Source organism: Spirillospora sp. NPDC047279, assembly GCF_040643285.1.
Lineage (GTDB): Bacteria > Actinomycetota > Actinomycetes > Streptosporangiales > Streptosporangiaceae > Spirillospora.
Genome location: NZ_JBEYUA010000001.1, coordinates 491,199 through 547,502, shown reverse-complemented (window position 1 = coordinate 547,502; position 56,304 = coordinate 491,199). Strand labels below are relative to the sequence as shown.

Genomic DNA, 56,304 nt, shown 5'->3' with positions numbered 1-56,304 from the left:
CGCGCTCGCCAGGCTGCGGCAGCAGCGGCTGCCGCTCTCCGTCGTCGAACCGGAAGCCGCCCTCGATGACGCGCGCCGAGGCGAGCGCGTCGTAACGGAAGGCGCGGCGATCCTGGTTCTTGGCGAGCCCTGTCGGGACGTCGAGGTGGACCTCGACCTGGCGTACCCCGTAGGTGGTCAGCAGGAAGACGTGCACCGTGTAGGCGGAGAAGCGTGGCGGGCCGTTGCGGACCCGGGCGCGGCGCGCGTTGGGCGCGGCCGCGGTGAGGAACGCGTGGGAGAGGACGTCGCGGCCGGTCAGCCCGTACTCGTTCATCGCCAGCGTCTTGAGGTGGATCTTGTCGTAGTCGAGCCAGCGCACCATCTGCGGGTCGTCCGGACGGTCGCTGAGAAGGTCGCGACGTTCCTCGTAGGCCCTGCCCTCGGCGAAGTAGCGTTCGCGGGCGGTGGCCTGGGCGTCCGACTTGCGGGCCAGGATCACCAGGTAGACGTCGGCGCGGGCGAGGCAGAACAGGACCATGCCGACGACCACCCAGGCCACTGCGACCACCGCTACCTGCGGCTGGAACTCGCTCATCTTGGTCAGGACGACCAGCCCCGCGATCGCCGAGCCGCCCGCCCCGATGAGGAACCCGATCCGTTCGAGGACGCGCATCGGGTTCTTGAGCTTGCCGGCCTCCCACTTGTCGGCGGCCTGCCTGGCGTACCAGGCGATCAGCCAGTCGATCGCGCCGGGCTCGATCCTGGGCTCGGCGTAGAGGTTGGTGATCTCGTTGGTGAGGGACGTCCGCAGCCGCCGGGTGGCCAGCCGCCACTGCGCCCGATCAGTGACGGAGTCGGAGTCGGAGCCGGGGCCGCGCTTGGTGAACTCGCGGTCGACGGTCCGCGAGACCCGGTAGTTGAAGAGGCTCCAACCGGACACCGGCTTCATCGCCGGGAACGGCGAGTAGCGGCGCGGGAGCATGGTCGGCCCGAAGATGGCGACCAGCCCGGCCGCCAGCACCAGCAGCATGGCCGCGACCAGCGCGGCGACGACGCTCGTGCGGGCCGTCATGATGAACGCCAGGGTCAGCCCGGCGCCCGCCACGAGCACACCGCACACCGCCGTGGTCAGCTGGAACACGTCGAGCTCGGAGTCGTCGATCTCCAGCTTCCGCGGCTTGGCCGGGACCGGCTCGAAGAACTTCCACACCCGCCGGTCCCGGTCGTTGGCCAGGCGGTGTTCGCGGACCAGCCCGATGAGCTGCACCTCGTACATGTCCTCGTCGACCCCGTTGAGGATCGAGTCCAGGTGCCGGTAGACCTCCTCCCGGCGTGCGCCCGGCAGCCGGTTGAAAGCGTCGAAGACGGCGGCGAGCCCGTTCGGGTCGTGGACGCCGGTCTGCTCCTGCTGGTGGAGATAGGTGACGAGCTGGTGGACGACGTCGTGGGCCTGGCGCCACTCGTCCATCGGCGCGTGCTGGGCGAGCGCGTTGGCCGCTCTGATCGCGTTGAACTGCTCGTCCTCCAGCAGCTCGAACGGGCGGTCGCTCAGCACCGCGATCATCCAGTAGTAGGCGACCTCGCCCGCGAGACGGGTCCGCGCGGTCGCGGACACGTACCCGGACGCCACCACGTCGTGGATCAGCTCCTCGGCCCGCCGCGGAATGCCGCCGTTCAGGCAGTTGACCGCCACCTCGAACTTGCGCTCGGGCGGGTCGTCACCGGCGATCTCGTAGATGACGTCGCCGTGGACCACGCCCTGGACGCCGATGTTGGCGCCCTCGTAGGCGTTGTTGACGACCTTCTCGTCGTCGTCCTCCCGCTGTTGCCGCCCGTCGTCGTCGGACCGTTCCGTGGACCGCTCGCGGCGGCGGGACGGGCTCATGCGTCGCCCCCGTCCCACGACCTCCGGCCGGACCCCCGCGAGAACGAGCCCCGGCCGAAGCGCACGTCGCCGTTGACCGTGCCCTGCACGCCGATCTGCGCGTCGCGCACGTTGTTGGTGACATGCGTGCCGTCACCGGCTCCGGCGGGCTCGGGCTCCTGCTCCCGAAGGCCGGGGATGATCTGCATGAGCCTGTCGGAGAGGCGGTCGATGCTCGTGTCGAGGCTGCGGAACTCCAGCCGCTCGTACTGGCGGACGGCCAGGCCGGCCAGGTCGGGCGGCAGCGTGTCCTCGGGAGGGAGCTTCACCGGGCCGACCAGGACGGGGACCACCCGGATCCCCCGTGCGAGCGCCTCGGCGATCTCGCGGCGGGTCCAGTCGTCCGGGTCGTCGATCCTGCGCAGACCTTCGGCGTCCCGGTCGAGCCAGCGGTCGCCGACGACGGCCAGGAGCGCGTCGCTGCGCCGGACGGCCGTCAGGAGCGCGTGCCGGAAGTCGTCCCCGATCGGGATGGACTTGGCGGCGCGGAAGACGACGTCGGAGCCGAAGCGCGCGGAGAGTGCGAGTTCGAGAAAAGCGGCGATGCCGTCACCGTCGCCGGTGCGGTAGTTCATGAAGATTTCAGGCATGGCGTCTCCCGTCCGTGGCCCGTTGCGGGCCGAGGCATGGATGTCAGGAGGACGTCGCGCTCGGACCCCCGAACGAGCGCGGCGTCAGATGAGCGCTGGTGATGCCGTTGATGTCACGTGGCCGCGCGAGGGAGCACCCCCGCGCCGGCGCTTTCGGCGATGCCCCGCGCCGAACGTCGTCACCGATTTCGGCATTGTGAACCCCCGGTTCCGTTGCCGCCCTGCCGGGCACGAACAAACGTCCGCCTGCACTTTCGCGGCAATTCTTGATCACGTTGACCTCGGCCACCATGACGCTTCTGGAGATCCCACGCGAATTCTCCAGGCCCCGAAGCTCATACCACGTCGTCCAGGATCTAATTATCCTGGACGAGAATCCCATGAAGGGCAATGCAGAAGACCAGTGTTTCCCGTTTCCTCCTGATCGAGGCGCCAGACAACGGCCGAGAATCCGCCCACAACCTCACCCTGACGGACATTTGCTACGGAACGGACACCAGCTGAGTTTAGAGATCATGAATAGGCCTTAAGAAATGCGATTCGAACACTCTATTAATGACCGTCCGGGCCGCCCGCAAATACCGTTCAGTAGGCGACGGCCACGACCGTGCGCACCGCTTCGGGTCGGCTTACCAGTTCGAGCATCAGATGGGCCGCGTCGGCGCGTCGGATTCGGAACGCGGCGCGCAGGCCGTGACCGTAGGCGATCCGGTAAACGCCCGTCAGGGGCCGGTCCACCCCGTGCGCGGGTGACGGCGGGCAAGACATCGGGCGGTCGGGTGTGGCGCAGGACACATCGTGTGGACGGTAGGGGCGTTCGCGGCGGCCCGGAACGCGACCGGGATGGGCGGTTTGCCAGGATGAGGATACGTTTGGCCTCGGGTGACGGGGGGAGAAGGTTTGCGTGTCGAACGCTCCGCACACCCGTTCCCGGCCGGGTGGGCGACGTCACGAAGGGGGAGATCAGCCTGTTCACGCGCGACACGCCTGAGCCTGCCGGGCCGCCGCTCACCGGGGCGCATCCGTGCGTTCCCGTCCCACCGCCGCCGACGCGGCGCATAATGGGAGCGATCTACCCCCAGGTGCCGAACGTCAAGGTGCTGTCATGACCGGATCGTTCGTGCATCCCGCGCTCCTCTACCGGGGCGACGACGAGTACCTCGCCGAGACGGTCCCGTTCGTCCGCGAGGGCCTGTGGGTGGGCGAACCCGTCGCGGTGGCGGTGCCCGCTCCGAAGCTCGACCTGCTGCGCGAGAGCCTGGGCCGCGACGCGGACGATGTCCACATGGTGGACATGTCGGTGGCCGGGCGCAATCCGGGCCGGATCATCCCCGCCGTCCTGCGCGGCTTCGCCGACGCCCACCCGGAGGCGCGGCACGTGCGGATCATCGGCGAGCCGATCTGGGACGGCCGGACGGCGCACGAGTATCCCGCCTGCGTCCAGCACGAGGCCCTGATCAACCTGGCGTTCGCCGGCCGGCCGGTGACCATCCTGTGCCCGTACGACGCGTCGGTGCTCCAGCCCAACGTGCTCGCGGACGCGGCGGTCACGCATCCCACGCTGATCGAGCGGACCAAGCGCACCGTCAGCCCCGACTTCGACGCCGGGGCGGCGCTGCGGGCGTCCAACGTGCCGCTGCCCGAGCCGGGACCGGACGCCTGGCACCACGTGACCCTCGACTACGACCTCGACGGCCTCGGCCAGACCCGCGAGGCGGCCGTGAAGGCGGCGGCGCTCGCGGGCTTCGACGACGCCAGGACGGGCGACCTGGAGATCGCGGTCAACGAGCTGGCGGCCAACTCGGTCCGCCACGGGGGCGGGCGCGGGACCATGCGGGTGTGGGTCGACGAGACCGCGCTGGTGTGCCAGGTCAGCGACGCCGGCCATCTCACCGACCCGCTCGCCGGTCGCGAGCCCGTCGGGCTCAGCCACAACGGCGGCCGGGGCCTGCTGATGGTCAACTACGTCGCCGACCTGCTGCGCGTCCACACCACTCCCGAAGGCACCTCCTTCCAGGCCTACTTCGCCCGCTGACCGGCGGCGCCGACCTTCTCGCCTGCGACAGGGCCGTCGAGGAGGCCGGTGAAGAAGGCCGTGACGTCGGCCGCGAACACCTCGGGCACCTCGAGGGCGGCGAAGTGGCCGCCGCGGTCGAACTCGCTCCACCGCACGACGTCGAACTGCCGTTCGGCGAACGGCCGGATGGACCGGGTGATGTCGTGGGCGAAGACGGCGATCCCGACCGGAACGGGGCAGGGAGACGGGCCTCCGAAGCTGCTCTCCTTGGCGATGCGGGCCGAGGAGCCGGCGGTGCCGGTGAGCCAGTAGAGCGTCACGTCGGTGAGGATCCGGTCCAGGTCGATCGCGGAGTCCGGGTCGGCCCAGGCGTCGAAGCGCTCGACGATCCACGCCAGCTGGGCGACCGGCGAGTCGGTCAGGCCGTACGCGACGGTCTGCGGCGTGGTCATGTGGAGCACCTGGTAGCCGGGGCGCTGGGCGACCATGGCCTTGATCGTGTCGAGCCGGGCGCGGTCGTCGGCGGACAGGCCGTCCTCGATGCCGGGAACGGGCGGCGGCGGCGTCGGCAGGTAGTTCAGGTGAACGCCGATCACGTGCTCGGAGTCGACCTCGCCGAGGGCGCGGGAGATCCCCGCTCCCCAGTCGCCGCCCTGGGCGCCGTAGCGGTCGTAGCCCAGCCGTTCCATCAGCGCGGCGAAGGCGCGGGCGATCCGGCGCAGGTCCCAGCCGCGCTCCCTGGTCGGCCCGGAGAACCCGAAGCCGGGGATGGACGGGATCACCAGGTGGAAGTCCCGCGACAGCGGCTCGATGACGTCCAGGAACTCCAGGAACGAACCCGGCCAGCCGTGGGTCAGGATCAGCGGGAGGGCGTCCGGCCGGTCCGAGCGGACGTGCACGAAGTGGATCCGCTGCCCGTCGATCTCGGTGACGAAGTGCGGCAGCTCGTTCAGCTTCGCCTCGTGCGCCCGCCAGTCGTAGCGGGTCCGCCAGTACTCGGCCAGCTCGCGGACGCGGGCGAGCGGGATGCCGTAGTCGGTGCCCGCGCCGGGCAGTTCGTCGGGCCACCGGGTCCGGGCGAGGCGGTCGCCCAGGTCGTCGAGAGCGGTCTGCGGGATGTCGATGCGGAACGGCTCGATCATGGGTTCTTCTCCGGCCTTCGGGAGGGATTTCGCTGGCACCGCCAACGTTGGCTAGGCCAACGCTATCAGAACGTTGGCATGACCAACAAGTGACGGGGACTCTCCCGAGCCGGGCTGGACGGATCAGTCTCGCGGGTCCTCCATGGCCGCGATCCGCTCCACACCGCGCTTCAGGCTCGCCAGGGCCCACCGGTAGGGCTGCGGGCCGAACGACACGCGGGCGACGCCGAGCTCGGCCAGCCGCGGCAGCCCCGGCCCGTTCGGCAGGGACAGGATGTTGACCGGTCCCGGCAGCCCGGCCGCCAGCGCCGCGACGTCCTCCTCGGCGGAGGCGAGGATCGGATAGACGCAGTCGGCGCCCGCCTCGAAGTAGCGCCTCCCCCGCTCGATCGCCGCCGCCGTCGCCTCGGGCCCCCGCCCGCCGGCGGCGAACACGTCGACCCGGGCGTTGATCACCAGGTCGACGCCGGCGTCCTTGGCCGCGGCACGCACCTCGGCGAGGAAACCGGCCTGCTCGCCGGCCGGGCGGAGGCCGCCGCCCGGCGCCCCGTGGTCGGTGTCCTCGAGGTTGCAGCCCACCGCGCCGATCGCGGCCAGCCGCCCGACCAGCTCGCGCGCGGGCAGGCCGTAACCGCCCTCGGCGTCCACGGTGACCGGCAGCCCGACCGCCCGGATCACCCGGCCCGCGGCGGCGAACATCTCCCCGGCGGGCGCCCCGTGGTGGTCCTCGTACCCCAGGCTCTGCGCGATCGCCGCCGACGCGGTGGCGATCGCCGGGTACCCCGCCTCGGCCACGACCCGGGCCGAGCCCGCGTCCCACACGTTCGGCAGCAGGAGCGGATGCCCCGGGCGGTGCAACTCGCGCAGCAGCGCCGCCCGCTCGTTCAGTGCGGCCTGGTCCGTCATCGTCCCGATCACCCTTCCCGATCACTGTTTCTGGGCCGTCTCCATGATGGGCGACCGCACCGCCGGGCGTTTACAACGCGGGCACATCACAACGGAATAACCCATCCGGGCCGATTCCGGTCATCGCTTCACTATGGCCACACGTGTCCGCAGGTGCTTGCGTCAACGACGTCGCGAGATCACGCGACCGAGTTGGGGTCCGGGCCCACAGGCCCCCTCCCGCAGGAGGTTCGACGTGCCATCGACAGTGCTCACGACGACGTGGACGCGCGCGGTCGCGCTCGCCGCCGCAGGGATGCTCCTGTCGGCCATGGCGGCCGTTCCGGCCCGGGGCGAACCCCGGGCCGGCCGACCGCGGCCACCCGACATCCAGGGCGAGCACACCGCCCTGCCCGACAAGGACGCCCGTACCGGGCGGGCGGCCCCGACCTCGAAGCAGCAGGACTCGGCGGCGGCCGGGACCACCGTGCGCTGGAACAGGCTCGGCACCCCGGCGACGGTCACCAAGGCGGGCGCCCCGCTGGCCACCGGGCTGCCCGGCGACGACGCCGAGAAGGCCGCCCGCGCCTACCTGACGGCCAACCGCGACCTGTACGGGCTGGACGCCGGCGAGGTGGCGGCGCTCGAACGCGTCGCGGTCAACCCGATCGGCGCCGGCGCCGCGGTGCTGCTGCGGCAGAAGTTCGGCGATCTCCCGGCCGGTTACGACGGCCAGGTCTCGGTCGGCGTCGCCGCCGGCGGCAAGGTCGTCTCGGTGTCGTCCACCCTGGCCCGCGACACGGCGGCGCCCGCGGCCGCGACCCTCGGCGAGCGGCAGGCGATCGACGCGGCCGCCAAGGACGCCTCGATCTCGACGTCCGCCGCGGAGACCGCGAAGGCCCGGCTGGTGGCCGTGCCGACGGCGAACGGGGTCCGCAGCGCCTACCAGGTCGTCCTGATCGACGTGGGCGGCCAAGGCGGTTCGGGCGGCGAGCCGGCGGGCGTCAACTCCTTCGTGGACGCCCGCAGCGGCGAGGTCCTGATCCGGGAGAACATCGTCGACCACGCGGCCGACGACCCGCGCTGGGAGGCCTTCCCGGCGTCACCGCGCGGCGACTACTCCTCCCGGGACACCCGCGAGACCTGGTGCTTCACCCCGGCCCGCGGCTGCGACTTCGTGGTCGGCGGCGACCCGGCGACCGGCAAGGCGTGGGACATCGACCACGCGACCGGCGCCCCCACCAACACCAGTCTCGGCAACGCCGCGCGCACGTACGAGAACCGCGCCAGCGGCGACCCGTTCACCGTCGGCACCCGCACCAACGCGCCCAAGGCCGACCGGAACTACTCCTACCCGTGGACCAACCAGTGGTTCCGCGGCAAGTGCGACCCGGCGACGCTCGACAGCCCGGAGGAGGCCGATCTCGAAGCGGCCATCTCCAACCTGTTCGCGATGCACAACCGCATGCACGACTGGTCGTACCGGCTCGGCTTCACCGAGACCGCCTGGAACATGCAGACCGACAACGGCGGCCGCGGCGGCCTGGGCGGCGACCCCGAGCAGGGCAACGCGCAGGCGGGCGCGCGGATCGCCTCCGTCCGCGACAACGCCAACCAGATCACGCCGCCGGACGGCACCCCCGCGATCACGAACATGTACATGTGGCAGCCCATCGCGGGCGCGTTCTACTCCCCCTGCGTCGACGGCGACTACGACATGAGCGTCATCGGCCACGAGTACACGCACGCCATCTCCGGCCGCATGATCGGCGGGCCGAACGCGGGCTGGAGCGGCCCGCAGGCCGGCGCGATGAACGAGAGCACCTCCGACCTGTTCGCGATGGAGTACCTCAACGAGTACGGGTTCCGTCCGGTGGGCGACACCCCGTACGTGACCGGCGGCTACGTGACCGGCGACAAGCGCGCCGGCATCCGCAACCACGACATGAGCCGCAGCCCGCTCAACTACAGCGACATCGCCTACGACCTGGTCGGGCAGCAGGTGCACGCCGACGGCGAGATCTGGAGCGCCACGCAGTTCGACGTCCGGCAGGCCTTCGTCGACCGGTACGGCCAGGGCAGCCCGTCCCGCAACCGTGCCTGCGCCGACGGCCGGACGCCGGTCGACCGGTGCCCCGGCGGGCGGCGCTGGGTGCAGCTGTCGTTCGACGCGCTGCTGCTGATGGCCAGCGGCGCGGTCAGCTACGTCGATCACCGCGACGCGCTGCTCGCGGCCGACGCGATCCGGTTCGGCGGCGCCAACAAGGCGCTGCTCTGGAACGCGTTCGCGCAGCACGGCCTCGGCCAGGGCGCGGCCAGCAACGGCCCCGCCGACGCCGACCCGACGCCGAGCTTCGCCTCGCCCGAGGCGCGCAACGCGACGGTGAAGCTGCGTCCCTCCGGTGACGCGAAGGGCGCGGCCGTCCGGCTGTACGTGGGCGACTACGAGGGGCGGGCGGTGCCGGTGGCCGACACCGACCCCGCGACGCCGCTCGGCGACACGTTCACGATCATTCCGGGCCGGTACGGGTTCGTGGCGGCCGGTGCCGGGTTCGGGCACAAACGGTTCAGCGCCTCGATCGGCCGGTCGACCGGCAGCCTGACGGTGTCCATGGCGCGCAACCAGGCCGCCGCGGCCAACGGCGCGGTGGCCACCGGCGACGGCGTCGACCACGCCCGGCTGGTCGACGAGACCGAGGCCACCAACTGGCAGTCGCTGACCGCGCCGGTGGCGGGGCGGCAGGTGACGGTGGACCTGGCCGGCGACGCGGCCGTGAAGGTCGGCCGGGTGCAGGTGAGCGCCATGTTGCGGCCGACCCAGGTGGGCGACCCCGAGCACGCCCCGGGCGGCGCGCAGAACCGGTTCACGGCGCTGCGGCGGTTCGAGGTGCTGGCGTGCGACGCGTCGAAGGCCGACTGCTCGCAGGACGGCTCGTTCCGGAGCGTCTACACCAGCGCGGCGGACGCGTTCCCGGCCCGCAGGCCGCGGCCGCGGGCGCCGGAGCTGATCATGCGCTCGTTCGACCTGCGCGACACCCAGGCCACCCACCTGCGGTTGCGCGTGTTGTCGAGCCAGTGCACCGGTGCGCCGGACTACGCGGGTGAGCAGGACGCCGACCCGCGGTCGACCACCGACTGCGCCACCGGCAGCCTCCGCGCGCCGATCGTCCGCGCGGCCGAGTTCCAGGCGTTCGCGCACTGAGCAGGCGGAACGAGCGACGCCGTCCGAGGGGCACGATCCCCTCGGACGGCGTCGTCCGCTGCCGGGCGCTAGCGGGCGTGCCGGACCAGGACCTTGTGGATCTTGACCGGGTGCCGGGGCTGACCGTCCTGCGGGTTGGTCGGCCCCGGGATGATGCCCCCGGCGACGATCTTGTCGAGGACGTGCAGGCCCTTGGTGACCTTGCCGAACACCGTGTACGCGGGCGGGATGTTGGCGTGCGAGTGCACCAGGAAGAACTGGCTGCTGTTGGTGTCGGGGCCCCAGTTGCCCATGGCGACCGTGCCGCGCGGGTAGGTCTCGGTGCCGGTGAGCTCGTCGTCGAACTTGTAGCCGGGGCCGCCCTCCTCGGCGCGGTAGATGTCACCGCACTGCAGGACGCCCAGCCGTTCGGAGTTGGTCAGCCGCCAGCACTGGGTGCGGTCGAAGAAGCGCTGTTTCGCGAGGCTGACGAAGTTGTGGACCGTGCAGGGCGTCGCCCGCCGATCCATCCTGATCTTGATGTCGCCGAAGTTGGTCTTGAGGGTCACCTCGACGGCGCCGCGCGTCGTCGCCCGGGGCCGGGGCGGACGGACGGGCTTGGCGGCGGGGTTCTCGGGAGTGGGGGTGTACACGCAGCGCACCGTGCCCTTGTGGGGCGCCGATGCCTGGACCTGCGGTGCCGCCGGAGCGGACGGCGCCACCGGAGCGGACGGCGCGGCCTGGGCGATGCCCGAGGGCAGCGTGGCGGCGAGGGCGATGGTGAAGGCGGGGATCATCCAGCGCGTTCTCATGCGGCCCCAAGTTAGTGATCGCCACTACCTGGCGATACTGGCAAAACACGACGAAACACAAGGAGAACGCATGCTCCCATGGTCCGCCGACCTCGCCGGACGCCTGGACGAACACGTGTTCACCAGCGCGCTGTTGCGGGACAACCCGCTGAAGGACCCGCACGAACGGCCGCTCTGGGTGTACGTGCCGCCGGGGTACGACGCCGAGCCCGAGCGCCGGTATCCGGTCGTCTACGTGATCCAGGGGTTCACCGGGCACCTGATGATGTGGCGCAACCGCATGCCCTACCGGCAGCCGTTCCCCGAGCTCGCGGACGCGGTCTTCGCCCGGGGCGAGGCGCCGCCCGCGATCGTGGTGTACGTGGACGCCTGGACGACCTACGGCGGCAGCCAGTTCCTGGACTCGCCGGGCACCGGCCGCTACCACTCCTACCTGTGCGACGAGGTCGTGCCGTGGGTGGACGGGCACTACCGGACGCTCGCCGGCCCGGCCCACCGGGCGATCACCGGCAAGTCCAGCGGCGGCTACGGAGCCATGATCACGCCGATGCTGCGGCCCGACCTGTTCGGGGCGCTGGCCACGCACTCGGGGGACGCGCTCTTCGAGTACTGCTACCTGCCCGACTTCCCCGACGCGGTCCGCGCCCTGCGCGGCTACGACGGCGACATCATGACCTGGTGGAACGACTTCACCTCGCGGGTGTCGTTCACCAAGGGCGAGGACTCCAAGCTGCTGGAGTTCCTCGGCTACACGGCCTGCTACTCGGCCACCGAGGACGGCACGCCCGTCCTGCCGTTCGACACCGTCACCGGCGTCCTCAAGCCGGACGTCTGGCAGCGCTGGCTGGACCTGGACCCGGTCCGCATGGTGCCGCGCCACGCCGAGGCGGTGCTCTCCCAGCGCGCGATCTGGATCGACGGCGGCACCCGGGACGAGTGGTACCTGGACGTGGGCGCGCAGGCGTTCCGGCAGGCGCTCCTCGACACCGGGGTCAAGGAGGACACGATCCACTTCGAGCTGTTCGACGCGGCGCACGGCGCGATCGAGTACCGCTATCCGCTGTCGCTCGCCTGGCTCTGCCATCGGATCAGTCCCGAATCGGCGTCCTGACTCACCGATCTGACAACCGGGCACCAGTGATCCTTTAATTCTCCGCCACCGAGAGCGACCGATCGAGCACGGCTTTCCGGCCGTCGCCGATCGGTCGTTCTCGCTGTTCAGCGCCATGTTTCAGAACTTCCAGGGCGCTTTTCACAAAAGTTGAAAATCCAGTCCTACGTGGATGCGTTGACGCGAAGCGGTACACAGGATGCACTTCTCGACAGCTCATCCGGATGAACCGTTCGTTATCCCCCTATCCCCTCCTCGTGTGGTGCGGGCTCGGATCCCCGCGCCAAGCGTTCCGTCCCCCCGCAACGGAACGCTCGCGGATGCGGCCGCCCCCCGCCTGGCCGCATCCGCGCCACACTCCCCCGCGGGAATCTCCTCCAGCCCTTGCCGAGCGGCCAGGGCCTCGTGAGCCATCCCACAAGGACCTCCCGAGGGCCGCGCCCTGCCCGGCCCGTAGAAGGAGCACCCAGTGAGACGTTTGACCGCGCTCTGGCCGGCGGCCATCACCGCCGCCGGTCTCGCCGTGGCGATGTCCTCGCCCGTCCACGCGTCGCCGGGCACCGCCCAGGCCGCGGCCTGGAAGCCCGACCCCAGGCAGGTCGCCGCGGCCTCCGCCGACCGGCTGGTCGTCGCCAAGCCGGCGGCCTTCCGCAAGGCCCCCGAGGACAGGATCGTCCGCAAGGAGGTCGTGTCCGGCGCCGGCGGGCTGCAGTACGTCGCGTACGAGCGCACCTACGACGGCCTGCCGGTGTACGGCGGGGACTTCGTGGTCGTCACCAACGCCACCGGCGCCGTGCTGAGCACCACGGTCGGCCAGGCGCAGAAGCTCGACGTCGGCACCACCGCCTCGGTGTCCGCGGCGCAGGCCGCCCGCACCTCCCGGGCCCAGATCACCAAGGTGACGTCGGCGAGCACGCCGCGGCTGACCGTGATCGCCGAAGGCTCCGGCCGGCTCGCGTACGAGACCGTCGTCGAGGGCCTCCAGAAGAAGGCGCCGACCAAGCTGCACGTGTACGTCGACGCCACGTCCGGCAAGGTCGTCCAGTCGTGGGACGAGGTCGCGGACGTCGCCGACGACACCAGCTACTACCACGGCGTCGTGGACGTCAGCACCGCTGCCACGCAGATGTCGGACCCGAACCGTTCCGGCATCCGCTGCGGCGGCCAGGACGGCGCCACCTACACCGGCACCGACAGCGTGTGGGGCAACGGCGGCGGCACCAACCTCGAGACGGCCTGCGTCGACGCGCTCTACGCCGTCCAGAAGGAATGGGACATGCTGAGCGCCTGGCTGGGGCGCAACGGCATCAACGGCAGCGGCGGCGGCTTCCCCGCCCGCGTCGGCCTGAACCAGGCGAACGCGTTCTGGAACGGCAGCTACACCAGCTTCGGCCGCAACCAGGCGGGCACGCGGCAGGCGACGCCCACCGACGTCGTCGCGCACGAGTACGGCCACGCCATCTTCCAGACCACCCCGGGCGGCTCCAGCGGCGGCAGCGGGAACGAGAAGGGCGGCATGAACGAGTCGGCCGGCGACATCTTCGGCGCGCTGACCGAGTACTACATGAACGAGCCGGCCACCCTCGACCCGCCCGACTACCTGGTCGGCGAGGAGGTCGACCTGGTCGGCAGCGGCCCGATCCGCAACATGTACAACCCGTCCGCGCTGGGCGACCCCAACTGCTACTCGTCCTCGATCCCGAGCACCGAGGTGCACGCGGCGGCCGGCCCGCAGAACCACTGGTTCTACCTGCTAGCCGAGGGCTCCAACCCTGGCGGCGGCAAGCCGGCCAGCCCCACCTGCAACGGCTCCACGGTCACCGGCATCGGCATCCAGAAGGCCGGTGCCATCTTCATGGGCGGCCTGAACCGCAAGGTCACCGCCTGGAGCCACGCCCGCGCCCGGATCGAGACGATCAACGCGGCGCTCCAGCTGTACCCCGGCTCCGCGACCGAGTGCAACGCGGTCAAGGCGGCGTGGGCGGCGGTCAGCGTTCCCGCGCAGAGCGGCGAGGCGGCCTGCGGCACGCAGCAGAACGACTTCTCGCTGTCGGTCTCCCCGAACGCCGGCAGCGCGCAGGCGGGCGGGACCACCACGGCGACGGTCGGCACCACGACCACGGCGGGCAGCGCCCAGACCGTGGCGTTGTCGGCGACGAGCAGCCCGGGCGGCCCGACCGCCTCGTTCTCGCCCGCGTCGGTCACCTCCGGCCAGTCGTCCACGATGACGGTCAGCGTGCCCGCCGGGACCGCCGACGGCACCTACGTCCTCACCGTCCTCGGTGACGGCGCCAGCGTCGACCGCACCGCCACGTTCACCCTCACGGTCGGCTCCGGCGGACCCGTGACGGTCTACTCCGACGACTTCGAGGGCAACACCGGCTGGGCGGTCAACTCGGGCGGCACGGACACCGCGACCGCCGGCACCTGGGCCCGCGGCGCCGCGGCGCCCACCACCTACACCGGCACCAACCTGCAGCTCGCGCCCCAGGGCGGGAGCAACTCCCTGGCCACCGGGCTGACGGCGGGCACCGCCGTGGGCGACAACGACCTCGACGGCGGCACCAGCAGCGTCCAGTCGGCCGCCATCACGCTGCCGAGCGGGACGCTGACGTTGTCGTTCGGCTGGTACCTGGGCCACCTCAACAACTCGTCCAGCTCCGACTACGTGCGGGTGCGCGTCGTCGGGACCAGCACGACGACGGTCCTGAACACCGCGGGCGCGGCCACCAACCGGTCGGCCGGGTGGGCGACGGCCAGCGTCAACATCTCGGCGCACGCCGGGCAGACCGTCCGCATCGTCGTCGACGCCGCGGACGCGAGCACCGCCAGCCTCGTCGAGGCCGGCATCGACAACGTCCGGATCACCCGTTCCTGACCGCCCCAGACCGCCGGCTCGTGGCGGGTCGTACGCCTTCGGCCCCCACCAGGCGCACCACCACCACCGCTCAGGTGGACCCGCCACGAGCCGGCAACCCGATCGGAGGAAACGCATGAGATCGCGCGCACTCGCGACCGCCGGGGCGGTCACCCTGGCCCTCGCCGCCATGCTCGGCGGCGGCACCGCCGCCGCGGCCAAGCCCGCCCCCGCCACGTCGGGCCACTCCCTGCTCGCCGCCGTCAAGGCGGCGGCGCTGGCACCGCCCGACATCCCCCTCGCCAACGTCAAGGCGCACCTGACGCAGTTCCAGAGCATCGCGACCGCGAACGGCGGCACCCGCGCCCACGGGCGTCCCGGCTACCGGGCGTCGCTCGACTACGTGAAGGCCAGGCTGGACGCGGTCGGCTACACGACCACCATCCAGTCGTTCACCTACAACGGCGCCACCGGCTACAACCTGCTCGCCGACTGGCCAGGCGGCGACCCCAACCAGGTCCTCATGGCCGGATCCCACCTCGACAGCGTCACCGCGGGGCCCGGCATCAACGACAACGGCACCGGCTCCGCCGCCGTCCTCGAGGTCGCGCTGGCCGTGGCCCGGGACAACTTCCAGCCCACCAAGCACCTGAGGTTCGGCTGGTGGGGCGCCGAGGAGCTCGGCCTGATCGGCTCGAACTACTACACCAACAACCTCGGCGCCACCGAGCGCGCCAAGATCAAGGGCTACGTCAACTACGACATGGTCGGCTCGCCCAACCCCGGCTACTTCGCCTACGACGGCGACGGCTCCGCGGGCAGCGGCGGCCCCGCCGGGTCCGCCGAGATCGAGAACACGCTGCGCGCGTACTTCACCTCGATCAACGTGCCGGTGCGCGACACCGCGTTCGACGGCCGGTCCGACTACGGCGGGTTCATCCGCTACAACATCCCGGCCGGCGGCATGTTCACCGGCGCCGAGGGGATCAAGTCGTCGGCGCAGGCCCAGCTGTGGGGCGGCACCGCGGGCGTAGCGTTCGACCAGTGTTACCACCGGTCGTGCGACACCACGAGCAACGTCAACGACACCGCGCTCGACCGCAACTCCGACGCCCTCGCGTACACGATGTGGACGCTGGCCGGAGCGGGCACACCGCCCGGCGAGACCGTCTACACCGACGACCTCGAGACCGACAAGGCCTGGACCGCCAACCCGTCGAGCACCGACACCGCGACCGCCGGCCGGTTCCAGCGCGGCGTCGCCCAGGCCACCAGCAGCGGAGGCACCGCCCTGCAGCTGACCGCCGCGGGCGGCACCAACAGCCTCGTCACCGGCGCCACCGCCGGCGCGGCCGTGGGCGACAACGACCTGGACGGCGGCACCAGCAGCATCCAGTCGGCCCCGATCACCCTGCCGGCGGGGACGCTGAGCCTGTCGTTCTCGTGGTACCTCGGCCACCTCAACAACGCGTCCAGTGCCGACTACGTCCGCGTGCGGGTCGTCGGCACCACCACCACGACCGTCCTGAACACCACGGGCGCGGCCGCCAACCGTTCCGCCTCCTGGCAGACCGCCACCGCCAACATCTCCGCCCACGCCGGGCAGACCGTCCGGATCGTCGTGGACGCGGCGGACGCGAGCACCGCCAGCCTCGTCGAGGCCGGCATCGACAACATCAAGATCACCAGGTCCTGACCTGCTGACTCCGCGTGCCGAGAACGGCCCGTCCCCCCGCGTCGGGACGGGCCGTTCTCGGTTGCACACCACCTGCGGGAAAGCCCGCACGTGGGTCAGTTGGTCCTGTGCGCGGATCGGCCTGTCCGGCTCGGGCTTCCGGCCGGTGAAGGCCGATCCGCGTGGTCTCGTCCTGCTGTACGGATGGGAGCTCAGTACGCGTTCACGAACGAGGTGCGGCGGTCGGGGCGGCGACGAGGCCGGACGCGACCGCGGCGGCGGCCACGATGCCCGTGACGCGGTGACGGAGCCCTCCGGCGAGGACCGCGCCCGCGAGGGCCGCGGCGATCATTCGGATCCGCATGGTCTGTCTCCTTGGACTCCCCGCGCCGGGGACGTTCATGTGATCTTGAAGGTGCGCGGCCAGCATCGCACGGCCGTGGCGCCCTCAGGCTCCGGAGACGTTTGTCCAGGTGAACGTGGACATCTGGACATCTGGACATTCCCGTGACCAGGGATGATCGGCTGTCGGTGGCACGGGTGACAATGGGGGCATGTGCCGCAGTATCAAGACCCTTCGCCCGCCGTTCACCGACGATGTCACCGAGGAGGACATGCGGGCCGCCGCGCTCCAGTACGTCCGCAAGATCTCCGGTTTCCGCGCTCCGGCCGCGCACAACGCCGAGGCGTTCGAGCAGGCCGTCAACGAGATCGCCGAGAGCACGGCCCGCCTCCTGGGCACCCTCCAGGTCCGGGGCGCCCGCTCCGCGTGACCACCCGCCGCGCACACGGCCGAGGCCCGCCACCGGCAGGGTGACGGGCCTCGGGGACGTGATCAGGCGACGTGCGCGATCACGCGGTGTGCGTGATCAGGACTGCTTTGCGGCGGCCAGCTCCGCGGCGACCAGCTCGGCGATCTGGACCGTGTTGAGGGCGGCGCCCTTGCGCAGGTTGTCGCCGGAGCAGAACAGCGCGAGCCCGTTCTCCACCGTCTCGTCCCGGCGGATGCGGCCGACGAACGTGGGGTCCTGGCCGGCGGCCTGGAGCGGGGTCGGGACGTCGGACAACACCACGCCCGGGGCGTCCGCCAGCAGCTCGGTGGCCCGCTCGGGGCTGATCGGCCGGCTGAAACGGGCGTTGACCTGGAGCGAGTGGCCGCTGAAGACGGGCACGCGCACGCACGTGCCGGAGACCTTCAGGCCGGGGATGTCGAGGATCTTGCGGCTCTCGTTGCGGAGCTTCTGCTCCTCGTCGGTCTCGTTCAGCCCGTCGTCCACGATCGAGCCCGCCATCGGGAGCACGTTGAACGCGATCGGGCGCACGTACACCTGCGGCTCGGGGAACGCCACCGCGCCGCCGTCATGCGTGAGCTTGTCGGCCCCGTCGACGACCTTGAGGGCCTGCTCGTGCAGCTCGGCCACGCCGCTCAGGCCGCTGCCGGACACCGCCTGGTAGGAGGCGACGACCAGGGCCTCGAGCCCGGCCTCCTCGTGCAGCGGCCGCAACACCGGCATGGCCGCCATGGTGGTGCAGTTGGGGTTGGCGATGATGCCCTTGGGCCGGACGCGGGCGGCGTCCGGGTTGACCTCGGAGACGACCAGCGGGACCTCGGGGTCCATCCGCCAGCCGGAGGAGTTGTCGATCACGACCGCGCCGGCCGCGGCGACCGCGGGCGCCAGCGCCTTGGAGGTGGTCTTGCCGGCGGAGAAGAGCACGATGTCGAGGCCCGAGTAGTCGGCGGTCTGCGCGTCCTCGACCGTCACCTCACCGCCCTGCCACGGGATGGTCTTGCCGGCCGAACGCGCCGAGGCGAAAAGCCGCAGCTCGTCCACCGGGAAATCGCGCTCGGCCAGGATCCTGAGCATGACGGCGCCGACCTGACCGGTGGCACCGACGATCCCGATTCTCATGCCGCTCCCTCATCGATTCGCATGGCCTGCGGCAACGAGTCTGCCCAGGCCTCGCGCGGGCGTCCAATCAATACTCCTACGGAGGATACTTAAGGAACGCTTCACCCTCCTCCCCGCGGTCAGGGACGCCTCAGGGGCGAATCAGGGCGAATCCCGATGTGGGGAGGGCCGACGAAAGGGAAGTATCGGAGCATGGACATGGAGAAGAACGTTCCGCAGGACACCAGCCCCGCCACCAAGAAGCTGCGCCGCACCCGCGACGGCCGCATGATCGCCGGCGTCTGCTCCGGCGCCGCCGGCTACCTGGGCGTCGACGCCAACATCCTCCGGCTGGCCCTGGCCGCCTTCAGCATCTTCGGCGGCGCGGGCGTGGCCCTCTACGCCGTCGCCTGGGTGCTGATCCCGGAGGAGGGCGCCCCCACCTCGATCGCCGAGGACCTCGTCCAGAAGGGCAAGGAGAGCCCGAAGGTCCAGGAAGTGGTCAACGACGTCACCCAGAAGACCAAGGACGCCGTCAGCAAGGTCCGCACCTCGAAGTGACCGCGGGTGCGGCTCACGGAGCGGGAGCGGGAGGACGCGCACCGGCCGGGCGGCCGCCCCGCCCGTTCAGCGCATGCCCGTTGAGGGCCTGCCGCTCGGCCTGGCCGACCGTCTCCCGCGAGGCGACGAGAAGATCGCCGCGGCCGTTGCCGGCGACCGCGACGGGCTCGGGCGCGGGCCCGGACGCGGGCTGGGCCGGCGGCACGGCGGCGCGGTGGTCGGGCCGGTCGCGCATGCCGGCGATCACGTCGCCGCGCACCTGGTTCCAGGTGAGGGTGAGCATGGCGGCGACCGACAACCCCAGGATCCCGGCCAGCGCGACGACCGCCTCGACCCCGAGGAACTGCGCCCCGGCGCCGGCGATGAGGATGCCGAGGCCCTGACCGGCCAGGATCCCGGACTGGGCCAGGCCGAACGCCTGGCCGCGGCCGGACGGCGGCACGGCCGCCACGAACGCCGCGTTGGCCGCCAGCTGGTAGGCGCTCCCGAGGCCCGACACGGCCCAGAGCACCACCACCGCCCACAGCGGCGGATGGGTCGCCGCCCCGATCAGCGGGGCGCACGCCAGCATCGACATCCAGCCCATGGCGCGGATGCGGTTGGTCGGCCGGACGCACCGGCTGAACAGGAAGGCCCCGATCACCATGCCGGTCGGCATCGCCGACATCAGCAGGCCGACCGTGATCGCCCCGCCGCCGAACGTCGCCGCGTACGGCGCCGCCAGCCCCTCCGGGATCACGTAGAACGCGCACAACCAGGCGAACGAGACCAGCGAACGCAGCGTCGGGTCGCCGAACACCAGCCGGGCGCCGTCGCGCGTCCCGCGCCACAGGCCCAGCGACTCGGTGTCGCGCTGCTTGGTCGCCGGCCGCCGCCGCAACCCGACGACCAGGACCACCGCGGACGCCCCGAACGTGACCGCGTCGAGGGCCAGCGCCTCGTACGTGCCGACCATCGCCACGATCGCGCCGCCCGCCAGGAACCCCAGCATCTGGGTGGCCTGGTGGGTGATGTTGTTGATCGCCGAGCCCGCCACGTACTGGTCGCCGTCCAGCACGTCCGGCAGCAGCGCCGCCCGCGCCGCGGTGAACGGCGCGCCCAGCAGCACCGTCAGGAAGACCAGCGCGCACAGCAGCCAGAACGGCATCGCCTTGAGCGCCATGAGCGCGACCAGGCCCATGCGGACCAGGTCGCACACCACCATGACGGTGCGCCGCGGGAAGAGGTCGGCCAGCCCCGACAACACCGGCCCGCCCACGATCGGCGGGATATAGGTCAGGGCGTAGGTGAGCGCGGTCAGCAGCGCCGAGTCGGTCGCCTGGTAGACCAGCACCGCCAGCGCGACCTGGGCCAGCTGATCACCCACGTACGAGAGCGCCTGGGCGAGCCAGAGAGCGCGGAACTCACCTACCGCGAAGACCTCGCGGTAGGTGGCCTGCTCTTCCGGTGGACGCCGATGCCGGCCCATCTGCCTCGCGCTCCAGTTCGGTCCGCCCGGTTCCGGACGGTCCCCCTATTAACTCACGCTGCGTGGCAGTTATGTGACCTACCGTGCCCAATTGGTGAAACCCTTTGCCTCCCGTGCCCCACCCGCGCCGGGAGCCCCGGGAGTCAGTAACCGTGCTGGTGAAGCCACTCGTCGTCGATGCCGAAATGGTGCGCGATCTCGTGCACGACTGTGATCCTCACCTCATCGACCACGTCGGCTTCGGTTTCGCAGATTGCGAGGATCTCGTTGCGGTAGATCGAAATGTGATCAGGCAGTACGCCGGCGTACCAGTCGCCGCGTTCGGTGAGGGGTACGCCTTGGTACAGACCGAGCAGGCCGGGCTCGGGCGACACGTCCTCCACGACGATCACGACGTTGCGCATGGCCCGGGCGAGCTCGGGCGGGACGGTGTCGAGGGCCTCGGAGACCAGGTCCTCGAAGACCTCACGCGATATCTCGATCACATACGTCATTCTGCTCGACGGAAGGAGACACCGTGACCCGCATCCGGGCCGCGCTGAGCCGCCTGGCGGCCACTCCAGCCGTAAAAAGGCTCCGCACCCCCCGCGCCCGCCGTACGGGCCGCGTCACCCTCGTCCTGGTCGTCGGCCTCCTGGGCGGCTACCTCGGGCTGACCCTGGGCGGCCACGTGGTCGCCCCGGTCGGCCCCACGGACGTCTCGCTGAACCTGCGCCCGTCCCTCACCGGCGGCACCACGGTCCAGATACCGCCCCTGGGCGCCCTCCACCTGGACACCCACTGGGGCCCGATCGGCCTCGAGGCGGCCGTCACCGACCTCCGCCCCGAAGAGGCCCGCGCCCTCATAGAAAGTGAAAGCGAGGTCGACCACCTCACCACCAAGGTGGGCGCGGAGCTCCGCCACGGAGTCGTGATCATGCTCCTCCGCGCGGTCGGCCTGGCCCTCACCCTGGCGTTCCTCACGGCCCTGATCGTCTTCCGTTCCTGGCGGAAGGCCCTGGCCGGCCTGGCCACCACGTTCACCGCGCTCATCGCCCTCACGGCCCTCACCTGGGCCACGTTCAACCCCCAGGCCCTGGCCGAGCCCCGCTACACCGGCCTCCTGGCCAACGCCCCCCAGGTCGTCGGCGACGCCCGCAGCATCGTCGAACGTTTCAGCGCCTACCGCGCCCAGCTGGCCCGCCTGGTGGGCAACGTCTCCAAGCTCTACGCGGCCACCTCCACCCTCCCCACCTACGAGCCCGACCCCTCCACGATCCGCGTCCTGCACGTCTCCGACATCCACCTCAACCCCGCCGCCTGGTCGGTGATCCGCTCGGTCAGCACCCAGTTCCAGGTCAACCTGATCATCGACAGCGGCGACCTCACCGACCACGGCAGCGACCCCGAGGACCGCTTCGCCGCCGACATCGAGAGCCTCAAGGTCCCCTACGTCTTCGTCCGCGGCAACCACGACTCCGCCTCCACCCAGCGCGCCGTCGCAGACCAGAAGAACGCCGTCGTCCTCGACGACGCCACCCGCGAGGTGCAGGGCCTCCGCATCTACGGCGTCGGCGACCCCCGCTTCACCCCCGACAAGTCCACCCGCGACGACAACGTCGGCGCCGACCAGCTGCGCGCCCTCGGCCTCACCCAGGCCCAGAAGCTCCGTTCCACCGGCACAACCCCCGACCTCGCCGTCATCCACGACCCCAACCAGGCCGAGGGCTTCTCCGGCCTCACACCGTTGGCCCTCTCCGGCCACTCCCACCAGCGCTCCACCAAGCTCCTGCCCACCGGCACCCGCGTCTTCGTCCAGGGCTCCACCGGCGGCGCCGGCCTCCGCGGCCTCGAACACGAACAACCCACCCCCATCGAGCTCTCCGTCCTCTACTTCAGCCGCGCCACCCACCGCCTCCAGGGCTGGGACGACCTCCGCCTCGGCGGCCTGGGCCTCACCTCCGCCCAGATCGAACGCCACCTCGAACCCAAGCCCGACCGCCCCATCACCCCACCGACCTCACCCCCCACCCCTCCCCCGACCTCGCCCACCTTCCCCTCCCAATGGCCCAGCTCACCCCCGCCCACCTCAGGCACCCCCGCACCCCCCAGATCCCCCAGCCCCTGACAACCCGCCAACCGTTTATGCGTCCAGCCTGGTTGTCCCCTATGCTTGGCATGGTCAAGTGGGCACCGCCCACAGGCACCAGGGCCCCCTTCGTCTAGCGGCCTAGGACGCCGCCCTTTCAAGGCGGTAGCGCCGGTTCGAATCCGGTAGGGGGTACCAGACGCACGGCTGCACGACCGCCAGTGCCGTCCCCACCCCGGCCCCCCAGCACCGTGTGAGCGACCATCTGCCGGTTCGGGATGATCTCGGGCGACAGCCCCTTGATCAGCGGCTCCTCCCGGACCCGGATGCTCGGCGGATGCCCCTCGGGCAGGTGCGCCCTCTTGGGGCGGCAGATGTAGTAGATCCGTCCCCGGCTCTCTTTGCCGAACATCCGCCGCCCGCACAAGGTGCAGCACATGTACGACCGCAGGACGTACGAACGCCGCGTGCTCGCGCACGCCGAGTTGGGCCCAGAACCGGTCCGGGACCCTCCCGCCGCCGAGCCACCTGCTGGGCCTGGACGAACCGCTCCACGCTCACCAGTTCCTGATGGACGCGTTCACTCGACCACACCCACGCCTCAGGCGGATTGATCTTCCCGCCCGCCGATGTCGTGGCCCGCCGGTTCCCCACCTGCCCCCGTGCCCGGGGGCAGGTCACGTACTCCTGAACAGCCGGTCCAGATGCACGTCGATCGCGGCGAGCGCGTCCTGCGGCTCGATCACGTCGAGTTCGATCAGGGAGGTGAAGCCGGTGAGGGCGAGGAGCAGGTTGGTCTCGGTCGCCGGGTCGTGGGCGGAGTCGATGTGCCCGTCGGCGATCGCCTGGCGGACCAACTGCTCGACGAGGGCCCGCCCTTGGACGAGGCCGCGGCGCGCCTGCTCGTGCACGGCCTCGTCGTGCAGCGCCTCCAGGACGTAGGCGGCGCTCATCCGGCTGGTCGCGCGGGCGTCGGCATGCAGGGGGAGCATTTCCGCGAGCGTCAGTCGCAGCACGTCACGGGGGTGCGGACGGTCACCGAGCTTTTCGAGCCCCTGGTGTACGCGCACCGAGGTCTGCTCGGACGCGAAGTCCATGGCGAAGGAGAGCATGGCGGTGCGGGAGGCGAAGTAGTGCTGCAGTTGCCCGAGTGACATGCCCGCCTCCTGCGCCACCACGCGCATCGTCAACTGTGTGACGCCGCGCCGCTCCACCACCCGCCACAGTGCGCGGGCGATCGCTTCGCGGCGTCCGCGGTGATCCACCTGTTTCGGCATCGCCGGCCCCCTCGTACCCCGGGACTGTTCCAATACAGTTGACATAATACATCTGACCCATAACCCTGGGGTCCGATCGAGGGAAGGAATCGTCATGTCCGAACAGCCACAGGTACGGACCACGGAAGGCGTGGTGCAGGGGCGCCGGCGGCAGGGGCACGCGGTGTTCCGCGGCATCCCCTACGCCCAGCCCCCGGTCGGAGCGCTGCGCTTCGCCGCGCCCGCGCCGCCGCACCGCTGGGAGGGGACGAGGCAGGCGGTCGAGTTCGGCCCCGTGGTGCCGCTGTCCCTGCCGATCGACGTGCCCCCGCAGGGCACCGACTGGCTGACGCTCAACGTCGGCACTCCGGATCCCGGCGCGGCGGGACTGCCGGTGCTGGTGTGGATCCCCGTGGGCGGCTACCTCTCGGCGGCGTCGAGCGACCCGATGTTCGACCCGGCAGCGCTGGCCGGGGCGGGAGTCGTCGTGGTGACCATCAACTGCCGCGTGGGCGCGGAGGGATTCGCGTTCCTCGACGACGTGCCGCCCAACCGCGGATTCCTCGACCAGATCGCGGCGCTGGAGTGGGTGCAGCGCAACATCGCCGCCTTCGGAGGCGACCCCGGCCAGGTCACCGTGGCCGGAGTGTCCGCCGGGGCGGGCTCGGTCGCCGCCCTGCTGACGATGAAGTCCGCGCGCGGCCTGTTCCGGCGGGCCATCGCCCATTCAGTGCCAGGGCTGCACAGCACCCCCGCGCTGGCAAGGCAGGTCACCGCCGCGTTCGCGGACCGGCTCGGCGCGGCGGCCCCCACCGCCGAGGCCCTGCGCGACATCGACCCGTGGCACCTGGCCGCCGAGCTCACCTCCTTCAACGCCGGCCTCCACGCGCACCGGGAGAGCTGGGGACGCCTCACGGAGACCGGCACCGCGTTGTGCCCCGTCGTCGACGGCGAGGTCCTCCCGGAAACGCCCTGGCCCGCGCTGACCGGCGCGCGCGCGAGCGGGACCGAACTGCTCGTCGGCCACGCCCGGGACGAATTCCGGTACTTCAGCGTCATGAGCGGACGGTACGGCACCTTCACCGAGGAGGACGCCCACTCGGCCCTGGAACTGCTCGCCCCGCAGCCGGACGGCGCGCGGGCCTACCGTGCCGCGTTCCCGCAGGCAGGCCCGGAGGAACTGGTGGAGACGGTGTACTCCGACGCCCTCTTCCGCATGCCGTCACAGAAGCTGGCCGAGGCGAACGCCGCGGCCGGCGGCACCTCGTACCTGTTCGAACTGTGCTGGGCCGCCCCGGCCCTCGGCGGCATCCTGGGCGCCTGCCACAGCCTCGACGTGCCTCTGGCGTTCGGCACGCTGGACAGCCCCGTCGGCACCCAGCTCATCGGCGAGGAGCCCACTCCCGAGGCCGTCGCGCTCTCCCGCGAACTCCAGGAGGCATGGGTCCGCTTCGTCACCACCGGCGACGCGGGCTGGTCCGCCCACCGGCCCGGCGGGCACCTCACCCGCGTCCTGGACACCGAGTCGAAGACTCTGCCCTACCCCGAACAGGCATCCCGCCAGATCTGGGAAGGCCACTCCCCCGCCCCCTTCGATCTCTCGTAATTGTCCGGGTCGGCTCCTACGACTGCGACGCCGCCACTCACCTGCCCATCGGGGACAGCGCGAATTGGCGTACAGCCCGTCGAGAGGGTTACCGGAAGGTATGCACTACCTGAGATAACCACCTGGCGAAACCGATAGCTCACTTCACATACCCCGCATTGCCCCCAAGGCTGGCCGGGGTGGCGGCTCGCCGTAGGCCGCGCGGTGGAGGGGAACCTGCGGCGACCACCCGATCCGGTGCATCAGGTACGACACCCCGCGCAGGGTGTAGTCCACTGCGAACAGTTCGTTGATCAGCGTGGCGATCCGGGCCGGCGTCCACCGCTGGTCTTCGTCCCACCCGTGCGCTGCAAGGCTCCGGTTCAGCTCGGTCTTCAGCAACTCGATCTGCCCGGTGTTCAGCCGGCACGGGTTGCCCTGAGGCCAGCGCGCTCTTGCCACCTGCCCGCCACTGTCGATGCCACCGGCCGACCGACCGCCGCGTCACTCGCAGCCGCCGCGCAACCTCCGTCGGAGCGACCCCGGCGGCGAACATGTCCGCCGCCTCGAACCGGACTCGCTCCCGCTTGGCGCGGCCCTCGGCTGTCAGCCCACCACCCTCGGGGTATCGAATACCGCCGCTGTACTGCAGAAATACACGAGTGCAATCACCTGGTAACGCTACGACACCCTACCCCTTCAAGATCACTAGCGCCGTCCTCCGCCTTTCAGGGCCCAGAACGCCCGCTGTCCAGGGTGTGACCCGCGGCGACGTCGCGGCGTTCAGAGGCTGCCGGAGTGTGTCACTCAACCATGCCTGCGTGTACGGCGATGATCCGCCAACCGTGCTCGTCGTCGTGGAGCCACGTACGGGTGTAGCGCATCCTGGCCGTGAACGGCGTGCCGGAGACACTCCCTTCCACCGTGCCGAGAAACCAGGTGACACCAGCGCGTCCGTCGGTGAGAACCGTCAGGTCCTCCTCGACCAGCCTTCTCACCACCTGTGTCCGGGTGCGGTGCAGTTCCAGATCGTCGGCCTTGGTCTGAACGTTGGCACCGAAGGTGAAGATCAGCCGATCGTCCAGCAGTCGATCGAGCGCTTCGACGTCTCCTGCCAGCTGCGCGGCTTGGAGTCGACGCTCGGCGTTTCGCAAATCCTCCATGAGGCCCACCCTCCCAGCCGGCGCCACCAGCCCACCAGAATGTTCACGTTCGGCTGATCATCCAGCCTGTGGACGGCCATCCGAGACGACGGAACGCCAGGACCTCGTCGAAGCCCGCGAACGGGCGTGGATCTGCTTCCAGGACGAGTCCGGCCAGAGCCTGAGGCCGCCCAGGGCCCGGACCTGGGCGCCGGTCGGGCAGACCCCGATCGTGAAGGTGACCGGCAAGGGAAGCGGCCGGGTGCCCGTCGCCGGGCTGGTATGCGTCAAGCCTGGCCAGCGAACCAGGCTCGTCCACCGGACGATCACCTTCCACGGCGGGCGCGAGGAGAAGAAGGGCTTCGGAGTCGCCGAGCTGCAGGCACTGCTGGCCGCCGCTCAGCCGGGGGTGAGTTCGGTGATGAGTTTTTCGATTCGGGTGCGGATCTCGTCGCGGATGGGGCGGACGGCGTCGACGCCTTGGCCGGCGGGGTCGTCGAGTTGCCAGTCGAGGTAGCGCTTGCCGGGGAAGACGGGGCAGACGTCGCCGCAGCCCATGGTGATGACGACGTCGCTGGCCTGGACGGCGTCGGTGGTGAGGATCTTGGGCTTCTGGTCGGTGATGTCGATGCCTTCCTCGCGCATGGCCTCGACGACGGAGGGGTTGATGGTGTCGGCGGGGGCGGATCCGGCGGAGCGGACTTCGATGGCGTCGCCCGCGAGGTGGGAGAGGTATCCGGCCGCCATCTGGGAGCGGCCGGCGTTGTGCACGCAGACGAACAGGACGCTGGGCTTGTCGGACATGGGTCCCCCTACTGATCTGCCGGGCGCTCGTGTCCCGGGAGCAGTTCGTGGATCAACTGGGTGAGGCGGTGATCGAGGTCGGCGGCGATGCTGCGGATCTGGGCGGGTGGGGCGCCTTCTGGGTCGACGATGGGCCAGCCGAGGTAGCGCTTGCCCGGGTAGATGGGGCATGCGTCGCCGCATCCGAGGGTGATCACGATGTCGGCGGCGCGGACGATCTCGCCGGTGAGCGGCTTGGGGATCTCGCCGGTGAGGTCGAGCCCGAGTCGGGTGGCGACGGTGACGATGCCTGGGTCGAGTTGAGGTAGCGGTCGATCGTTTCGCGGGAGAAGGTCCCGGCGAAGATGTCGGCCAGTTCGTCTGAGACTCGGTAGAGCTCCGGGAAGACGAGGGGCGGCTGGCCGGGAGGTTCGTGGTCGGTCATCGGGCTCACCTCATCGCTCCACGGTAGGAGCGCTGACGCCGGAGGTGAAGAAGCGGCGGGCCCAGAGGCTGACGTACACCAGGCCGACCAGGACGGGGACCTCGATCAGCGGGCCGACGACCCCGGCGAGGGCCTGGCCGGAGGTGACGCCGAAGACCCCGATGGCCACGGCGATGGCCAGCTCGAAGTTGTTGCCCGCGGCGGTGAAGGCGAGGGTGGCCGAGCGGTCGTAGGGGAGGCCGATGCCGCGGCCGAGGGCGAAGGAGCCGCCCCACATGAGCGCGAAGTAGATCAGGAGGGGGACGGCGATGCGGGCGACGTCGGCGGGCTGGTTGGTGATGGTGTCGCCCTGCAGGGCGAACAGGATGACGATGGTGAACAGCAGGCCGTAGAGCGCGATGGGCCCGATCTTGGGCAGGAAGCGGTCCTCGTACCAGGTGCGGCCCTTGGCGCGTTCTCCGAAGGTGCGGGTGAGGTAGCCGGCCACGAGCGGGATGCCGAGGAAGATCAGGACGCTCTTGGCGATGTCCCAGGCCGAGACGTCCAGGTGGGAGGTGTCCAGGCCGAGCCAGGACGGCAGGACCTCCAGGTAGAACCAGCCGAGCGCCGCGAACGCGACGACCTGGAAGACCGAGTTGATCGCGACCAGGACGGCGGCGGCCTCACGGTCACCGCAGGCCAGGTCGTTCCAGATGATGACCATGGCGATGCAGCGGGCCAGGCCCACAATGATCAAACCGGTGCGGTACTCGGGCTGGTCCGGGAGGAAGATCCAGGCGAGCGCGAACATCAGCGCGGGGCCGAGCACCCAGTTCAGCACGATCGAGCTGATCAGCAGGCGGCGGTCACCGGTCACGCTTCCGAGCCGGTCATAGCGGACCTTGGCCAGGACCGGATACATCATGAACAGCAGGCCGAGCGCGATCGGCAGCGACACCTCGCCGATCTTGACGGCGTCCAGGGCGTCATCGAGGCCGGGGACACCACGGCCGAGCAGGAGGCCTGCCAGCATGGCCGCGCCGATCCACAGGGGCAGGAACCGGTCCAGGAACGACATCCCTCCGACCACGCCGGAGGCCGGTGACGAGGTGGAGCTGGAGCTGTCCTGATCGAGCGCGTTGGGCAGCATGGACGACCTTCCGTGTCGGGAGGTGGGACCGCGATGGACGTCTGGCCTTGCCCGGCCCCCGGTGGAGCGCCACTCAATGCATGGCGACGCCACCGGCAGGCACCGGCACTACATAGACCGATATCTATATTGACGTCTGTCTATGTATTTGTCCAATGAGCCCAGGAAGATCTGCCCTGGTCAGAGCTGCGGATCAGGCCAGAAGGGCCAGGAGTGCGGCGTGACGATCGGGGGCGAGGGTGTACCAGACCCAGATGCCGCGCTTGTCGCGCAGGAGCAGGCCGGCGTCAACGAGGATCTTCAGGTGGTGGCTGACCGTCGGCTGGGTGAGCCCGAGGGGCTTGGTGAGATCGCAGACGCAGGCCTCGCCGTCGGGGCTGGCCTGGATCATGCTGAGCAGCTGGAGCCGGGTCGGATCGGCCACGGCCTTGAAGGTGCGGGCCAATCGCTGTGCCTCTTCACGATCCATCGGGGACAGCTCGACGTGACCTTCGCACAGGTCGCCGTCCGCGGGATCAATGACTTGCAGCACTCGAGCATCGTCCACGAGTCGAGTGTACGAAAGGCGAACGATGTTGTTCTGAGGTGAACATCGTTCATTAGGGGCTGGTCAGCCGGTATCCCACTCCTCGGTGATGAGCTTGTCGGTACGCCAGACGTGAGCGCGGATCTCGTCGCGGCTGACGACCTTCTCGGCGTTGAGCGTCAGGCAGGCGAGGAGCTCGGATTCCCGCAACGGCATCCGGACCAGGCGCCCCTCGACCCGGACGGAGGCTCCGCCCAGGTTGAGCTCGCCGGTCGTCCAGGTCGGGGCGCGGCCGCGCTCTCCGCTTACAGCTCCCCTGTTCGCCTGGATCGGTCGAGATGGTCGCGGCTGAGGCGGCGCGGTGGAACGTGGTGGAACAGAGCACGGAGGAGGATCGGCGTACCTATGGCAGCGGGGAGGAACCAGAAGCTGATCGCGGGCAGCAGCTTCCACAGCGGCAGGCGTGGGCCGTTGTCAACGTAGAACGCGGTCAGCAGTGCGATGTACGAGACGGCCATGGCAACGATGTGGTGGCCGAGCCAGCCCCTCCAGCGAACGCGGCGGGCCAGGTAACCGAGGCCTGCAGCGGCTGCAGCCAGGCCGCCTGGCAGTAGGAGAAAGGCGGTGTGCGGGCGGAAGTCGACGATCACGATGGCCGTGGCGGCGACGCCGCTCAGGGCGCCCAGGTAGACCACGCCTGCGCGTGGATGGCGCCCCCGCCTCTTGGGCGCGAGCATCGCGACGGCTCCGGCGATGACCGCCGACAGCCCGAAGCCGATGTGCCCGACGATGAAGGCTTCCTCCAGCACTCACACCACCCCTTGAGCCTGCGGCCCATGCCAGCGGCACACGGAGAAGCGGGCAACCGACGTTGCGCGACGTGCAGGCTTCATCTCTGGGGATGATGCCCGTCGCTGGTCCGCGGCCACCTTCGCGTTGATGTGAGGCCAGAGGCGGACAACTCAATGCCGGAGTCGTCGCCGGCCCCCGTTGACCGGTCTATCCCGGGCGAAGGGCGCGATCGCCGGCGGCGAGGATGTCGGTGGCGAGGGTGACGCAGTCCGTGCAGATCCAGACACCGGGCCCGTGGACCATCGGACGCTCGGGCGCTTCGCAGCCGCAGAACGAGCAGGCGCGATCGCGGGGATCACATCTCCCCTTGCTCTGGCGGCGGCGCGGGCGGCTGGGCATCGGCGGGATCAGCTCGTTGAGCTGCTTCTTCACCGCGCCGACATTGACGCCGAGGTGGTCGACGACGCGGCGGGAAGCCGACCCTTCGTCCGCGATCAGCTCCCACAGCAGGTGCTCGGTCCGGACATGACTCTGGCCGCGGCTCGCGGCCATCCGGTGCGCGATCGCCAAGGCGTTCTCGGCGCTCCCGTCGCCGACCACGCGGCGCTCTCGACCATCGCCGCCGGTGAGGACGGTGGGCTCGAAGAGCCGTGCGCCGGCCTGGCGGATCTTCTCGCGAGTCACTCCCGCCCTGTCCAGGATGAGGGCGGCGCCCCCGGCGTGCAGCAGGCCCAGCAGCAGGTGCTGGGTGCCGGGCACGCTCTCGTCCGCGTCGGCGGCGGCTTGGGCGGCCTCCAGGCACGCCGCGAGCCTGGGCGCGACGGTCGCCTTGCCCGCTTCCAACGGGCTGGAGCCGGGGCCGATCCGGTCCGCGAAGCGTTGCCGGGCGGCCTGCTTGGAGACCCCCATACGTTCTCCGATCGCGGTCCAGGAGGTGCCGGCCGAACGTGCGGCGGCGACGAAGTGCTCGAGCATCGCGTCGGCGACCGCGCCGGCGGTGGCGGCGACCTCGACGGCGGCCTCCAGGAGGACGAGCGGGTCGTCGGTGGTCGCTCGTGCGCGGGTCGTTTCGATCAGCGCCCGCACGTTCAGTGCCTCGGCGTCCATGCGACAACGTTAAGTTGTCATCCGCCCGCTCGACAACCTCAGATTGTCTCTTTCTCTGGCATCAGCGACCACTCGATCAGCGGCGGGCGCACGGTCGCGCACAAGGGCTCACCCTTGCCGTCGGTCAGGCTCAGCCGCGCCAGCAGCCCTCCGTCCCGTACCGCCTCGGCGAGCAGTTCCGGAGCAACTCCGTCGAACCACAACTTGGCCCGCCGGAACATCGAGAAGTTCCCGGCGTCGTCGACCGTCCCCCACGCCAGGTACACGAACCGGCCCGCCGGCCTACCCTGCACCTCAGGGCCAAGAAGATCCCATCCGCTGGCTATCCGCTTCGCGGTCACCTCCAGGTCCCACACCGCTGACTGGGCATCGCCCGGATACAGGTCCCGAATCTCCTGCGGCCGATTGCGCCGCTGCACGCCGACATGGATGTTGCGATAACCGGGAAAGCCCGGCCGCTCACCGCAGTCGCGCCCCGGCAACTGGAAGCCCTCGATCCGCACCAACATCCCATCATCATCCCCGAGCACCCGCTCGCTCCTCACGCTGAGGAGGTGATCGAGGAGCTGAGGCGGCCTCGGTGCCGCGTCAGGCTGGGGGCGGGCTGCACTCGCCCTGCCGCTGACCATCGCCAAAGCCCTCGCCGTCGCGGGCCGCTTCCGGCGCAGCTACGAGCTGAGCCCGCCCCTTCTCGACCTCGCTTTAAGGCCGCGTGAAGCGGCTGCCATCGAGGTCACGGGCGTGCTGCGTTAGTGAGGCGCGACTCCTTCAGCAGCCGTCACCAGGTTTGGTCCAGGCGTTCGGCGAGGAGGGCCTGCTGCGCTGGGTTGGCGGTGAGGGCCAGGGCGCGGCGGTCGGCGGTGTGGGCTTCGAGGTGGCGGTCCAGGTCGCGGAGGATTTCGGCGCGGGCGGCGTGGAAGAGGTGGTGACGGTCCAGGTCGGCAGTGAGCGCGTCGAGTTCGGAGAGGGCTTGGGCCGGGCCTTGGACGTGACGCAGGGCGATGGCGCGGTGCAGGCGGATGACGGGGCTGGGCGCGATGTGCAGGTGCATGTCGTAGAGGACGGTGATCTGGGTCCAGTCGGTGTCGTCCCAGGTCGGGGCTTCGGCGTGGCAGGCGACGATGGCCGCTTGCAGTTGGTACGGGCCGGGATCGCGGTGGGTGGCGGCGCGTTCGATGAGGTGGGTGGCGTCGGTGATGGCGTCGTGGTCCCAGCGTGTGCGGTCCTGGTCGCGAAGGAGGATCAGGTCGCCGTCGGGGTCGAAGCGGGCGGCGGCGCGGGCCTGATGCAGCCGGATGAGAGCCAGCAGGCCCAGGACCTCGGGTTGGCGGGGCATGAGCCACGCGAGGGAGGCGGCGAGCCATTCGGCGTCGTCCGCCAGGTCGCGGGCGTGGGAGCGGTCGCCGGTGCTGGACAGGTAACCCTCGTTGAACAGCAGGTAGACGACGGCCAGCACCTGGTTGAGGCGTGCGGGCAGTTCGGCATCGGACGGGATGCGGTACGGGATGCCCGCCTCGGTGATCTTGCGCTTGGCGCGGGTGATGCGTTGCCCGACCGTGCTCTCGGGGATCATGAAAGCAGCGGCGATCTGCGCGGTGGTCAGGCCGCAGACGGTGCGGAGGGTCAGCGCCACCTGGGCGGGCTCGGGCAGAGCGGGATGGCAGCAAGTGAAGATCAGCTTGAGCCGGTCGTCGGGCTCGCTGGGGACGGGCCAGCTGAGCTGTGCGAGCTTGCCGCGATAGCGGGCCTGCCGGCGAAGCAGATCCAGGCCACGCCGCCGCGCCACGGTCAGCAGCCACGCGCCCGGGTTGTCGGGGATGCCCTCCTCGGGCCAGCGCTGCAAGGCGACCTCGATGGCGTCCTGCATCACGTCCTCGGCTGCCGCGAAGTCGCCCAGGACCCGGATCAGGCAGGCGGAGAGCCGGCCCGCGTGCTCGCGCAGCACGCGAGCCAGCTCGTTGTGGACCTCCGCCTGTGAGGAGTTCATGAATACCCGTCAGGTCAGGGGACGGATCTCGATGAGGGGGCAGGCGGGCCAGCTCCTGGCGATGGCCAGTGCCTCGTCCAGATCGGCGACCTCGAGCTCGGCGTACCCGGAGACCACTTCCTTGCCCTCCACGAACGGCCCGTCACTGACGACCGCGCCACCCCCCTCGAGACGGACCGTGGTGGCGGTGTGCGCGGGCCGCAGGTGGGCGTGGTGGGTGATCTGCGCGGCATGGTCGGCGAACCATCGACCGACCCGTTCGTAGGCGGCCTGTCGGTCATCGTCGTTCATCTCCGCGAGTTCCTTGGCGAACGCCTCGGTCTCGACGAACAACATCACGTACTTCACGGCGGTTCCTTCCCGTTCAGGCTCCGGGCAGCGGGCAGTACAGGTCGATGCCGTTGCCGTCGGGGTCCAGGACGGTCGCGTAGCGCATGCCCCAGAACGCGTCCCATGGCTCCTTCGCCCCTTCATACCCCGCCTCGACCAGTTCGGCGTACTTGGCGTCGACGTCGCCAGGCATGGGCGTCTGGAAGGCCGGATTCATGATCTGCTCCTGTCGTCGGGGTGCCTTCACCCCCAAGACGAACGGCGCCGCCCTCGCCCCGACATCCTCAGGAATTCTCTGGTCGAGCTGATGCTCACCGGCGATGGGCGGGCAGACGCGGATTCTTCGGATGTCATCGAGCAGGGTGGCTGGAGCCATCCGGGGTCGGGTGAGGGTGGTGGAGCGGCAGGCGCAGGATCAGGCGGGCTCCGGAGGAGCCGTCGGCGCGGTCGGCGGCGTGCAGGGTGCCGCCGTAGGTCTCGGCGATCTGGCGGGCTATCGGCAGGCCCAGGCCGCTGCCGCCCGAGTCACTGGTGCGCGCGTCGGGACGGCGGAAGAAGCGGGCGAAGACGTTCTCCTTGTCGGCATCCGGAATGCCGGGTCCGTCGTCGATCACCTCCAGTGCCGCGTATCCGTCACGGGCGGTGAGACGTACGTCGATGCGGGAACGGGCGTGGCGTTCGGCGTTGGCCAGCAGGTTGGTGACGAGGCGGGCCAACCGGATCGGGGACGCGGCCACCACGGTCCCAGGGGTGAGATGGGTGACGGTGGCCTCTGATCGGCGGTGTGCCACTTCGGCACGTGTGAGATCGGCCAGATCGACCTGTTCGGCCGGCATCGGCGCCGATGCCTCCAACCGCGCCAGTTCCAGCAGGTCGCCGATGATGTCACCGAGGCGCTCGGCGTCGTGTAGAGCGGCCTGCATGGTCTCGCGCGGGTCGGCGTCGGGATCGACGAGAGCGTCCTCCAGCCGGGTCATCAGGCCGGAGACCGGGTTACGCAGGTCGTGGGACGCGTCGGCGACCACCTGGCGCTGGCGCCGCACCATCTCCCGCAGCCCTTCGGAGACCCGCCGTTCCCTCGCCTCGGCGTCGCGCAGCCTCTGGTTGACCTCGTGAAGTTCCTCGGCCTGGGCGAACAGTTGGGCCTCGACCGCGGTCACGCTCGTCCCACCGGCGCCGGCGGACGTCCGGCCGGCCTGTTCACGCATCCTGTCGACGAACGAGGTGACCTCCTGCATGCGCACGATCACGCCGCGGACCGTCCCGTCGCGATGGCGCAGCGGGCAACTGGCCACGCTCCAGTACCGTTCCCGGCCGGCCTCCGGCCTTCCGGGAATCTCGATGTCGTAGCGCTGCAACAGCAGCAGGTCGGCCTCGCCCTCACCGCCGGCCACAACCCGTTCCAGCGACGACCGCAGCGTCCGCACCCCCTCCGGCCACGACTTTCCCGGGAACACCTCGAAGGCGTTCCGGCCGACACACTGCGCGCGGGTCTTGCCGAACAACCTCTCGTGAGCCCGGTTCACCGCAACGAACGCCAGATCGGGTGAAAGCACCGACAGCGCGACCGGAGCCGCATCGAACACGTCCCAGAAATCCACGTCAGTCATCACGGCACCCCCCGGTTTGCCGTCTCATCCCCAGAATAGAGACCGGTCGACCTCCGTGATGAGGCGGCGTGTCCGGCGGCGTAATTCGCGTTCTGGTTAGTGGGCCTCTGTGGGGCGGAGGCCGTCGCGGAGGATGGCCAGGGCGCGTTGGGGGTTCAGGCGGGGGCCATTGGGGTGGCGTAGGGCCAGGAGGATGCCGCCTAGGAGGGCCATCAGCTCGGGGGCGGCTACGTCGTCGCGGACGGTGCCGGACTTTTGGGCTTCCGACAGGAGTTGGGCCATCTCGTGGCGGAGGTCGGCGGCCGCGGCGGCGACTTCGGTCTGTACCTCGATGCCGGCGCCTACCAGGACGTCGATGAGTTCGGACTTGGCCTCGGCATCGGTGACGACCGCGTCGAGGACCGAGTACAGCGCCTGAGCCGCGTCGGGTGAGCGGCGGGCCGCCCGTGCGTGCTCGACCAGCAGCCTCACGCGTTCATGGACGACGGCTTTGAACAGCGCTTCCTTCGTGGGGAAATGACGGTAGAGGGTGCCCGGGCCGACGCCGGCGCGGCGAGCGATCTCGTCCAGCGGGACCGCCAGGCCCTCGGTGGCGAACGCCTGTCGTGCCACTTCCAGGATCCGCTCCCGGTTGCGGCGGGCATCGGCGCGCAGCGGTCGTTCGTCCGCCTGCATACAGATCGGTGCTCCTTCGACAACCGGGGCGTGGTCTCCGCTTATGCTAGCGTTCGTACTAAACGGGGCGTTGTCTCCGGTTAGGAGAGGTGATGGATACCGTCGGCCGGTCCCAGGATGAGAACGCGCGCACGGCGTTCCTCGCGTTGGACTTCGTGACCTACATCGTCGAGAACTACAGCCACGATCCTGCCGTTGCACAGCGCGCCGCACGGGCGCTGGAGGCGGCCAGAGCGGCGGGGCTGCCGGTGCTGCACGTCGTCCCGGGCCCGATGCGCGAGCAGATCCACTCGGCGCTGGTGCCGGCCGGGGACGAGCCGGTGCTGGCCAAGAGCTCGTTCTCCGCGTTCGCTACCACTGACCTGCATGAACGGCTGCAGAGCGCCGGTGTCGGTCGGGTGGTCATCGCGGGTGTCGCCACCTCGGGCACCGTTCTGTCGACCGCGCGGTGGGCCCACGATCTCGGTTACGAGGTCGCCGTCTGCGCCGATGCCTGCGCTGACCCTGACCCTCGGGCCCACGCGGCGCTCGTTGACGACTCGGTCTTCCCCGAGAGCTGGCTCGGGCTGTGGCGCATCGCCCGCATGGTCTCCCCCGACCTCGACTGGTGAGCTCAAGCCGTGCGGCCGGCAGCGGGAGCCTCGCGGCGATGACACGAAGAACGCAGTGTGCTCAGCGCTGGGGCGTACGTGGGAGGGGTGGGGCTGCGCTGGCCGGCGTAGGGCGGGTGTCTCCCGGTGGGGGACGACGGAGGTGGAGGGCTGAACCGACCATCGGGGCATCCCGATAGGAGGTCAGAAGATGAAGTCGAGGAATCCCCTCACTCCGGGCGGCCGCGTGACCGTGATCGGACTGCTCACCGCGTCGACGGGGCTGGTCGTCCTCAAGGCGGCCGGCGTCGACATGCCGCCGGTTCCCCCGGCCCTGGTCATGATGGTGATCGCCGCGCTGCTCCTCGCCCTCGGCGGATGGCGGTGGACGCTCGTGGTCGCCGCGGTGGTCGCGCTGGCCGAGGCCGCCGGTTTCCTGGCCACCGGGTCGGCCGCCGACCTGGTCGACCCGGACTCCGCCGGCGTGCTGATCGGCACCTGGCTGCGCGCCGCCGGAACGTTCACCGCGCTGGTGGCGGCGGTGGTCACCTTCGTCTCGGCCCGCAAGGCTCTCAGGAGCTCCTGAGCCGGTGAGGGCGCCCTGATCGGGGGCGCCCTCAGGGGAGGCGGTGCTGGGAGGCGAACCGCCAGATGACCTCGTTGGCGTCGATGTCGTAGGTGGTGCCGCCGAGGAAGGGGCCCAGGAAGGGGAGGCCGCCGGGCCAGTTGTGACCGCCGCCCTTGATTTGGTAGAGGGTGACGGGCCCGCCGGAGGGGCAGCCGGGGTAGTCGTGGCGGACGACGGTGGTGTTGTCGTTGGGGGCGGTGTCGGGGAGGGGCGTGGAGACGGGGGTCGTGCCGCAGCCGTTGTTGCGGGTCCAGAAGTCGACGGCGGGCTGCACTCCGCTGTAGGGGACGATGTAGTCGCCGTCGCCGTGGATGAGGACGATCGGGACGTGGCGGCCGGGGCGGCAGGTGGCGGGGGCGCTGAGCTGGCCGGAGACGGGGGCGTAGGCGGCGAAGCGGTCGTTGTCGCAGGCCAGTTTGCTGGTGAAGAAGCCGCCGTTGCTCATGCCGGAGGCGTAGAGGCGTTTCGGGTCGGCGTTGAAGCGGGCGATCAGGATGTCCTGGAGGCGGTGCACGAAGCCGGGGTCGTCGACGTCGGGGGACGGTGTGCCGGCCGGGACGCCCTGCCAGCCCGGGCCGTAGTGCTCAGGGGTGATCATGATGAAGCCGCGGGTCCGGGCGTAGTCGGCCATGCGGCCGAAGTACTCCGCGAGGCCCGGCGTCTCGAACAGGCCCGGGAAGTGGAACAGGACCGGGCGCGGGGTGCCGTCGTAGTCGTCGGGCAGGCGGAGGATGGCGTTCCTGGCCTGGCCGGCGTGGGTGATGCGGATGGCGTGGTCGCCGGGGTCGGGGTGGCGGTCCTCGATGGTGACGGTCACCTGCCGGCGGGATGTGTCGGTGCCCCGGCGGACGGTGGCGGTTCCCTGCCAGCGGACGGTGGCCTCGGCGGGGGCCGTGATGCCGCCGTTGACGTCGGCGGTGATCTCGGTGCCGGCGTCCTTGAGGGTGAAGGTGCCCTTGAGCGCGAGGCCGTTGTGGGCGATCTGGGAGGTCACGGTGGCCGTGCCGAGCGTGCCGCTTCCCTGGATCTTGTTGGTCTCGTAGGTCGCGACGTTGTCGAGGACGGCGATGGAGCCTGAGGTGAGGTCTCCCGCCAGCGTGTAACCGTCGGTGGTGACGGTGACGCGGTCTTGGGCGGAGGGTGCGGCGTGGGCGGGGGCGGCGTGGGCGGAGGCCGCGTGGGCGGGGGCGGCGTGGGCGGGGGCCGCGTGGGCGGGGGCCGCGTGGGCGGGGGCCGCGGTCAACGCGGTGCCCAGGAGGAACGCGGCGGTCAGGACGTGCGGGGTGGGGATCACGGTGCCCTCCATGCGAGGCGGTGCCGCCACGGTAGGTCGCGCCCAGATCAGCGCCTACTTATGGAGGAGAGCGTTCAGCACCGATTTTTTAGCTCTTCCGGACAACTCTGGAAGGCCGCTGCGGTGCGTTCGTCGAAGGTCGCGGACTGGATGCCGATCGCACCCCCGGCGGCGAGTGTCACCGGACTGACGGCACTCTGCCACGCGCCTCCGGTCAAGCTGGCGATCATCCACCGAACGTACGTCGCCAAGGAGTGTCCCCATGGGCAAGGTGATCTTCGATATGAGCATGTCGCTGGACGGATACGTCCGGGCGTCCGGACCCACGCCGGACGAGCCGCTCGGCAAGGGCGGTGAGCTCCTGCACGAGTGGGCGATGGCCGGGCCCGCCGCCGGCGGCGCCCTGCCCGCGGCGGCCGCGCCGCAGTGGGGCGCGTACATCACCGGGCGGCGCAACTACGACGACTCGCTGCGCTGGTGGGGGGCGGACGGGCCGACCGGGCCCGCCCGGCTGCCTCTGTTCGTCGTGACCCACCAGGCGCCCGCGACATCGCCGGAGAACGGCGTCTACACGTTCGTGACGGACGGGGTCGAGAGCGCGCTGCGGCAGGCCAGGGAGGCCGCCGGCGACGGGGACGTCGCCGTGATGGGCGGGCCGGACATCGGGGGCCAGCTGGTCCGGGCGGGGCTCGTCGACCACATCGGCGTCCACGTGGTGCCGGTGCTGTTCGGCGGCGGTCTCCGGTTCTTCGAGCACATCGGGGACGAGCACATCCGGCTCGAGGTGGTCGGCGTGACCGACACCCCGCAGGCCACCCATCTCATGTACCGCATCGTGACGTGACCTCCGGCGGCCGGGGACGGGCTGATTCGTCCCCGGGCCGCCGGAGGGAGCCTGCGACGGGTCAGGTGCCGGAAGGCGGGCCGCCCGTCAGGCGCAGGTGTTCTTGGCGGGCTTGCCGGCGAAGCGGTCGGTCAGGAAGGTCATGACCTCACCGTTCTTGAGCAGCATCTCCAGGGCATGCTCGCCGATCCAGGAGCGCGTGGTCTGGACGGTGGCGCCCTTCGCGCACCAGTCCTTGACGAGCTTGTCGGCCTGGCCGACGGGGACGATCTCGTCGGTGTTGGCGTGGTAGTTGAAGATCGGCGTCGCGGGGGCGGCGGCGCCCATCGTGTTGAGCTTCAGCACGGCCTGGACGCGGGGCACCGACAGGGGGTCGGGCACCGTGCTGTACTGCGACAACTTCTTGAACGCGAACGCGGTGAGCAGCTCGGTCAGGCACTTGCCCTTGGCGTCCTTGAGGGCCTTGCGGCCTTCGTCGTTCATCAGGGGGTCGAGGTCCATCTCGGGGAACTCGCCGGCGAGGCTCGTGGCGGCGGCCGCCTCGAAGCCGGAGAAGATGCCGCCGTCGATGTACCGCGCGACGGCTTCGGGGTCGGCCGGGGTGCCGCCCATCGCGGCCCCCTTCAGCTCGATCTCCGGCGCGTAGGACCGCTGCGCCTGGGCGGCCCAGCCCGTGGCCTGGGCGCCGCCGGAGTAGCCGTTCAGCGCCCACGGGTTGTCCTTGCCGATGCCGGGCGCCGCGGTGAAGCTCTTCACGGCGCGGATGCCGTCGAGGACGGCGTGGGCGGTCTGCGGGCCGACCATGAACACCGAGTTGGGTCCTTCGTGGTCGGGCATGGCGACCGCCCAGCCCTTGTCGAGCATCTGGCCGGACAACACCGCGCCCATGCCGGCGATCGCGTTGCCCGACGTCAGGCCGTACGACGGGGCGCACTGCGTGCCGGTGGAGTCCTCGGGGGCCTGCACCGACACGATGGGCCGGGCGCCGGTGCCGGTCCAGGCCTTCTTCGGCACGATCAGGCTGGTGACGACGAGCTGCGGCGCCAGGTGCGAGTCGTTGCTGCGGTAGCTGATCTGCCAGACGTCGGACCTGGCGTCCAGATCACCGATCTTCGGGGTGATCTTCCGCGTGCCGACGATCTGGCCGGGCTGGTAGGTGCCGATGTTCGCGGGCGCGGCGTAGAACGGGTCCTGGTCGGGCGGTACGGACCCGGGCGGCGGGTCGGCGGCGTGCGACGGCGCGGCGAGCGCCGCCACCGCCAGGGCGGTCAGCGGCAGTGCCACGGCGAGGCGGCCGAACGCTCTCTTCAGGGCGAACGAGACAGGGCGCATCGGCGCTCCATGGGGTGAGAGGCTGAGACGACGATGTGAGAACTGTGACTCTGACGGCCGGTCAGGGACTAGCCGGTCGGCTATGCATTCCTGACCGCGACCCCGCATCTCGCTGACAATCCGCGCGCGGCCGGACCGGCCCGCGACCCGCCGCCCACGTCCCGCTCCCCATGTGCCGCCGCCCGTCTCCCGCCGCTCATGTCCCTCTGCCGAGGCACTTCACCGAGATTTCATCGCCGCGGCCTAGCGTGGCCGGATGTCGAATTCGCGGAAGGTCAGCCGCAGGACGGTGTTGAAGGCGAGCCTCGGCACGGCCGCGGCGGCCGGGGTCGCGGCGGCCGCCGGGTCCTCCGCCGGCGCCCTGGGCGGCGGGACGACGCGGCGCGCCGTGGCGGCGGGCGCCATCGATCCGCCGGTGTACAAGGTGGCCGACCTGACCGGGCCGGGGATCACCGACCGGTTCGGGATGCATTCGACGGACCTGGGGATCCCGGTCACCACACCCGGACGGGGGACGTTGTTCGTCTTCGGCGACACGTTCAGCGGTCCCCGGGCGGGGGAAGGCGACTGGCGTTCACCGACCGGGCTCTACTCCAGGACGACGGACCTGAACGGCGGCGTCAAATGGGAGAGCGCCGTCGGGGGCGGCTACGGCAGGCAGTTGTGGGGGTACCCGCACGACCCGGGCGTCGGCAACACGGTGCTGCCCACGGACGTCATCCGCATCGGCGACAGCCTGTTCCTCTTCGCGACGGCCTGCCAGCCGTTCCCGCGCGTGATCTTCAGCGAGATCTGGCGTTCCGACGACAGCGGGGAGAGCTGGCACCTGGTCACGCGCGGCATCCCGGCGGACCACCTCGGCGGCCGGTTCCAGATGGTGACCTGGGGGCTCGGGAACAACGGGACCGTGTACGTGTACTCGACCGGCTTCCGCGGGCCGGGCAACGCGCGGGGCATCATCCTGCAGCGCGTCCCGGCCGACCGCATCCACGACCTGGGCGCGTACGACGGCTGGGGCTGGGACGGCGGGCAGTGGCGGTGGGGCGTCGCGCCGACCCCGATCCTGGAGGGGAAGTTCGGCGAGATGTGCCTGCGCCCGATGGACGGCCAGTGGGTGGTGACGTTCCTGAACGAGGACAACCCGCTGATCGAGGCCATCGTGATGCCCACGCCGGACGCCGACATCGTGCACACCGACCGGCGGCGCACCCTCGTCGTCAACACGGCCTGGGGAACGGAGATCGCCAACCGGGTCGCGCAGCCGTACGGCGGCTACATCCTTCCCGGGTCGTCGTTGCGCGATTTCCATTTCGCGGTGAGCCAGTGGAAGACCGACGGTCCCGACAAGGGCTGGCCCTACCGGGTGATGCAGTTCAGGGCGCTGGGCCTCGACGTCCTCTGAGCCATCGGCCGGAAGGGCACCTGCCGAAGGCGCCTGCCGCCGGTTTCATCAGGATTTCAAGGGCGGTTCCTACCGTTCCGGCATGAGTCGAATTCGCAGGTGGACGAGTGCCGGGGCGGTGACGGCCGCGGGGTTGGCCACGGCGGCCGTCGCGATGGCGCAGCCGGCCTCGGCCGGGAACCTCTATCAGGAGCAGCTCGATCGGTATCGGGTCGCGACCGGGGCGCTCGGCGGCATGGTGGTGGTGCGGCACGGCGGCAAGGTGGCGGGACTCGGCAGCGGCAACGTCGAGAAGGGCACGGACACGCGGTTCCGCGTGGGGAGCCAGACCAAGATGCTGACGGCGGCGCTCGTGCTGCAACTGGCGGACGAGGGCAAGGTCGGGCTCGACGATCCGATCGGACGGCACCTGCCCGGCGTGGTGAAGGGCAAGGGGCTCGACCCGAACGCCATCACCGTGCGGCAGCTGTTGCAGCACCGGTCGGGCATCAAGGACAACCTCGGGTTCGTGAACGGGGACTACCTGCAGACGGCGCAACTGCTGCTCAACCCCTGGTGGCAGATCGTTCCGCCGACGCGGCAGCAGATGGTGAACGAGGGCACGAAGTACGGGAAGCAGGCGGAGCCCGGAGCGCGGGGCGTCTACTCCAACACCGGGTACACGGTGCTCGGGATGCTCGTGGAGAAGCTGACCGGCACCGACCTGACGACGGCGATGAAGACCCGGATCATCGACCGCGTGGGGATGCCGTCCACGTTCTATCCGCGGCCGGGGCAGAAGCAGATGCCCGAGCCGTTCGCGAGGGGCTACCTGTCGCTCAAGGGGGCGGCGTTCGCGGACGTGACGAACTTCGAGCCGGCGGTGTGGGGCGCGGCGGCGGGCCTGGTGTCGACGGGCCGGGACATGACGAAGTTCGTCAACGCCCTGGCGAGCGGTCAGGTGGTGTCGCCGAAGCGGCTGGCGGAGATGAGGCGCACGTCGCCGGTCATCAACGGGGTGGGCGACTACGGGCTCGGGCTGAAGGCGTTCCCGACGGCGTGCGGGACGGCGTGGGGGCACACCGGCTCGGTGGCCGGCTACTCGACGTACACGCTCGGCAAGGGGTCGAGGTCGATCTCGATCGGGATCAACAACACGCCGGTGATCTCCGACCCCAACGACGCGGCCCAGCGAATGATCGACCAGGCGTTGTGCGGCTGAGCCGCCCCTGAACTCCCGGCAGGACACCGAGAACACGACCACGACGACGGAAGCCCGGGCCCGCGCGGCCCGGGCTTCCGCGTGTGATCTGGCGCATGTGTACGGTGAAGGCCCTATCTTCTAACAAACATCGATGTATTTTTGTTTCGCGCACAACCGGCAGAGCAGCGCAGGCACGCACCTGACCTGGAGAGATCGTGGTCGAGTCGAGGCTTCGGATATCCGTCCTGGGACCGCTGCGGGCGTGGCGTGACGACGCTCAACTCGACCTGGGCCCGGTCCGGCAGCGGGCGCTGCTGGCGGCGCTGGCGTTGCGGCCCGGGACGACGGTGAGCCAGGCCGAGCTGCTCGACGGCGTCTGGGGCCTCGAACCGCCGGGCACGGGCGACAAGGTGGTGCCGGTCTACGTCTACCGGCTGCGCAAGTGCCTCCAGGACGGCGCGCCGGTGATCACGCGCGAGCGGGGCGGGTACCGGTTCGACGGCGCGCTGGTCGACACGGTCCGGCTGGACGAGCTCACGGCGAAGGCGGGCACGGCGGCGACGGCCGACGATCTGGAGACCGCGGTCGCGCTGCACGCGCGGGCGCTCGACCTCTTCCACGGCGAGCCGCTCGCCGGCCTGCCGGGCCCGTTCGCGGCGGCCGAACGTTTCCGCCTGGGCGAACGCCGCGTCGCGGTCCTCCAGGAGAAGCTGGAATGGCAGCTGCGCCTGGGCAGGTACGTGGAGACGGTCGGCGAGCTGTCCGCGCTGGCCCCGCTGCATCCGCACAGCGAGCCGCTCTGCGGGCTGCTGATGCGCGCGTTGTACGGGAGCGGGCGCCAGGCGGACGCGCTGGCCGCGTTCACCCGGACGCGCCGCAGGCTGGTGGACGACCTGGGCGTGGAGCCGGGCGAGGAGCTGCGGCACGTCCATCAGGCGGTGCTGGCGGGCGACGAGGCGCGGCTCGGCATCGTCCGGCGCGCGGCCGGAACGCAGGCGGCTGGAACGCAGGCGGCCGGAACGCAGGTGTCAGGAACGCAGCCGTCCGCCGCGACGGCCGGACCGCACCAGCCGCCCCCCGGACGGTCCGGGCCGTCCGGACGGTCCGGACTGTCCGGACGGCGGGACGAGCTTCCGGTCGAGGTCGGCGTCCTGGAAGGCCGGGAGCGGGAGCTCGCGCAGGTCACCGCCGTCACCCCCGGCGCGGTGGTCGCGGTGGACGGGGTCGCGGGGGCGGGCAAGACCGCGCTGGCGGTACGGGCGGCCCAGGTGCTTCGCGAGCGGTACGGCGACGGCTGCCTGTTCGTGGACCTGCACGGGCACACCGCCGGGCAGGGCGCGTTGCCGCCGCGGCGGGCCCTGCGGCGGCTGCTGCGGGCGGTCGGGGCGGCGGACGGCCGCGAGTGCGACGACCTCGACGAGCTGGCCGCGCTCTGGCGGGCCGCGACGGCGTCGCTGCGCGTCCTGCTGGTGCTGGACGACGCGGCCGGCGCCGAGCAGGTGCGCCCGCTGCTGCCGGGCGGGAACGGGAGCGCGGTGCTGGTGACCAGCCGCCGCCGGCTGACCGGCCTGGACGTGGACCACCGGGTGCCGGTCGGGCCGCTCGACATGGCGGCGGCGGAAGGCCTGCTGAGCCGGGTCGTCGGGGAGCAGCGGGCGGCGCGCGAACGGGGCGCGGTGCGGGCGCTGGCACGGTTGTGCGGCCGGTTGCCGCTCGCGCTGCGCATCGCGGGCGCGCGCATGCAGAACCGGCCGGCGTGGACGTTCGAGCACCTGGTGGCGCGCCTGGCCGACGACGAGCGCAGGATCGGCGAGCTGACGGCCGAGGACCGCAGCGTGGGCACGGCGTTCCACCTCTCGTACGAACGGCTCCCACCCGGGGAGCGGCGCGCCTTCCGCATGCTGGGCCGCTCGCGGACGGTGGAGCCGGACCGGCTGACGCTCGCGGCGATGCTGGCCTGCTCGCCGGAGGAGGCCGAGGAGCACCTCGAAAGCCTGGTGGACGCCAACCTCGTCCAGCAGCCCGCCGCGGGCAGGTACCGGCTGAACGAGCTGGTCGCGGCCTTCGCGCGGCGGCTGGCCGCCCGCGAGCCGGAGGAGACGGCGCCGGCGCCTGAAATAGCCGTTTCATCGGGATTTCAACGCCCCTGACTAGCTTCACTCCGGGAGTCCGGAAGATCGGCCTCGACGCGGCACCGACCGCGTCCGGGCGAACGATCCCGCCCCTCCTTCCCGCTCACTTCGCCTCCCCCAGGACGACAACTGTGAAACTCACCCGCCAGGTCCCCAGAACGATCGGCGAGCATCGCCGCAAGGTGGTCGCCGCGACGATCGCGGCCGTCACGGCCGCCACCGGCGTCGTCGTGGTCGTCCAGGCGCCGGGCCTGTCCGTCGACGCGGTCTCCACCGCCGGCGCCACCGGCTGCACGCCGGTGAAGCTGGTCGTCGCTCCCGGAACGTGGGAGACGACGCCGGGCGCCGACCCGTCCAACCCGCCCGGACCCCAGATGTTGCGCGCCGTCACCGACCGCCTGCAGGGGCAGTTCGGCTCGCGGATCTCCTCGTACTGGGTCCCGTACAACGCGACCGCGTTCGACCAGGGCGTGACGTACGCCGACTCCAAGCAGACCGGCCTGGACGCGACCCGCAAGGCGATGGCGGAAATCTCGAAGGAATGCCCCGGCACCCGGTTCGTCGGCCTCGGCTACAGCCAGGGCGCCGACGTCATCGGCGACGTCAGCGTCGGCATCGGGCAGGGACGCGGCCCGGTGCCCGCGTCCTCCTACATCGCGGGCGGCCTGGCGGCCGACCCGGGCAAGGGCACGCCGGGCGAGGTGAACCTCGGCAGGCAGGTGCCCAAGTCGCAGGGCATCACCGGCGGACGTGAGCAGGGGTACGGCGCGCTGTCGGGGAAGGTCGCCAACGTCTGCCTGACCGGTGACCTCTACTGCGCGCTCCCCCAGAACCACCGCCTGATGGCGGCGCTCGGCGCGGTCCTCGGCAAGGCCGGAGTGGCCAACCTGCAAGGTTCGGCCGAGGACGAGGTCTCCCGCCCCGCCGACCTCTCCAAGCCGCCGCGCAGGGCCGACATCAGCGCCCTCCCGGCCGGCGTCCAGAAGCTCGTCGAGCAGGCGCGCAGGAAGGACACGGCCGGCGCGCAGAAGAGCGCGGCCGACCTGGGCAAGGCGGTCCAGCCGCTGCAGAACCTCGTCCGCACCGTCGCCAACCCGCTCCTGGTCAACGCACTGCTCGCCACACCCCCCGGCTCGCAGACGCACATCGCGGGCCAGGCGCTCCAGCTGCTGTCGCGGATCGACTTCGTCGCGCTCCTCAACGACCTCCAGACGGCGGCGACCGCCGCGGCGAAGGGCGACGTCACCACGCTGATGCGCGTCGCCACCGGCGCGGCGTTCAAGCTCGGCCCCCTCGCGGGCCTGCCGGCCGACCAGCTCGCCAAGGCCAGCTGGGTCGTGCAGGGCCTGATGCCGGAGAACCTCCTGGCCCAGGCCAACAACATCGTCGGCGGCGTCACCCGGATCGACTACGCGGGCATCCAGAAGGCGGCCCGGCAGGTGCCGGTGCTGGCCAGGAAGGGCGACGTCGCCGGGCTCTACAAGGTCCTGACCGCGATCGAGGACCGGCTGATGCCGCTCGCCACGACCGCCGACAACGTCGACTTCAAGGCCATCGGCGCGCTGCTCGCGATGTGGCCGCCCGGCAGCCAGGAGCGGGCCGTCGGCCACGCGCTCGTCCTGCTCGACCGGGTCGACTGGGTTCGCATCGTCCGTGACCTGCGGATCCTCCAGGACAACCTGGCCAAGTTCGACCCGAAGAACCCGCCGAAGATCAACCCGGCCGACCCGGCGAAGTCGCTGACGAACATCTTCGGCGTCAACGTCCTCGGGCTGGTCCCGGTGGTCACCGACCTGGCCGAGCACGGCCTGGACGTGGCCGGCCTCCGCCTGCCGAACGGCACCCTCCGCCAGCTGCTGACCAGCGACCTCACGCCCAAGCAGGTCGTCAGGGAGGGCATCGCGGTGGCCACGTTCTACGGGTCCAACGTCCACACCGCCTACGGCTCCGCCCCGGTGGACGCCACCGGCCGTCCCGCCGTGGCCGTGCTCTCCGACTGGCTGGCCGAACGGATCCGGGCCGCCTGACCTCCCGGCCGGTCCCTCGGCGGCCCGTCCCTTGGCCGCATGTCCCCTCGAAGGCCCTCGGGGCCGGTGGAGTCCCCGCAACTCCACCGGCCCCGAGGCCTTTTCGTTCAAGGGATCCTGTTCAGGAGGCGAGCATGTCCAGGTAGTGCTGGTTGAACATGACGCCGAGCACGTTCCCGAACGGGTCGGTGACCGACGCGGTGACGAAGCCCGGGCCGTGCTCGGTGACGGGCTGGTATTCGGTGGCGCCCAGGGCGAGCAGCCTGGCGAAGGCCGCCTCGACGTCGTCGACGTGCCAGTGCATGACGCCGCCCGTCGGCCCGCCCTCGCCGGCGCCGGGCGGGCCGAAGCGGCGGTCGATGAAGCCGAGCTCGGCCAGGCGGTCGCCGGTGCGGAACTCGATGTAGGCCGGGCGCCCGTCGGGGCCGGACCGGTTGAAGTACGGCTCGATGCCGAGGAACTCCGCGTACCAGGAGGCGGCGGCCTCGACGTCGTCGACCCAGAAGTTGAGGGTGGAGAAGCCTCGCAACATTTCGATGTTCCTCTCGTTCGTGCTGATGAGAGGAACGTTACGGAGCCTTGAGGAACGTACGGTTCCTCAAGGCGGATCGGTCTCAGAGTTTCCGGCCGCCCGCGCGGCGCTAGTGGCGGACGAGGGAACGGCGGGCGACGGGGAAGTCGAAGTAGGTGTCGGGGAACAATTCCGGCTTGAACGTGTAGTGCCACCACTCCTCGGCGAGGTTGACGAAGCCGAGGTCTTCGAGGGTGCCCTTCAGCAGCAGCCGGTTGGCGCGCTGGCGCCCCTCGACGCGCGGGTCGAGGGTGTGCGACAGGGTGTCGAAGCAGTCGTACCCGGTGCCCATGTCGACGGAGTTGTCCGGGAAACGCACGTCCTGGGGCGCATAGCACGGCACCAGCCGCTCACCGGGCCGGTACGGGCGGGTGGGCCGGGCGGGCAGTTTCACGATGGTCAGGTCGACGGTGCTGCCGCGGCTGTGCCCCGACTTCTCGGCGATGTAGCCGTCGAGGAAGAGCCGGGACTTGTCGACCCGCGGGTAGAACTCCGGCTTCATCCGCTGGTCGTCCAGGTCCTTGGCCCACCGGACGAAGTGGTCGACGGCGCGCTGCGGCCGGTAGCAGTCGTACACCTTGAGCGTGTAGCCCTGGCGCAGCAGCCGCCGCTGGGCCGTGCGCAGGGCCTGCGCGGCCGGCCTCGTGAGGATGCAGATCGGCTCGCGGTAGCCGTCGATCGGGACGCCGACGAAGTTGTGCGGGGTGCGGTACCGCATCTCCTGGACGATCGTCGGGTCGACGTCGCGCAGCGCGACGAACTCCCTGGGCGCCTTCGGCTCGGGATGGGCGGCGGCCCGCGGGGCGGCGGCGCCGACGGCCCCCAGGGCCACGAGCGCCAGGACGGATGCGGTCAGAGCGCGGAGCTTCGGCATGGCTCCTGGATCTATCACGGCGTCGCTCAGCGCGACAGGCCCCTGACATTCCCGATCTTGAAACTTGATCTCCGGTCTGGTCTGCTGACGGCTTCGCGATCTTGATTTCGCGCTCTGGATCTTCGCGCTCGTGACTTGCGAGCTCGGCTTACCCCCCGGGAGCACCGATGAGCCGACCCCTGCCCGTTCCCCCGCTGCGCCGGCTGCTGTCCGGCGCGGCGCTGATCGCGGCGTTGAGCGCGCTGACCCTGCCGCTCGCACCCGCCGTGCGGGCGGCCGATCCGCCGGTGCGGGGCGTGGTCGAGGCCCAGCATCCGGCGGCGCGGGCGGCGGCGGGCGCCCGGCCGCTGACGGCCGAACGCGGCGGCGCGCACCGCACCGCGACGCCCACCACGGCCGGCGGCGCCGCGAAGGCCGCCACCACCGCCACGGCCGCCGTCGCGGCGGCCGACCCGACGTACGGGGACGACCAGCTGCTGACCTCGCAGACCGGCTGGTGGAGCCTGAACGGGGTGACCGCCGCCGAGATCACGTCCTACCTGGACGCCAAGGGCGCGCGGCCCACCGACATCGTGGCCGAGCCGAACGCGGCCGGCGGCACCCCGACGTTCACCGTGACCATGGTCGCCAACACCGGCGCGTACCGCACGGCGAGCTGGGCCTGGTACTACGGCCTGACCATGGACCAGGTGCACCAGCGCCTCCAGGAGTGGAACGCGCGGCCGGTGTCGGTGCACCGCTACTGGACCACGGCCGGATGGCGCTTCGTCGTCGCCATGGTCGACAACTCCGGCGCCCAGGCGCGGGCCTGGTGGTGGTGGGCGGGCGACCTGGCGTTCATCAAGTCCAAGGTCGCGGCCACCGGCGCGCGCATCCAGCGCATCCGCGGCTGGCAGGGCGACACCGGACCGCAGTACGACGTCCTGATGACGCCCGGCACCGTCGGCTGGTGGTACTGGATCGGCGGCACGGCGGCACAGATCAACGACCTCGCCAGGACCAACGCCGCACGCCCCATCGACGTCGACCGCAACGCCGACGGCACGTTCAACGCCGTGCTGGTCGCCGACTCCGGCGGCCGGACGCCCGGCTGGTGGTACGGGTTCAGCCACGCCGAGCTCACCGGCAAGGCGCAGCGCACCGGCGGGCGGCTCCTCACCGCGCAGCGTTACGACGACGCGGGCACGTACCGCTTCCTCGGCGCCATCAACCGCAACGTCAACAGCGCCGACCTGCCCGGCGAGGTCGTCCGCACCACGCTCGCGCAGACCGTGGCGGCACGGGGCAGCGGCGGGGTGGCCGAGTTCCGCGATGCCACCAAGGGCACGGTCACCGCGACCGCGGGCACCTCCCCCGGCGCGACCGCGCGCTTCCGGACCGCGAGCGTCTCCAAGACGTTCGTCGCCGCCGAACTGCTCAAGCAGGTCGCGGCCGGCAGGGTCAAGCTGGACGCCACCGTCGCCACCTACCTGCCGGGCGCGGTGAACGGCGGCGACAAGGTCACGATCCGGATGTTGCTGCACCACACCAGCGGCCTCTACAACTTCACGAACGACCTGCCCGACTTCGCGTCCACGATGACGAAGGCGTGGACGCCGGCCGAGCTGCTGGCCATCGTCAACCGGCACGAGCCCGCCTTCGCGCCCGGCGCCAGGTACGGCTACTCCAACACCAACTTCCTGCTCACCGCGATGGTGATCGAGAAGGTCACCGGGCTGTCGTACGGCGAGGCCATCCGGCGAGACATCATCACGCCCCTCGGGCTGACCGGAACGTCCGTGCCGACCACCACGACGATGCCGTCCCCGGCCCTGCGCGGTTTCTGGACGAACCCGTCCACCGGCTCGCTCATCGAGACCACCGGGCAGAACCCCACCCGCTGGTTCGGCGCCGGGCAGCTGGTGTCCACGGCGGCCGACGAGAACACCTTCTTCCGGGCGTTGTTGCAGGGCAAGGTGCTCGCGACGGCCCAGCTGAACGAGCTGAAGGGCGGTCTCGTCCACGTCGGCGGCACGAAGTACGCGGGCAAGGGCGTCTTCCGTACGACGTTGTCGTGCGGGGTGAACGTGTGGTGGCACGACGGGCGCATCCCCGGCTACCGCAGCTTCTCGGCGCACACCGAGAACGGCAGCCGCAGCATGACCTGGTCGTACTCGGAACGCGACTACACCTACAACCCGCTGGACGACGAGCTGTTCAACACGGTCTTCTGCTACATCTGACGGCCACCGCCGACGGCCACCGCCGACGGCCACCGCGGAAGGCCACCGCGCCCTCCGCCGGAACGAAGAGACGGCGGAGGGCGCACGCCCCTCCCGAAGGGGACGAGCCCCTTCCGCGGCGCCCTCCGCCTCTTCGAGCTTCCGCGACCGGGGGCATCGCGGAGCTCTGGCCTATGGATACGAGCGGCGGGGCGGCGTGGCAAGCCGATCAGTTCGCCCTGGGGACAACGAATTCGCCTCGCGGACAACTGGACGACGACCTACCAGAGCGGACAATCTACGGATAACGGGTTACGAGACTTCGCCAGGAGGTGGTGGGCATGCCGGCGCGGACGACTCCGCCCATGACTCACCGGGAGTTCTCGACAGCCGATGTCGATGTGGCCCACGAGTACCTGAGGTCCGCCTACGCCGAACATTCCCCGCGGTTGTCGGGCGACCGCGAGGCGTTCCGGTTCAGGGCCAGCTCCACCCGCGAGGAACGGTTCGGCGTGGAGTTCGTCGCCCACTCGATGGAGCTGCGAACCGTGGTCGAGCCGCTCGGCGACCTGCTGGTCCCGCACGTGCTCAACGGGCGGCTCACCCTGGCCGACCGCGACGACGAGGTCCAGGCCGACACGGGCGAAGAGATCCTGATGTCCCCGGACACCCGGCTGGCCGTGCGCTGGCGCGGCCGGGAGCTGGGCCTGCTGCGCCTCGACACCGCGGCGGTCGCGTGGTTCGCCGGCGACGGCGTCGACGGGGTCAGGCTGCGGTTCCCGCTGGCGCGGCCGGTGACGCCCGCGCGGGCGCGGTACTGGCGGTCCGTCGTCCGGCATGTGACCAGGGAGTTCCTCACCGACCAGGGCGCCCAGTCCAGCCCGCTCATCCGTGGCGAGATCTTCCGCCTGCTCGCGGCCACGCTGCTGGAGACGTTCCCCGTCGTCCGGGACGAGGCGCCGGTCCGCGGCATGGTCGAACCCGTCGCGATCCGCCGCGCCATCGCGTTCATCGACGAGCACGCCCACGACGACATCGGCGTCGCCGAGGTCGCCGAGGCGGCCCGGGTCGGCCCGCGCGCCCTGCAGGCCGCGTTCCACCGGCACGTCGGCGTCACCCCGACCACGTTCCTGCGCCAGGTCAGGCTCGACCGCGCCCACCTGGACCTGCGGATGGCCGACCCGGCCAAGGGCGACACGGTCGCGGCCATCGCCAACACCTGGGGCTTCACCCACCACGGCCGGTTCGCCGCGGCCTACCGGCAGCGCTACGGCCGCTCCCCCCGAGACACCCTCTTCGCCTGAACGTCCCCCGGCGCTGTTCCTGAACGTTCAGCCGCGCCTGTCGCCGGACGTTCCGCCGCGCCGCCCGGGAGCCGCGCCGCCCGGGAGCCGCGCCGCCCGGAAAATGACGTGCGCCCGTTCCGCCCTGCCCTCGATACTCGTGGCCGAGTACGACCGGTCGTCGCCCACCCACGCATCGAGAAAGGAACACCTCATGGCCACCACGACTCGTCTGGATCTGGCCAAGGTCCGCAACATCGGCATCATGGCCCACATCGACGCGGGCAAGACGACGACCACCGAGCGCATCCTCTTCTACACCGGCGTCTCGTACAAGATCGGCGAAGTCCACGACGGCACCACGACGATGGACTACACCGCGCAGGAACGAGAACGCGGCATCACGATCACGTCCGCCGCGACCACCTGCCACTGGACGCTCGGCGGCGCCGAGCACACCGTCACCATCATCGACACCCCGGGACACGTCGACTTCACCATCGAGGTCGAACGGTGCCTGCGGGTGCTCGACGGCGCCGTGACGGTGTTCGACGGCGTGGCCGGGGTCGAGCCCCAGTCCGAGACGGTCTGGCGGCAGGCCGACCGTTACGGCGTGCCGCGGATCTGCTTCGTCAACAAGCTCGACCGCACGGGCGCCGACCTCCTGCGCTGCGTCGGCATGATCGTCGACCGGCTGGGCGCGGTGCCGCTGGTGGTGCAGCTGCCGATCGGGTCCGAGGACGCCTTCACGGGGGTCGTCGACCTGGTCGGGATGCGCGCGTACGTGTGGTCCGCCGACGCCGAGCCGGGCGAGGCCTACGACGTCGTCGCCATCCCCGCCGCGTACGCGGAGCTCGCCGCCGAGTGGCGCGGCCGGCTGCTGGAGACGGTGGCGGAGCACGACGACGAGGTCATGCGGCTGTACGCGGAGGGCCGGGAGCCGTCGGAGGAGCGGCTGCACGCCGCGATCCGCCGCCTGACCATCGCGTCCGGGCTGTCGGCGGGCACGCCGGGCGGCACCACGATCACGCCGGTGTTGTGCGGCACCGCGTTCAAGAACAAGGGCGTCCAGCCCCTGCTCGACGCGGTCGTGCGCTATCTGCCGTCCCCGCTCGACGTCGGCGCCGTCAGCGGCGAGACGGCCGCCGGGGCGACCGGCGGGGCGCCGGACGTGGTGCGCGGGCCGTCCGACGACGAGCCGCTCGCCGCACTGGCGTTCAAGATCATGACCGATCCGCACCTGGGCAAGCTCACGTTCGTCCGGATCTACTCCGGCCGGCTGGAGTCGGGCGCCGCGGTGCTCAACTCCGTGAAGGGCAGGAAGGAACGCATCGGCAAGATCTACCGGATGCACGCGGCCAAACGGCTCGAGCTCGACTCGGCCGGCGCGGGCGACATCGTCGTGGTCATGGGGCTCAAGCAGACCACCACGGGTGAGACGTTGTGCGACGACCGGCGTCCGGTCGTCCTGGAGTCCATGGACTTCCCGGCGCCGGTGATCGAGGTCGCCATCGAGGCGAAGTCGCAGTCGGACGAGGAACGCCTCCGGCTGGCGATCCAGCGGCTCGCCGAGGAGGACCCCTCGTTCCAGGTGCACACCGACAAGGAGAGCGGCCAGACCGTCATCGGCGGCATGGGCGAACTCCATCTGTCGATCCTGGTCGACCGCATGGCGCGCGAGTTCCGGGTGGCGGCCGACGTCGGGCGTCCCCGGGTCGCCTACCGCGAGACCATCCGCCGGGCGGTCGCGCGGGTCGACTACACGCACAAGAAGCAGACGGGAGGCAAGGGGCAGTTCGCCAAGGTGCAGATCTCGATCGAGCCGATCGAGGCGGGCTACGAGTTCGTCAACGAGGTCACCGGCGGCCGGATCCCGAAGGAGTTCATCCCTTCGGTCGACGCCGGCTGCCAGGACGCCATGCAGGCCGGCGTGCTGGCGGGCCACGAGATGACGGGCGTGCGCGTCACGCTCCTCGACGGGGGCTTCCATGAGAAGGACTCGTCGGAGCTCGCCTTCCGGCTGGCCGGCTTCCACGTGTTCCGGGAGGCGGCCGGACGGGCCGGCCCGGTCCTGCTGGAGCCGGTGATGGCGGTCGAGGTCACCACGCCGGACGACTACCTGGGCGAGGTCATCGGCGACCTCAACGCGCGCCGCGGCCAGGTGCGGTCCATGGACGAACGGTCCGGGGCCCGCGTCGTCCAGGGCGTGGTGCCGCTGGCGGAGATGTTCGGCTACGTCGGCGACCTGCGCAGCCAGACCTCGGGCCGAGGGAGTTACTCGATGCACTTCGACTCCTACGCCGAGGTCCCGCGAGCCCAGGCCGAAGTGATCATCGCCAGGGCCTGAGCCCAGGCGTCTCGCCGCCGCCCGCCCCTGAGGCGGGCGGCGGCGGGACACCGCGCCGTGCGATCGCCGAGCCGTCAGCCGTCCAGCCGCCGGGCGGTCAGGCGTGCGATCACCGGGTGGCCAGCGAGGCGTCCGATCACCGGCGGGTCAGGCGTCGCTGGACTGGGACCAGATGTTGATCCCGGACTCGACCGCGTCCTTGTCGATCGCCTCGAGCTCGTCCGCGCCGAACGTCCGGCCGTGGACGGAGGCCAGGCTGTCCTCGAGCTGGGCGACACTGCTCGCGCCGATCAGGACGGACGTCACGCGTTCGTCGCGCAGCGCCCACGACAGGGCCATCTGCGCGAGCGACTGCCCGCGCGCGGCGGCCAGCTCGTTGAGCCGGCGGATGTGCGCGACGGCCTCGCCGGTGAGCATGTCGGGGCTCAGCGACCGGTCCAGGCTCGCCCGCGAGCCCTCCGGGATGCCGTTCAGGTACTTGTCGGTGAGCATGCCCTGGGCCAGCGGCGAGAACGCGATGCAGCCGACGCCCTCGGTCTCCAGCGTCGCCAGCAGGCCGTCCTCGATCCAGCGGTTGAGCATCGAGTACGAGGGCTGGTGGATGAGCAGCGGCGTGCCCATCTCGCGCAGGAGCGCCGCCGCCTCGGCCGTACGTTCCGGCGAGTACGAGGAGATCCCGGCGTACAGTGCCCGGCCCGACCGCACGGCCTGGTCGAGCGCCCCCATCGTCTCCTCGAGCGGCGTCTCGGGGTCGAAGCGGTGGCTGTAGAAGATGTCGACGTGGTCCAGGCCCATGCGCTTGAGCGACTGGTCGAGGCTGCTGAGCAGGTACTTGCGCGAGCCCCATTCGCCGTACGGGCCGGGCCACATGTCGTAGCCGGCCTTGGTCGAGATGACCAATTCATCCCGGTATGGCGTGAAGTCCTCGCGGAAGATCCGCCCGAAGTTGGTCTCGGCCGAGCCGTACGGCGGCCCGTAGTTGTTGGCGAGGTCGAAGTGCGTGACCCCGAGGTCGAAGGCGCGGCGCAGGATGGCCCGCTGGGTCTCGATCGGCCGGTCGTCTCCGAAGTTGTGCCACAACCCCAGCGAGACCGCCGGAAGCTTCAGCCCGCTGCGCCCGCAGCGGCGGTAAGGGATCTGGTCGTATCTGTCGTCGGCGGCGGCATAGGTCATGGTCACGAGTCTGCCACCACCCCGGACGGCCGCCCCGGCGGCGGGTCCTAGACTGCCGACCATGGGCGCGCGTGACCGGGAGATAATCGTCGATCCGCTGTTGTCACGGTGCGCGACCGCGCTGATCGATCGTGTGAGCGAGCTCGCGGACGAGATGTTCAGGGCGATCACGACCGAGGACGACCTGTACGCGCACATGGGGCCCGAGCGGCGCGCCGACGTCCGCGACTTCAACGAGCGCAACCTGCGCGAACAGCTCACCTGCATGGCCGAGGGGCGTCCGGTCAGCACGGAGATGTCCCGGGTCAACGCGCGCCGCCGCGCCGCGCAGGGCGTGCCGCTCGCGGCGCTGCTGCACGCGTTCCGCATCGGCTACCGGGTCATGTGGCAGGCGCTCCTGACCGAGGCGCGGACCTGGCCGGACGCGTCGGCCGGGGAGATCGCGCAGGCCACCATGACCGTCTGGGCGCTGTTCGACGCCTGCTCGGAGACCGTGAACGAGGTCTACCGCGAGACCCTCCTGGAGATGGCCCGGGTGGACGAGCGCCGGCGGTTCGTCCTGCTGGAGGCGCTGTTCGAGGGCCGGGTGGCCGACTGGAGCATGCTGGGCGGCACCGCCGAGGCGCTGGGCCTGCCGGGCCGCGGCCCGTACGTCAGCGTCGTGGCGGGCCGCGACGAGTCGGGCGCCGTCGAACGCGCGCTGGCCCGCGCGGGCCTGCGTTCGGCGTGGCGGCCGCGCACCGACGACCTCGCCGGGATCGTCGCGGTGCCCGGCGCGACCGACGCCGAACGTGCGTACGTCACGATCGACGAGGCCGTCGACGGGCGGGCCGGGGCCAGCCCGACCTACGAGGCCCTCAGCGACACCGCCGCCGCGCTCCGGCTCGCCACCAT

General features: G+C 71.0%; 53 protein-coding genes, 1 tRNA gene and 1 pseudogene (2 of these 55 running past the window's edge). 23 read left to right on the top strand and 32 right to left on the bottom strand.

The genetic code is table 11. From position 1 onward, the window contains the following. Together ABZ810_RS02695 and ABZ810_RS02690 are read right to left on the bottom strand one after the other, a co-directional pair. Positions 1–1,867, bottom strand: partial view of a hypothetical protein gene (locus tag ABZ810_RS02695; protein WP_358398282.1) — the 5' portion only. Its footprint begins 356 nt before the window's first position; the window shows 1,867 of its 2,223 coding nt (coding positions 1–1,867); the start codon lies at positions 1,865–1,867; the stop codon falls past the left edge of the window. Further along, the gene (locus tag ABZ810_RS02690; RefSeq protein ID WP_358398280.1) at positions 1,864–2,496 is read right to left on the bottom strand and encodes a toll/interleukin-1 receptor domain-containing protein; all 633 of its coding nucleotides are present in this window, start codon (positions 2,494–2,496) and stop codon (positions 1,864–1,866) included. The genes ABZ810_RS02695 and ABZ810_RS02690 overlap by 4 nt, the downstream gene beginning before the upstream one ends. A gap of 555 nt (positions 2,497–3,051) precedes the next feature. Between ABZ810_RS02690 and ABZ810_RS02685 the strand changes: the two genes are divergently transcribed. Together ABZ810_RS02685 and ABZ810_RS02680 are read left to right on the top strand one after the other, a co-directional pair. After that, complete coding sequence (locus tag ABZ810_RS02685) at positions 3,052–3,249, top strand: hypothetical protein (protein ID WP_358398278.1); 198 nt, start codon at positions 3,052–3,054, stop codon at positions 3,247–3,249. A gap of 352 nt (positions 3,250–3,601) precedes the next feature. Continuing rightward, positions 3,602–4,531, top strand: a complete 930-nt coding sequence (locus tag ABZ810_RS02680; RefSeq protein WP_358398275.1) for an anti-sigma factor RsbA family regulatory protein — start codon at positions 3,602–3,604, stop codon at positions 4,529–4,531. On the opposite strand, the gene ABZ810_RS02675 is transcribed toward ABZ810_RS02680, so the two are convergent. Continuing rightward, the gene (locus ABZ810_RS02675; RefSeq protein WP_358398273.1) at positions 4,516–5,655 is read right to left on the bottom strand and encodes an epoxide hydrolase family protein; all 1,140 of its coding nucleotides are present in this window, start codon (positions 5,653–5,655) and stop codon (positions 4,516–4,518) included. The two genes, ABZ810_RS02680 and ABZ810_RS02675, sit on opposite strands and share 16 nt — an antisense overlap. 123 nt (positions 5,656–5,778) lie before the next feature. Then, entirely contained in the window at positions 5,779–6,561 is a 783-nt protein-coding gene (locus tag ABZ810_RS02670) for an isocitrate lyase/phosphoenolpyruvate mutase family protein (protein WP_358398270.1), read from the bottom strand. 235 nt (positions 6,562–6,796) lie between these two features. Here ABZ810_RS02670 and ABZ810_RS02665 point away from each other — a divergent pair, with 235 nt between their 5' ends. Then, positions 6,797–9,742: a M36 family metallopeptidase gene (locus tag ABZ810_RS02665; RefSeq protein WP_358398267.1), complete on the top strand. Its 2,946-nt coding sequence runs from the start codon at positions 6,797–6,799 to the stop codon at positions 9,740–9,742. 68 nt (positions 9,743–9,810) lie between these two features. Here the strand turns inward: ABZ810_RS02665 and ABZ810_RS02660 are convergent, their stop codons facing one another. Further along, positions 9,811–10,533 carry a peptidylprolyl isomerase gene (locus ABZ810_RS02660; protein WP_358398265.1) on the bottom strand — a complete coding sequence of 241 codons (723 nt, stop codon included), beginning with the start codon at positions 10,531–10,533 and terminating at the stop codon, positions 9,811–9,813. A 70-nt stretch (positions 10,534–10,603) separates the two neighbouring features. On the opposite strand from ABZ810_RS02660, the gene ABZ810_RS02655 reads away from it, so the two are divergent. From ABZ810_RS02655 to ABZ810_RS02645, 3 genes are all read left to right on the top strand, one after another. Beyond that, the gene (locus ABZ810_RS02655) at positions 10,604–11,644 is read left to right on the top strand and encodes an alpha/beta hydrolase-fold protein (RefSeq protein ID WP_358398262.1); all 1,041 of its coding nucleotides are present in this window, start codon (positions 10,604–10,606) and stop codon (positions 11,642–11,644) included. A gap of 469 nt (positions 11,645–12,113) precedes the next feature. Further along, positions 12,114–14,522 (top strand): M4 family metallopeptidase, encoded by a 2,409-nt coding sequence (locus ABZ810_RS02650; protein WP_358398260.1) that lies wholly within the window; start codon positions 12,114–12,116, stop codon positions 14,520–14,522. 115 nt (positions 14,523–14,637) lie between these two features. Then, positions 14,638–16,197: a M28 family metallopeptidase gene (locus ABZ810_RS02645; RefSeq protein WP_358398257.1), complete on the top strand. Its 1,560-nt coding sequence runs from the start codon at positions 14,638–14,640 to the stop codon at positions 16,195–16,197. Between the two features lie 202 nt (positions 16,198–16,399). Here the strand turns inward: ABZ810_RS02645 and ABZ810_RS02640 are convergent, their stop codons facing one another. Beyond that, positions 16,400–16,540 (bottom strand): hypothetical protein, encoded by a 141-nt coding sequence (locus ABZ810_RS02640; protein ID WP_358398255.1) that lies wholly within the window; start codon positions 16,538–16,540, stop codon positions 16,400–16,402. A gap of 190 nt (positions 16,541–16,730) precedes the next feature. On the opposite strand from ABZ810_RS02640, the gene ABZ810_RS02635 reads away from it, so the two are divergent. After that, complete coding sequence (locus ABZ810_RS02635) at positions 16,731–16,949, top strand: DUF2277 domain-containing protein (RefSeq protein WP_358398253.1); 219 nt, start codon at positions 16,731–16,733, stop codon at positions 16,947–16,949. A gap of 96 nt (positions 16,950–17,045) precedes the next feature. Here the strand turns inward: ABZ810_RS02635 and ABZ810_RS02630 are convergent, their stop codons facing one another. After that, a complete protein-coding gene (locus ABZ810_RS02630; RefSeq protein ID WP_358398251.1) occupies positions 17,046–18,086 on the bottom strand; it encodes an aspartate-semialdehyde dehydrogenase in 1,041 nt (346 codons plus the stop codon). 192 nt (positions 18,087–18,278) lie between these two features. On the opposite strand from ABZ810_RS02630, the gene ABZ810_RS02625 reads away from it, so the two are divergent. Then, the gene (locus tag ABZ810_RS02625; protein WP_358398248.1) at positions 18,279–18,626 is read left to right on the top strand and encodes a PspC domain-containing protein; all 348 of its coding nucleotides are present in this window, start codon (positions 18,279–18,281) and stop codon (positions 18,624–18,626) included. A gap of 13 nt (positions 18,627–18,639) precedes the next feature. Here the strand turns inward: ABZ810_RS02625 and ABZ810_RS02620 are convergent, their stop codons facing one another. Next, entirely contained in the window at positions 18,640–20,094 is a 1,455-nt protein-coding gene (locus tag ABZ810_RS02620; protein WP_358398245.1) for an MFS transporter, read from the bottom strand. A gap of 143 nt (positions 20,095–20,237) precedes the next feature. Beyond that, positions 20,238–20,579: a metallopeptidase family protein gene (locus ABZ810_RS02615; RefSeq protein WP_358398942.1), complete on the bottom strand. Its 342-nt coding sequence runs from the start codon at positions 20,577–20,579 to the stop codon at positions 20,238–20,240. 32 nt (positions 20,580–20,611) lie between these two features. Between ABZ810_RS02615 and ABZ810_RS02610 the strand changes: the two genes are divergently transcribed. Together ABZ810_RS02610 and ABZ810_RS02605 are read left to right on the top strand one after the other, a co-directional pair. Further along, positions 20,612–22,201 (top strand): metallophosphoesterase, encoded by a 1,590-nt coding sequence (locus ABZ810_RS02610; RefSeq protein WP_358398242.1) that lies wholly within the window; start codon positions 20,612–20,614, stop codon positions 22,199–22,201. 83 nt (positions 22,202–22,284) lie between these two features. Further along, positions 22,285–22,360: transfer RNA gene (locus ABZ810_RS02605), tRNA-Glu, on the top strand. On the opposite strand, the gene ABZ810_RS02600 is transcribed toward ABZ810_RS02605, so the two are convergent. Then, a complete protein-coding gene (locus tag ABZ810_RS02600; RefSeq protein WP_358398940.1) occupies positions 22,320–22,601 on the bottom strand; it encodes a hypothetical protein in 282 nt (93 codons plus the stop codon). The genes ABZ810_RS02605 and ABZ810_RS02600 overlap by 41 nt on opposite strands. Positions 22,602–22,839: 238 nt before the next feature. Then, positions 22,840–23,439: a TetR family transcriptional regulator C-terminal domain-containing protein gene (locus ABZ810_RS02595; protein ID WP_358398240.1), complete on the bottom strand. Its 600-nt coding sequence runs from the start codon at positions 23,437–23,439 to the stop codon at positions 22,840–22,842. Between the two features lie 94 nt (positions 23,440–23,533). On the opposite strand from ABZ810_RS02595, the gene ABZ810_RS02590 reads away from it, so the two are divergent. After that, complete coding sequence (locus ABZ810_RS02590; RefSeq protein WP_358398238.1) at positions 23,534–25,024, top strand: carboxylesterase family protein; 1,491 nt, start codon at positions 23,534–23,536, stop codon at positions 25,022–25,024. Between the two features lie 144 nt (positions 25,025–25,168). Here ABZ810_RS02590 and ABZ810_RS02585 read toward each other — a convergent pair whose 3' ends face one another. The 4 genes and pseudogenes from ABZ810_RS02585 to ABZ810_RS02570 form a co-directional block, all read right to left on the bottom strand. Beyond that, positions 25,169–25,465, bottom strand: coding sequence for a winged helix-turn-helix domain-containing protein (locus tag ABZ810_RS02585; protein WP_358398236.1), 297 nt, complete (start codon positions 25,463–25,465; stop codon positions 25,169–25,171). 40 nt (positions 25,466–25,505) lie between these two features. Continuing rightward, positions 25,506–25,559 (bottom strand): annotated as a pseudogene (locus tag ABZ810_RS02580) (hypothetical protein); the annotation flags it as partial. A 247-nt stretch (positions 25,560–25,806) separates the two neighbouring features. Next, positions 25,807–26,166, bottom strand: a complete 360-nt coding sequence (locus ABZ810_RS02575; RefSeq protein ID WP_358398234.1) for a nuclear transport factor 2 family protein — start codon at positions 26,164–26,166, stop codon at positions 25,807–25,809. Positions 26,167–26,544: 378 nt separating this feature from the next. Then, positions 26,545–26,949 carry an arsenate reductase ArsC gene (locus tag ABZ810_RS02570; RefSeq protein WP_358398233.1) on the bottom strand — a complete coding sequence of 135 codons (405 nt, stop codon included), beginning with the start codon at positions 26,947–26,949 and terminating at the stop codon, positions 26,545–26,547. Between the two features lie 47 nt (positions 26,950–26,996). On the opposite strand from ABZ810_RS02570, the gene ABZ810_RS02565 reads away from it, so the two are divergent. Beyond that, positions 26,997–27,257 (top strand): hypothetical protein, encoded by a 261-nt coding sequence (locus tag ABZ810_RS02565; protein WP_358398230.1) that lies wholly within the window; start codon positions 26,997–26,999, stop codon positions 27,255–27,257. A gap of 126 nt (positions 27,258–27,383) precedes the next feature. On the opposite strand, the gene arsB is transcribed toward ABZ810_RS02565, so the two are convergent. The 11 genes from arsB to ABZ810_RS02510 form a co-directional block, all read right to left on the bottom strand. After that, positions 27,384–28,430 (bottom strand): ACR3 family arsenite efflux transporter, encoded by a 1,047-nt coding sequence (gene arsB, locus ABZ810_RS02560; protein WP_358398938.1) that lies wholly within the window; start codon positions 28,428–28,430, stop codon positions 27,384–27,386. A gap of 265 nt (positions 28,431–28,695) precedes the next feature. After that, positions 28,696–29,049: a metalloregulator ArsR/SmtB family transcription factor gene (locus tag ABZ810_RS02555; protein WP_358398228.1), complete on the bottom strand. Its 354-nt coding sequence runs from the start codon at positions 29,047–29,049 to the stop codon at positions 28,696–28,698. Between the two features lie 63 nt (positions 29,050–29,112). Continuing rightward, entirely contained in the window at positions 29,113–29,244 is a 132-nt protein-coding gene (locus ABZ810_RS02550; protein WP_358398226.1) for a winged helix-turn-helix domain-containing protein, read from the bottom strand. A gap of 89 nt (positions 29,245–29,333) precedes the next feature. After that, a complete protein-coding gene (locus ABZ810_RS02545; RefSeq protein WP_358398224.1) occupies positions 29,334–29,837 on the bottom strand; it encodes a hypothetical protein in 504 nt (167 codons plus the stop codon). Between the two features lie 190 nt (positions 29,838–30,027). Beyond that, entirely contained in the window at positions 30,028–30,927 is a 900-nt protein-coding gene (locus ABZ810_RS02540) for a Clp protease N-terminal domain-containing protein (protein ID WP_358398222.1), read from the bottom strand. Positions 30,928–30,965: 38 nt separating this feature from the next. Further along, positions 30,966–31,436: a DUF5990 family protein gene (locus ABZ810_RS02535; RefSeq protein WP_358398220.1), complete on the bottom strand. Its 471-nt coding sequence runs from the start codon at positions 31,434–31,436 to the stop codon at positions 30,966–30,968. Positions 31,437–31,705: 269 nt separating this feature from the next. Then, positions 31,706–32,914, bottom strand: coding sequence for a sigma-70 family RNA polymerase sigma factor (locus ABZ810_RS02530; RefSeq protein ID WP_358398218.1), 1,209 nt, complete (start codon positions 32,912–32,914; stop codon positions 31,706–31,708). Between the two features lie 9 nt (positions 32,915–32,923). Then, on the bottom strand, positions 32,924–33,262 hold the full coding sequence (locus tag ABZ810_RS02525; protein WP_358398216.1) for a YciI family protein: 339 nt from the start codon (positions 33,260–33,262) through the stop codon (positions 32,924–32,926). A gap of 16 nt (positions 33,263–33,278) precedes the next feature. After that, entirely contained in the window at positions 33,279–33,461 is a 183-nt protein-coding gene (locus ABZ810_RS02520; protein WP_358398214.1) for a VOC family protein, read from the bottom strand. A gap of 133 nt (positions 33,462–33,594) precedes the next feature. Then, positions 33,595–34,854, bottom strand: coding sequence for a PAS domain-containing sensor histidine kinase (locus ABZ810_RS02515; RefSeq protein ID WP_358398212.1), 1,260 nt, complete (start codon positions 34,852–34,854; stop codon positions 33,595–33,597). Between the two features lie 96 nt (positions 34,855–34,950). After that, complete coding sequence (locus ABZ810_RS02510; RefSeq protein ID WP_358398210.1) at positions 34,951–35,529, bottom strand: helix-turn-helix domain-containing protein; 579 nt, start codon at positions 35,527–35,529, stop codon at positions 34,951–34,953. Positions 35,530–35,621: 92 nt separating this feature from the next. On the opposite strand from ABZ810_RS02510, the gene ABZ810_RS02505 reads away from it, so the two are divergent. Then, on the top strand, positions 35,622–36,140 hold the full coding sequence (locus ABZ810_RS02505; protein WP_358398207.1) for a cysteine hydrolase: 519 nt from the start codon (positions 35,622–35,624) through the stop codon (positions 36,138–36,140). Positions 36,141–36,330: 190 nt separating this feature from the next. Next, a complete protein-coding gene (locus ABZ810_RS02500; protein WP_358398205.1) occupies positions 36,331–36,705 on the top strand; it encodes a hypothetical protein in 375 nt (124 codons plus the stop codon). 31 nt (positions 36,706–36,736) lie between these two features. Here the strand turns inward: ABZ810_RS02500 and ABZ810_RS02495 are convergent, their stop codons facing one another. After that, complete coding sequence (locus tag ABZ810_RS02495; protein WP_358398203.1) at positions 36,737–38,041, bottom strand: hypothetical protein; 1,305 nt, start codon at positions 38,039–38,041, stop codon at positions 36,737–36,739. A 74-nt stretch (positions 38,042–38,115) separates the two neighbouring features. Next, positions 38,116–38,271, bottom strand: a complete 156-nt coding sequence (locus ABZ810_RS02490; protein ID WP_358398201.1) for a hypothetical protein — start codon at positions 38,269–38,271, stop codon at positions 38,116–38,118. Positions 38,272–38,303: 32 nt separating this feature from the next. Between ABZ810_RS02490 and ABZ810_RS02485 the strand changes: the two genes are divergently transcribed. Beyond that, complete coding sequence (locus ABZ810_RS02485; protein ID WP_358398199.1) at positions 38,304–38,885, top strand: dihydrofolate reductase family protein; 582 nt, start codon at positions 38,304–38,306, stop codon at positions 38,883–38,885. Between the two features lie 87 nt (positions 38,886–38,972). Here the strand turns inward: ABZ810_RS02485 and ABZ810_RS02480 are convergent, their stop codons facing one another. Then, a complete protein-coding gene (locus tag ABZ810_RS02480) occupies positions 38,973–40,217 on the bottom strand; it encodes a lipase family protein (RefSeq protein ID WP_358398197.1) in 1,245 nt (414 codons plus the stop codon). Between the two features lie 256 nt (positions 40,218–40,473). Here ABZ810_RS02480 and ABZ810_RS02475 point away from each other — a divergent pair, with 256 nt between their 5' ends. The 4 genes from ABZ810_RS02475 (at position 40,474) to ABZ810_RS02460 (ending at position 46,961) form a co-directional block, all read left to right on the top strand. Further along, positions 40,474–41,619 carry a DUF4185 domain-containing protein gene (locus tag ABZ810_RS02475; RefSeq protein WP_358398194.1) on the top strand — a complete coding sequence of 382 codons (1,146 nt, stop codon included), beginning with the start codon at positions 40,474–40,476 and terminating at the stop codon, positions 41,617–41,619. Between the two features lie 82 nt (positions 41,620–41,701). Next, the gene (locus ABZ810_RS02470) at positions 41,702–42,820 is read left to right on the top strand and encodes a serine hydrolase domain-containing protein (protein WP_358398191.1); all 1,119 of its coding nucleotides are present in this window, start codon (positions 41,702–41,704) and stop codon (positions 42,818–42,820) included. A gap of 197 nt (positions 42,821–43,017) precedes the next feature. Beyond that, positions 43,018–44,952 carry an AfsR/SARP family transcriptional regulator gene (locus ABZ810_RS02465; RefSeq protein ID WP_358398190.1) on the top strand — a complete coding sequence of 645 codons (1,935 nt, stop codon included), beginning with the start codon at positions 43,018–43,020 and terminating at the stop codon, positions 44,950–44,952. A 113-nt stretch (positions 44,953–45,065) separates the two neighbouring features. After that, a complete protein-coding gene (locus tag ABZ810_RS02460) occupies positions 45,066–46,961 on the top strand; it encodes a cutinase family protein (RefSeq protein ID WP_358398188.1) in 1,896 nt (631 codons plus the stop codon). Positions 46,962–47,082: 121 nt separating this feature from the next. Here ABZ810_RS02460 and ABZ810_RS02455 read toward each other — a convergent pair whose 3' ends face one another. Continuing rightward, entirely contained in the window at positions 47,083–47,493 is a 411-nt protein-coding gene (locus tag ABZ810_RS02455; protein WP_358398185.1) for a VOC family protein, read from the bottom strand. A gap of 109 nt (positions 47,494–47,602) precedes the next feature. Beyond that, positions 47,603–48,406, bottom strand: a complete 804-nt coding sequence (locus ABZ810_RS02450; RefSeq protein WP_358398182.1) for a M15 family metallopeptidase — start codon at positions 48,404–48,406, stop codon at positions 47,603–47,605. Positions 48,407–48,573: 167 nt separating this feature from the next. Here ABZ810_RS02450 and ABZ810_RS02445 point away from each other — a divergent pair, with 167 nt between their 5' ends. The 3 genes from ABZ810_RS02445 (at position 48,574) to fusA (ending at position 54,237) form a co-directional block, all read left to right on the top strand. Next, positions 48,574–50,628, top strand: a complete 2,055-nt coding sequence (locus tag ABZ810_RS02445) for a serine hydrolase domain-containing protein (protein WP_358398180.1) — start codon at positions 48,574–48,576, stop codon at positions 50,626–50,628. A gap of 344 nt (positions 50,629–50,972) precedes the next feature. Then, a complete protein-coding gene (locus tag ABZ810_RS02440) occupies positions 50,973–51,911 on the top strand; it encodes an AraC family transcriptional regulator (protein ID WP_358398177.1) in 939 nt (312 codons plus the stop codon). A gap of 193 nt (positions 51,912–52,104) precedes the next feature. Next, positions 52,105–54,237, top strand: a complete 2,133-nt coding sequence (gene fusA, locus ABZ810_RS02435; RefSeq protein ID WP_358398175.1) for an elongation factor G — start codon at positions 52,105–52,107, stop codon at positions 54,235–54,237. A gap of 147 nt (positions 54,238–54,384) precedes the next feature. On the opposite strand, the gene mgrA is transcribed toward fusA, so the two are convergent. Next, on the bottom strand, positions 54,385–55,410 hold the full coding sequence (gene mgrA / locus ABZ810_RS02430; protein WP_358398173.1) for an L-glyceraldehyde 3-phosphate reductase: 1,026 nt from the start codon (positions 55,408–55,410) through the stop codon (positions 54,385–54,387). Between the two features lie 61 nt (positions 55,411–55,471). Between mgrA and ABZ810_RS02425 the strand changes: the two genes are divergently transcribed. Continuing rightward, positions 55,472–56,304, top strand: partial view of a helix-turn-helix domain-containing protein gene (locus ABZ810_RS02425; protein WP_358398170.1) — the 5' portion only. The gene runs 352 nt beyond the window's last position; only the first 833 of its 1,185 coding nucleotides appear in the window; the start codon lies at positions 55,472–55,474; its stop codon lies off the right edge, out of view.

Bases quoted from the DNA above. Each gene is read 5' to 3' on its own strand.
- ABZ810_RS02540 (WP_358398222.1), bottom strand. From the start codon at position 30,927: ATGGACGCCGAGGCACTGAACGTGCGGGCGCTGATCGAAACGACCCGC.
- ABZ810_RS02455 (WP_358398185.1), bottom strand. From the start codon at position 47,493: ATGTTGCGAGGCTTCTCCACCCTCAACTTCTGGGTCGACGACGTCGAG.
- ABZ810_RS02470 (WP_358398191.1), top strand. From the start codon at position 41,702: ATGAGTCGAATTCGCAGGTGGACGAGTGCCGGGGCGGTGACGGCCGCG.
- ABZ810_RS02520 (WP_358398214.1), bottom strand. From the start codon at position 33,461: ATGAATCCGGCCTTCCAGACGCCCATGCCTGGCGACGTCGACGCCAAG.
- ABZ810_RS02640 (WP_358398255.1), bottom strand. From the start codon at position 16,540: ATGCGGATCCGAATGATCGCCGCGGCCCTCGCGGGCGCGGTCCTCGCC.
- ABZ810_RS02480 (WP_358398197.1), bottom strand. From the start codon at position 40,217: ATGCGCCCTGTCTCGTTCGCCCTGAAGAGAGCGTTCGGCCGCCTCGCC.
- ABZ810_RS02500 (WP_358398205.1), top strand. From the start codon at position 36,331: ATGAAGTCGAGGAATCCCCTCACTCCGGGCGGCCGCGTGACCGTGATC.
- ABZ810_RS02630 (WP_358398251.1), bottom strand. From the start codon at position 18,086: ATGAGAATCGGGATCGTCGGTGCCACCGGTCAGGTCGGCGCCGTCATG.
- ABZ810_RS02485 (WP_358398199.1), top strand. From the start codon at position 38,304: ATGGGCAAGGTGATCTTCGATATGAGCATGTCGCTGGACGGATACGTC.
- ABZ810_RS02505 (WP_358398207.1), top strand. From the start codon at position 35,622: ATGGATACCGTCGGCCGGTCCCAGGATGAGAACGCGCGCACGGCGTTC.
- ABZ810_RS02450 (WP_358398182.1), bottom strand. From the start codon at position 48,406: ATGCCGAAGCTCCGCGCTCTGACCGCATCCGTCCTGGCGCTCGTGGCC.
- ABZ810_RS02685 (WP_358398278.1), top strand. From the start codon at position 3,052: ATGACCGTCCGGGCCGCCCGCAAATACCGTTCAGTAGGCGACGGCCAC.
- ABZ810_RS02690 (WP_358398280.1), bottom strand. From the start codon at position 2,496: ATGCCTGAAATCTTCATGAACTACCGCACCGGCGACGGTGACGGCATC.
- ABZ810_RS02595 (WP_358398240.1), bottom strand. From the start codon at position 23,439: ATGCCGAAACAGGTGGATCACCGCGGACGCCGCGAAGCGATCGCCCGC.
- ABZ810_RS02600 (WP_358398940.1), bottom strand. From the start codon at position 22,601: ATGTGCTGCACCTTGTGCGGGCGGCGGATGTTCGGCAAAGAGAGCCGG.
- mgrA (WP_358398173.1), bottom strand. From the start codon at position 55,410: ATGACCTATGCCGCCGCCGACGACAGATACGACCAGATCCCTTACCGC.
- ABZ810_RS02530 (WP_358398218.1), bottom strand. From the start codon at position 32,914: ATGAACTCCTCACAGGCGGAGGTCCACAACGAGCTGGCTCGCGTGCTG.
- ABZ810_RS02570 (WP_358398233.1), bottom strand. From the start codon at position 26,949: ATGTCCGACAAGCCCAGCGTCCTGTTCGTCTGCGTGCACAACGCCGGC.
- ABZ810_RS02575 (WP_358398234.1), bottom strand. From the start codon at position 26,166: ATGGAGGATTTGCGAAACGCCGAGCGTCGACTCCAAGCCGCGCAGCTG.
- ABZ810_RS02515 (WP_358398212.1), bottom strand. From the start codon at position 34,854: ATGACTGACGTGGATTTCTGGGACGTGTTCGATGCGGCTCCGGTCGCG.
- ABZ810_RS02645 (WP_358398257.1), top strand. From the start codon at position 14,638: ATGAGATCGCGCGCACTCGCGACCGCCGGGGCGGTCACCCTGGCCCTC.
- ABZ810_RS02535 (WP_358398220.1), bottom strand. From the start codon at position 31,436: ATGTTGGTGCGGATCGAGGGCTTCCAGTTGCCGGGGCGCGACTGCGGT.
- ABZ810_RS02440 (WP_358398177.1), top strand. From the start codon at position 50,973: ATGACTCACCGGGAGTTCTCGACAGCCGATGTCGATGTGGCCCACGAG.
- fusA (WP_358398175.1), top strand. From the start codon at position 52,105: ATGGCCACCACGACTCGTCTGGATCTGGCCAAGGTCCGCAACATCGGC.
- ABZ810_RS02490 (WP_358398201.1), bottom strand. From the start codon at position 38,271: ATGATCGCCAGCTTGACCGGAGGCGCGTGGCAGAGTGCCGTCAGTCCG.
- ABZ810_RS02680 (WP_358398275.1), top strand. From the start codon at position 3,602: ATGACCGGATCGTTCGTGCATCCCGCGCTCCTCTACCGGGGCGACGAC.
- ABZ810_RS02655 (WP_358398262.1), top strand. From the start codon at position 10,604: ATGCTCCCATGGTCCGCCGACCTCGCCGGACGCCTGGACGAACACGTG.
- arsB (WP_358398938.1), bottom strand. From the start codon at position 28,430: ATGTCGTTCCTGGACCGGTTCCTGCCCCTGTGGATCGGCGCGGCCATG.
- ABZ810_RS02675 (WP_358398273.1), bottom strand. From the start codon at position 5,655: ATGATCGAGCCGTTCCGCATCGACATCCCGCAGACCGCTCTCGACGAC.
- ABZ810_RS02590 (WP_358398238.1), top strand. From the start codon at position 23,534: ATGTCCGAACAGCCACAGGTACGGACCACGGAAGGCGTGGTGCAGGGG.
- ABZ810_RS02620 (WP_358398245.1), bottom strand. From the start codon at position 20,094: ATGGGCCGGCATCGGCGTCCACCGGAAGAGCAGGCCACCTACCGCGAG.
- ABZ810_RS02625 (WP_358398248.1), top strand. From the start codon at position 18,279: ATGGACATGGAGAAGAACGTTCCGCAGGACACCAGCCCCGCCACCAAG.
- ABZ810_RS02550 (WP_358398226.1), bottom strand. From the start codon at position 29,244: ATGCCGTTGCGGGAATCCGAGCTCCTCGCCTGCCTGACGCTCAACGCC.
- ABZ810_RS02510 (WP_358398210.1), bottom strand. From the start codon at position 35,529: ATGCAGGCGGACGAACGACCGCTGCGCGCCGATGCCCGCCGCAACCGG.
- ABZ810_RS02475 (WP_358398194.1), top strand. From the start codon at position 40,474: ATGTCGAATTCGCGGAAGGTCAGCCGCAGGACGGTGTTGAAGGCGAGC.
- ABZ810_RS02660 (WP_358398265.1), bottom strand. From the start codon at position 10,533: ATGAGAACGCGCTGGATGATCCCCGCCTTCACCATCGCCCTCGCCGCC.
- ABZ810_RS02445 (WP_358398180.1), top strand. From the start codon at position 48,574: ATGAGCCGACCCCTGCCCGTTCCCCCGCTGCGCCGGCTGCTGTCCGGC.
- ABZ810_RS02670 (WP_358398270.1), bottom strand. From the start codon at position 6,561: ATGACGGACCAGGCCGCACTGAACGAGCGGGCGGCGCTGCTGCGCGAG.
- ABZ810_RS02635 (WP_358398253.1), top strand. From the start codon at position 16,731: ATGTGCCGCAGTATCAAGACCCTTCGCCCGCCGTTCACCGACGATGTC.